General features: G+C 71.9%; 47 protein-coding genes. 27 read left to right on the top strand and 20 right to left on the bottom strand.

The window, feature by feature from the left end; all coding sequences use genetic code 11:
* Window positions 1-193: 193 nt before the first annotated feature.
* The 6 genes from ACIPW5_RS37400 to ACIPW5_RS37375 all read right to left on the bottom strand — a co-directional run bounded on the left by ACIPW5_RS37400 (window position 194) and on the right by ACIPW5_RS37375 (window position 6,842).
* Complete coding sequence (locus ACIPW5_RS37400) at window positions 194-949, bottom strand: SDR family oxidoreductase (protein ID WP_401255184.1); 756 nt, start codon at window positions 947-949, stop codon at window positions 194-196.
* 10 nt (window positions 950-959) lie between these two features.
* Window positions 960-1,763, bottom strand: a complete 804-nt coding sequence (locus tag ACIPW5_RS37395; RefSeq protein ID WP_401255181.1) for an SURF1 family protein — start codon at window positions 1,761-1,763, stop codon at window positions 960-962.
* 103 nt (window positions 1,764-1,866) lie between these two features.
* Window positions 1,867-2,100 (bottom strand): hypothetical protein, encoded by a 234-nt coding sequence (locus ACIPW5_RS37390; RefSeq protein WP_401255178.1) that lies wholly within the window; start codon window positions 2,098-2,100, stop codon window positions 1,867-1,869.
* An 85-nt stretch (window positions 2,101-2,185) separates the two neighbouring features.
* Complete coding sequence (locus ACIPW5_RS37385) at window positions 2,186-3,169, bottom strand: DEDDh family exonuclease (protein ID WP_401255187.1); 984 nt, start codon at window positions 3,167-3,169, stop codon at window positions 2,186-2,188.
* 68 nt (window positions 3,170-3,237) lie between these two features.
* Window positions 3,238-5,901: an MXAN_6230/SCO0854 family RING domain-containing protein gene (locus ACIPW5_RS37380; protein ID WP_401255175.1), complete on the bottom strand. Its 2,664-nt coding sequence runs from the start codon at window positions 5,899-5,901 to the stop codon at window positions 3,238-3,240.
* Window positions 5,902-6,215: 314 nt separating this feature from the next.
* Window positions 6,216-6,842, bottom strand: coding sequence for a TetR/AcrR family transcriptional regulator (locus ACIPW5_RS37375; RefSeq protein ID WP_401255172.1), 627 nt, complete (start codon window positions 6,840-6,842; stop codon window positions 6,216-6,218).
* A 140-nt stretch (window positions 6,843-6,982) separates the two neighbouring features.
* On the opposite strand from ACIPW5_RS37375, the gene ACIPW5_RS37370 reads away from it, so the two are divergent.
* The 4 genes from ACIPW5_RS37370 to ACIPW5_RS37355 are packed head-to-tail and all read left to right on the top strand — an operon-like array spanning window position 6,983 to window position 11,210.
* On the top strand, window positions 6,983-7,780 hold the full coding sequence (locus ACIPW5_RS37370) for an acetoacetate decarboxylase family protein (protein ID WP_401255169.1): 798 nt from the start codon (window positions 6,983-6,985) through the stop codon (window positions 7,778-7,780).
* Window position 7,781: 1 nt separating this feature from the next.
* Window positions 7,782-8,666 carry an SDR family NAD(P)-dependent oxidoreductase gene (locus ACIPW5_RS37365; RefSeq protein WP_401255166.1) on the top strand — a complete coding sequence of 295 codons (885 nt, stop codon included), beginning with the start codon at window positions 7,782-7,784 and terminating at the stop codon, window positions 8,664-8,666.
* A gap of 10 nt (window positions 8,667-8,676) precedes the next feature.
* The gene (locus ACIPW5_RS37360) at window positions 8,677-9,969 is read left to right on the top strand and encodes an amidohydrolase family protein (RefSeq protein WP_401255160.1); all 1,293 of its coding nucleotides are present in this window, start codon (window positions 8,677-8,679) and stop codon (window positions 9,967-9,969) included.
* Window positions 9,966-11,210 (top strand): amidohydrolase family protein, encoded by a 1,245-nt coding sequence (locus ACIPW5_RS37355; protein ID WP_401255158.1) that lies wholly within the window; start codon window positions 9,966-9,968, stop codon window positions 11,208-11,210. The genes ACIPW5_RS37360 and ACIPW5_RS37355 overlap by 4 nt, the downstream gene beginning before the upstream one ends.
* Before the next feature lie 23 nt (window positions 11,211-11,233).
* Here ACIPW5_RS37355 and ACIPW5_RS37350 read toward each other — a convergent pair whose 3' ends face one another.
* Window positions 11,234-11,569, bottom strand: coding sequence for a hypothetical protein (locus ACIPW5_RS37350; protein ID WP_401255155.1), 336 nt, complete (start codon window positions 11,567-11,569; stop codon window positions 11,234-11,236).
* A 92-nt stretch (window positions 11,570-11,661) separates the two neighbouring features.
* Here ACIPW5_RS37350 and ACIPW5_RS37345 point away from each other — a divergent pair, with 92 nt between their 5' ends.
* Genes ACIPW5_RS37345 through ACIPW5_RS37335 form a run of 3 tightly spaced genes read left to right on the top strand, consistent with a single transcriptional unit; the run spans window position 11,662 to window position 14,334 of the window.
* On the top strand, window positions 11,662-12,576 hold the full coding sequence (locus tag ACIPW5_RS37345) for a sterol desaturase family protein (protein WP_401255153.1): 915 nt from the start codon (window positions 11,662-11,664) through the stop codon (window positions 12,574-12,576).
* Entirely contained in the window at window positions 12,573-13,262 is a 690-nt protein-coding gene (locus ACIPW5_RS37340; protein ID WP_401255150.1) for a lysoplasmalogenase, read from the top strand. The genes ACIPW5_RS37345 and ACIPW5_RS37340 overlap by 4 nt, the downstream gene beginning before the upstream one ends.
* A 28-nt stretch (window positions 13,263-13,290) precedes the next feature.
* Window positions 13,291-14,334: a zinc-dependent alcohol dehydrogenase family protein gene (locus ACIPW5_RS37335; protein WP_401255148.1), complete on the top strand. Its 1,044-nt coding sequence runs from the start codon at window positions 13,291-13,293 to the stop codon at window positions 14,332-14,334.
* 76 nt (window positions 14,335-14,410) lie between these two features.
* On the opposite strand, the gene ACIPW5_RS37330 is transcribed toward ACIPW5_RS37335, so the two are convergent.
* Complete coding sequence (locus ACIPW5_RS37330) at window positions 14,411-15,955, bottom strand: S8 family peptidase (protein WP_401255145.1); 1,545 nt, start codon at window positions 15,953-15,955, stop codon at window positions 14,411-14,413.
* Window positions 15,956-16,212: 257 nt separating this feature from the next.
* On the opposite strand from ACIPW5_RS37330, the gene ACIPW5_RS37325 reads away from it, so the two are divergent.
* From ACIPW5_RS37325 to moaA, 3 genes are all read left to right on the top strand, one after another.
* The gene (locus ACIPW5_RS37325) at window positions 16,213-16,578 is read left to right on the top strand and encodes a DUF485 domain-containing protein (RefSeq protein WP_401255142.1); all 366 of its coding nucleotides are present in this window, start codon (window positions 16,213-16,215) and stop codon (window positions 16,576-16,578) included.
* Window positions 16,575-18,212: a cation acetate symporter gene (locus tag ACIPW5_RS37320; protein WP_401255139.1), complete on the top strand. Its 1,638-nt coding sequence runs from the start codon at window positions 16,575-16,577 to the stop codon at window positions 18,210-18,212. Before ACIPW5_RS37325 ends, ACIPW5_RS37320 begins: the two co-directional genes overlap by 4 nt.
* Window positions 18,213-18,377: 165 nt before the next feature.
* Window positions 18,378-19,367, top strand: coding sequence for a GTP 3',8-cyclase MoaA (gene moaA, locus ACIPW5_RS37315; protein WP_401255137.1), 990 nt, complete (start codon window positions 18,378-18,380; stop codon window positions 19,365-19,367).
* A 30-nt stretch (window positions 19,368-19,397) separates the two neighbouring features.
* Here the strand turns inward: moaA and ACIPW5_RS37310 are convergent, their stop codons facing one another.
* Window positions 19,398-19,634, bottom strand: a complete 237-nt coding sequence (locus ACIPW5_RS37310) for a hypothetical protein (protein ID WP_007263363.1) — start codon at window positions 19,632-19,634, stop codon at window positions 19,398-19,400.
* A 138-nt stretch (window positions 19,635-19,772) separates the two neighbouring features.
* Window positions 19,773-20,105, bottom strand: a complete 333-nt coding sequence (locus ACIPW5_RS37305; protein WP_401255134.1) for a DUF3099 domain-containing protein — start codon at window positions 20,103-20,105, stop codon at window positions 19,773-19,775.
* A gap of 178 nt (window positions 20,106-20,283) precedes the next feature.
* On the opposite strand from ACIPW5_RS37305, the gene ACIPW5_RS37300 reads away from it, so the two are divergent.
* On the top strand, window positions 20,284-20,562 hold the full coding sequence (locus tag ACIPW5_RS37300; protein WP_401255131.1) for a GlsB/YeaQ/YmgE family stress response membrane protein: 279 nt from the start codon (window positions 20,284-20,286) through the stop codon (window positions 20,560-20,562).
* A 235-nt stretch (window positions 20,563-20,797) separates the two neighbouring features.
* Here the strand turns inward: ACIPW5_RS37300 and tyrS are convergent, their stop codons facing one another.
* Genes tyrS through ACIPW5_RS37285 form a run of 3 tightly spaced genes read right to left on the bottom strand, consistent with a single transcriptional unit; the run spans window position 20,798 to window position 25,075 of the window.
* Window positions 20,798-22,066 carry a tyrosine--tRNA ligase gene (gene tyrS / locus ACIPW5_RS37295; RefSeq protein ID WP_401255128.1) on the bottom strand — a complete coding sequence of 423 codons (1,269 nt, stop codon included), beginning with the start codon at window positions 22,064-22,066 and terminating at the stop codon, window positions 20,798-20,800.
* Window positions 22,067-22,118: 52 nt separating this feature from the next.
* On the bottom strand, window positions 22,119-23,513 hold the full coding sequence (locus ACIPW5_RS37290; protein ID WP_401255125.1) for a metallopeptidase TldD-related protein: 1,395 nt from the start codon (window positions 23,511-23,513) through the stop codon (window positions 22,119-22,121).
* Window positions 23,513-25,075: a TldD/PmbA family protein gene (locus tag ACIPW5_RS37285; RefSeq protein ID WP_401255122.1), complete on the bottom strand. Its 1,563-nt coding sequence runs from the start codon at window positions 25,073-25,075 to the stop codon at window positions 23,513-23,515. Before ACIPW5_RS37285 ends, ACIPW5_RS37290 begins: the two co-directional genes overlap by 1 nt.
* Before the next feature lie 145 nt (window positions 25,076-25,220).
* Here ACIPW5_RS37285 and fabG point away from each other — a divergent pair, with 145 nt between their 5' ends.
* The 3 genes from fabG to ACIPW5_RS37270 all read left to right on the top strand — a co-directional run bounded on the left by fabG (window position 25,221) and on the right by ACIPW5_RS37270 (window position 27,396).
* Window positions 25,221-25,940, top strand: coding sequence for a 3-oxoacyl-[acyl-carrier-protein] reductase (fabG, locus tag ACIPW5_RS37280; protein WP_125819328.1), 720 nt, complete (start codon window positions 25,221-25,223; stop codon window positions 25,938-25,940).
* Window positions 25,941-25,945: 5 nt separating this feature from the next.
* On the top strand, window positions 25,946-26,716 hold the full coding sequence (fabI, locus tag ACIPW5_RS37275; protein WP_007263356.1) for an enoyl-ACP reductase FabI: 771 nt from the start codon (window positions 25,946-25,948) through the stop codon (window positions 26,714-26,716).
* A 236-nt stretch (window positions 26,717-26,952) separates the two neighbouring features.
* Window positions 26,953-27,396 carry a hypothetical protein gene (locus tag ACIPW5_RS37270; protein ID WP_401255118.1) on the top strand — a complete coding sequence of 148 codons (444 nt, stop codon included), beginning with the start codon at window positions 26,953-26,955 and terminating at the stop codon, window positions 27,394-27,396.
* Between the two features lie 5 nt (window positions 27,397-27,401).
* Here the strand turns inward: ACIPW5_RS37270 and ACIPW5_RS37265 are convergent, their stop codons facing one another.
* Window positions 27,402-28,079, bottom strand: a complete 678-nt coding sequence (locus ACIPW5_RS37265; protein WP_401255117.1) for a FadR/GntR family transcriptional regulator — start codon at window positions 28,077-28,079, stop codon at window positions 27,402-27,404.
* A gap of 95 nt (window positions 28,080-28,174) precedes the next feature.
* Between ACIPW5_RS37265 and ACIPW5_RS37260 the strand changes: the two genes are divergently transcribed.
* The 4 genes from ACIPW5_RS37260 to ACIPW5_RS37245 all read left to right on the top strand — a co-directional run bounded on the left by ACIPW5_RS37260 (window position 28,175) and on the right by ACIPW5_RS37245 (window position 30,548).
* Complete coding sequence (locus tag ACIPW5_RS37260; RefSeq protein WP_401255115.1) at window positions 28,175-29,452, top strand: CynX/NimT family MFS transporter; 1,278 nt, start codon at window positions 28,175-28,177, stop codon at window positions 29,450-29,452.
* Between the two features lie 5 nt (window positions 29,453-29,457).
* Window positions 29,458-29,577, top strand: coding sequence for an SGM_5486 family transporter-associated protein (locus tag ACIPW5_RS37255; RefSeq protein WP_401255113.1), 120 nt, complete (start codon window positions 29,458-29,460; stop codon window positions 29,575-29,577).
* Window positions 29,578-29,737: 160 nt separating this feature from the next.
* A complete protein-coding gene (locus tag ACIPW5_RS37250; protein WP_401255110.1) occupies window positions 29,738-29,938 on the top strand; it encodes a hypothetical protein in 201 nt (66 codons plus the stop codon).
* A gap of 88 nt (window positions 29,939-30,026) precedes the next feature.
* Window positions 30,027-30,548 (top strand): SixA phosphatase family protein, encoded by a 522-nt coding sequence (locus ACIPW5_RS37245; protein ID WP_401255107.1) that lies wholly within the window; start codon window positions 30,027-30,029, stop codon window positions 30,546-30,548.
* A gap of 61 nt (window positions 30,549-30,609) precedes the next feature.
* Here the strand turns inward: ACIPW5_RS37245 and serB are convergent, their stop codons facing one another.
* Window positions 30,610-31,809, bottom strand: a complete 1,200-nt coding sequence (gene serB, locus ACIPW5_RS37240) for a phosphoserine phosphatase SerB (RefSeq protein WP_401255104.1) — start codon at window positions 31,807-31,809, stop codon at window positions 30,610-30,612.
* A 733-nt stretch (window positions 31,810-32,542) separates the two neighbouring features.
* On the opposite strand from serB, the gene ACIPW5_RS37235 reads away from it, so the two are divergent.
* Entirely contained in the window at window positions 32,543-35,038 is a 2,496-nt protein-coding gene (locus tag ACIPW5_RS37235; protein WP_401255101.1) for an FHA domain-containing protein, read from the top strand.
* Between the two features lie 97 nt (window positions 35,039-35,135).
* On the opposite strand, the gene ACIPW5_RS37230 is transcribed toward ACIPW5_RS37235, so the two are convergent.
* The gene (locus tag ACIPW5_RS37230) at window positions 35,136-35,774 is read right to left on the bottom strand and encodes a transglycosylase SLT domain-containing protein (RefSeq protein WP_401255098.1); all 639 of its coding nucleotides are present in this window, start codon (window positions 35,772-35,774) and stop codon (window positions 35,136-35,138) included.
* Between the two features lie 470 nt (window positions 35,775-36,244).
* On the opposite strand from ACIPW5_RS37230, the gene ACIPW5_RS37225 reads away from it, so the two are divergent.
* The 3 genes from ACIPW5_RS37225 to ACIPW5_RS37215 all read left to right on the top strand — a co-directional run bounded on the left by ACIPW5_RS37225 (window position 36,245) and on the right by ACIPW5_RS37215 (window position 38,418).
* Window positions 36,245-37,381, top strand: a complete 1,137-nt coding sequence (locus tag ACIPW5_RS37225) for a GAF domain-containing sensor histidine kinase (protein WP_401255095.1) — start codon at window positions 36,245-36,247, stop codon at window positions 37,379-37,381.
* Complete coding sequence (locus tag ACIPW5_RS37220; protein WP_401255093.1) at window positions 37,374-38,033, top strand: response regulator; 660 nt, start codon at window positions 37,374-37,376, stop codon at window positions 38,031-38,033. The genes ACIPW5_RS37225 and ACIPW5_RS37220 overlap by 8 nt, the downstream gene beginning before the upstream one ends.
* 139 nt (window positions 38,034-38,172) lie before the next feature.
* A complete protein-coding gene (locus tag ACIPW5_RS37215; protein WP_042803098.1) occupies window positions 38,173-38,418 on the top strand; it encodes a chaplin in 246 nt (81 codons plus the stop codon).
* A gap of 87 nt (window positions 38,419-38,505) precedes the next feature.
* On the opposite strand, the gene ACIPW5_RS37210 is transcribed toward ACIPW5_RS37215, so the two are convergent.
* A complete protein-coding gene (locus tag ACIPW5_RS37210) occupies window positions 38,506-39,279 on the bottom strand; it encodes a hypothetical protein (RefSeq protein ID WP_401255090.1) in 774 nt (257 codons plus the stop codon).
* A gap of 133 nt (window positions 39,280-39,412) precedes the next feature.
* Between ACIPW5_RS37210 and ACIPW5_RS37205 the strand changes: the two genes are divergently transcribed.
* The 4 genes from ACIPW5_RS37205 to ACIPW5_RS37190 all read left to right on the top strand — a co-directional run bounded on the left by ACIPW5_RS37205 (window position 39,413) and on the right by ACIPW5_RS37190 (window position 42,675).
* Window positions 39,413-40,213 (top strand): ABC transporter ATP-binding protein, encoded by an 801-nt coding sequence (locus tag ACIPW5_RS37205; RefSeq protein ID WP_401255087.1) that lies wholly within the window; start codon window positions 39,413-39,415, stop codon window positions 40,211-40,213.
* A gap of 106 nt (window positions 40,214-40,319) precedes the next feature.
* Entirely contained in the window at window positions 40,320-40,748 is a 429-nt protein-coding gene (locus tag ACIPW5_RS37200; RefSeq protein WP_007263342.1) for an NfeD family protein, read from the top strand.
* 84 nt (window positions 40,749-40,832) lie between these two features.
* A complete protein-coding gene (locus ACIPW5_RS37195; protein ID WP_401255084.1) occupies window positions 40,833-41,807 on the top strand; it encodes an SPFH domain-containing protein in 975 nt (324 codons plus the stop codon).
* Window positions 41,808-41,898: 91 nt separating this feature from the next.
* A complete protein-coding gene (locus ACIPW5_RS37190; protein ID WP_401255081.1) occupies window positions 41,899-42,675 on the top strand; it encodes a sulfite exporter TauE/SafE family protein in 777 nt (258 codons plus the stop codon).
* A gap of 48 nt (window positions 42,676-42,723) precedes the next feature.
* On the opposite strand, the gene ACIPW5_RS37185 is transcribed toward ACIPW5_RS37190, so the two are convergent.
* The 3 genes from ACIPW5_RS37185 to ACIPW5_RS37175 all read right to left on the bottom strand — a co-directional run bounded on the left by ACIPW5_RS37185 (window position 42,724) and on the right by ACIPW5_RS37175 (window position 44,740).
* Window positions 42,724-43,227: an HNH endonuclease gene (locus tag ACIPW5_RS37185; RefSeq protein ID WP_125819317.1), complete on the bottom strand. Its 504-nt coding sequence runs from the start codon at window positions 43,225-43,227 to the stop codon at window positions 42,724-42,726.
* Window positions 43,228-43,376: 149 nt separating this feature from the next.
* Window positions 43,377-43,910, bottom strand: a complete 534-nt coding sequence (locus ACIPW5_RS37180; protein WP_401255078.1) for a YbhB/YbcL family Raf kinase inhibitor-like protein — start codon at window positions 43,908-43,910, stop codon at window positions 43,377-43,379.
* A gap of 47 nt (window positions 43,911-43,957) precedes the next feature.
* On the bottom strand, window positions 43,958-44,740 hold the full coding sequence (locus ACIPW5_RS37175) for a sporulation protein (protein ID WP_401255075.1): 783 nt from the start codon (window positions 44,738-44,740) through the stop codon (window positions 43,958-43,960).
* A 100-nt stretch (window positions 44,741-44,840) separates the two neighbouring features.
* Between ACIPW5_RS37175 and ACIPW5_RS37170 the strand changes: the two genes are divergently transcribed.
* Window positions 44,841-45,482: a DNA-3-methyladenine glycosylase gene (locus tag ACIPW5_RS37170; protein ID WP_401255072.1), complete on the top strand. Its 642-nt coding sequence runs from the start codon at window positions 44,841-44,843 to the stop codon at window positions 45,480-45,482.
* Window positions 45,483-45,767 lie beyond the last annotated feature (285 nt).

The raw sequence follows: 45,767 nt of genomic DNA, 5'->3' as shown, positions 1-45,767 counted from the left end.
GGCGCGGTAGCGCCGTATGGGTCCGGGCGCAGCCCGGGGAACGGTGGAAGGGCGGGTAGGGGACCCAGCCCCGCGCAGCGGCACACCACCCGCACCCGACCCACCGGCCCCCGCCACCCGAACCGGCCCCGCCCCCGGTCCGACGGCCGGAGGCAGGCGCAGCGGGCCCGAAGCTCGCGTGAGGGAGGGGCGGCTAGAAGCCGTGGCGGGAGCCGCCGTCCACCGGGATCATCAGCCCCGTGAGGTAAGACGCCGCCGGCGACAGCAGGAACGCCGCCGTGCGCCCGAATTCCTCCGGCGTGCCGTAGCGCCGCAGCGGGATGCGGGCCTCGTTGCCCGCGCGGGCCGCGGCCGCGTCGCCGGACAGGGCGTCCAGCTCCCGCACCCGGTCCGTGTCGATTCGCGCCGGCAGCAGCCCGAGCACCCGGATCCCGCGCGGGCCCAGGTCCACCGACAGGGACTTGGCGAAGCCCGCCAGCCCCGGCCGCAGGCCGTTCGAGATGGTCAGGCCGGGGATCGGTTCGTGCACCGAGCCCGACAGGACGAAGCCGATGACCCCGCCCTCGCCCAGTTCGGCGGCGGCCGTCCGGGCGAGGCGGACCGCGCCCAGGAAGACGGTGTCGAACGCCGCCGCCCACTGCTCGTCGGTGTTGTCCGCCGCCAGGCCCGGCGGGGGGCCGCCGACGCTGATGAGGATGCCGTCGAAGCGGCCGAAACGCTCCCGCGCGGTGGCCACCAGCCGTGCGGCGGCTTCCGGGTCGGAGTTGTCGGCGGCCACGCCCACCGCGTTCGGGCCGAGTTCGGCGGCGGCCTCAGCCGCCCGCTTCTCGTCCCTGCCCGTCAGTACGACCTTCGCCCCGTCGGCGGTGAGCTCGCGCGCGGAGGCGAAGCCCAGTCCCCGCGTGGCACCGGTGACGACGTAGACGCGGTCCTTCAGTCCAAGATCCATGCCGGACAACCTACGCCGAAGCGGCCTCCGGCGACACGGCCCCGGCCTCGCTCTCGCCCTTGGCCGCCGCCTCCTCGCGGTCGCGCTTCTCGCGCCGCACCAGCACCACCCACCCCACCGGTACCGCCGCCGCGAACAGCCACCACTGCACGGCGTACGCCATGTGCGCGCCGATCGAGTCGTGGTCGGGCTCGGCCACCATCTCGGGGCTGCCCCCCGCCGGTTCGGGGCCGGTCAGTTCGAGGTAGCCGCCGAGCACGGGCTTGCCGATCGCGGCCGCCTGCTGCTCGCTGTTGATCAGCATCACCTGGCGGTCGGGCAGGCCCTTGCGGTCCTTGATCCCGCTGCCACCGCTGGTCTCGTCGGCCTTGAGCCGCCCGGTCACCGTGACCTCGCCCGAGGGCGCGGCCGGCACCGGCGGGTAGGCGCGCGGGTCGTCGCCGCCGGCCACCCAGCCCCGGTTGACGAGGACCGCCCGGCCGTCGCCCAGCAGGAGCGGCGTCACCACGTGGAAGCCGACCTTGTCGTCGTTGGAGGTGCGCATCCGTACGACGACCTCGTGCGCGGGGTCGTAGGTGCCGGTGGCGGTGACGGCACGCCAGTAGTCGGCCCGCGGGACGGTGTGTCCGGGCGAGGTGACCTCGGTCACCGGTACCGGCTTCGCGTACAGGTTCTTCGCGATCAGCTCGTTCTGGGCGACCCGGTGCTCGTGGCGGTGGAACTGCCAGAACCCCAGCTTGATCATCGCGGGGATGAGGACGAGGGCGACGAGGGTGAGGGACACCCACTGCCGGGTCAGCACAAAGCGGTACACGCCCACGACGGTACCCCCAGCGACGAGGACCCCGGCGGCCGGGTGGCCTTCCGGGGTCCGGGGGAGCGGGGAGGGGGAGCGGAGAGGGGGAACGGAACGAGGGTCAGACGCGGTCGACGATGCCCACCCTCCCCTCCGCCCGGGCGCAGTGCCCGCCGCAGTACCACTGGCCCTCGACCTCGACGCCCTGGCCGATGATCTGGACCCGGCAGTGCTCGCAGATGGGCGCCATGCGGTGGATGGCGCAGGAGAAGCAGTCGAAGACGTGCACCGCGCCCTGCGCGTGCACCTCGAAGGACATGCCGTAGTCGTTTCCGCAGACCTCGCAACGTGCCATGCGCCGCATGCTGTGCGGGGCGGCCCGGCGGAACAAGATCCACCGGGGTGAGTCGCCCCGCCGGCACCCGGCCGGAGCAACGCCGCTACGCGTCCCCGGCCGCCGCGACGTCCCGCAGCAGGTGGGTGAAGGCCGCCTCGTCCACGATCGGGGTGCCGAACGATTTGGCCTTGACCGTCTTGGAGGTCGAGGAGTCGGGGTCGTTGGTCACGAGCAGGCTGGTGAGCCGGGACACGCTGGTCGCCACGTGCAGGCCCGCCTCTACCGCCCGGTCCTCCAGCAGCTCCCGGTCCACGGAGGTGTCCCCGGAGAAGGCGATCCGCATGCCCTGCTTGAGCGGCTTGCCGTCCTCGAAGCGCCCCGGGTTCGGGTGCGGGCACGGCGGCCGCTTGCGCGAGGCCCGCCAGGTGCCGCCGTTCCCGTACGAGGACTGGTAGCCGACCCGCGGCGCCGCGGGGGCGTCCGACCACTCCGTCAGCGGACGGCACTCCAGCAGGGGCAGGCGTACGCCGTCCCGCGCGGCCGCGTGCAGCGACGGACGGAAGGCCTCCGCCAGGACCCGGGCGTCGTCGAGCGCGTGGTGGGCGCGCTGCTGGACCACGCCGTAGTGCGCGGCGAGGGACTCCAGCTTGTGGTTGGGCAGCGGGAGGTTCAGTTCCTTCGACAGGGCGATGGTGCACAGCCGCTGCCGGACGGGCGCGGTCACCGACGCCCGCGCGTACTCCCGGGCGATCATCTGCCAGTCGAACATGGCGTTGTGCGCGACGAGCACCCGGTCGGCGAGCCGGCCCGCGAACTCCTCGGCGATGTCCTCGAAGAGCGGGGCGTCCTGGAGCATCGCACTGGTCAGGCCGTGGATCCAGGTGGGTCCGGGGTCACGGCGCGGGTTGACCAGGGTGTACCAGTGGTCCTCCACGTTGCCCTGGGCGTCGAGCCGGTAGACGGCCGCCGAGACTATCCGGTCGTCGCGAGCGAGCCCGGTGGTCTCCACGTCGACGACCGCGTACCCCTGTGGGTACGCGGTCGGCCATTCCGCCTCTGCGGTCGTACGGTCGTAGAGCATGGTCACAGAGGATATCGGCACGCACTGACACCCGTGGCCCGATACCCCTCGGCCCGACTCCGGCTCCAGAAGGGTCAGATCCCCGCCGCCAGCTCCGCCACCAGGTCCGGGGCGCCCACCGGGGCGAAGGATCCGGCCACTTCGGCCGGCCCCGGGAAGAGCCGGTACGCCGTTCCCGAAGCACCGGCCCCGGCGGCGGTGGCGTGCACCGTGGCCAGGAACACCTTGCGGCCCGCGCTCTCTTCGGCGGCGGCCGCCCCCGCGTCCGGGGCCCGCCGCTTCTCCTCGGGCTCGCCCAGTGCGGCGACGCGGGCGGCGAATCCGGCCACCGTCTCCGCCGCGCCCGCCCGGTACCGCCACACCTCACCGGAACGCAGGACGGCCACCTCGCGGGAGCGGGCCGCGGCCCGCCACACCGCCAGGTCCCACAGGGTGGTGCGGGCTCCGGAACCGAAGTGCTCCCACACGTCCCGGGCCACGGACGCCAGCCGCTCCCCGTTCGAGGCGACGCTCTGGAACCCGCCGGACGGCGGCAGGTGGACGTCCGTCCACAGGGCGCGGCGGTCGCGCAGGTCCACGACCATCGGCATGCAGATCCGGGACTCGCCCGTCAGGTCGAAGCGCTGGCGCACGGTCCGCGGGTCGTACGAGGAGCCGCGCGGGCCGTCCGCCGGCAGGGCCATGAAGCCCGCGAAGGCGTCCGGCAGTTCGTCGAAGGGGATGTTGTTGAAGCTGAAGACCACCGGGACGGCGTACGCGTCCCCGTTCTCGGCGAGGGCCTCCAGGTCCAGGTCCACGTACTCCGTGGCACCGTCCGGAGCGGGCGCCGAGGTGAGGTCGCCCGAGTGCACGGCGGCCCCGTGCGGCCCGTACCGCAGGCGGGTGTAGTCGCAGAGCCCGGTGTACTTCCAGTCGGCGTCGAAGAAGGCGACGGACAGGTCCAGGTCGGTGCGGTTGCCCGTCGGCTCCGTCCAGTGCAGGAACAGCCGCAGCAGTTCGCCCTCGGGCAGGGTCTGCGTACTGCCGCGCGGTACGGCGACCAGCGCCCGGGCGGCGTTGCGCTCGCCGAAGGGCACGGTGAGGTCCGCGAGCCCGGCGTCCAGGACCGCGAGGTCGTACGCCTCCCCGCCGGCGGCGGCGAACCGGCGCAGAACCTCCGCCTCCAGCCGGGCCGTGACCGCCCCGACGAGGGGCGCGGGCAGCGGGGCCCGCCCCTCCCGGACCACCTGGGCGCGCGCGACCCGGCCGCGCGGGAAGAACACCCGGCGCTCGCCGAGGCGGTCCTCGGCGCGGGTGCGCAGCGCGCCGAGCGCGGACAGCAGCGGGCCGGCGCCCACCTTGGGCAGCCCCCGGTCGAGCGCCCGCTCCAGCTCGGGCAGCGGTTCGGCGCCCGGGTGCAGGCGCAGCAGGTGGTCGAGGCGGCGTACGAGTTCCCCCGGACGCTCCCCGGCGAGCGCGGCGGCGGCTGACGCGTCCCCCTCGGCGAGGGCCTGCTCCAGCCGTCCGGCCCAGGTGGCGGGCCGGATCCGGTCCCCGTCCACGCGGACCGCGTCCGGATGCGCGGCGGCGCTCTCCAGCAGCGCCGCGCCGAGCGGGGTGGCGGCGGACGCGGTGGTGCCGCGCAGCACGGCGAAGGCGAGCGCGGCCCGCGGGTGCCGGGCGTGCCGCTCGAAGGGGTGGAGCGGCTCGGCGGCCCGCTTCCAGGCGGTGGGGTGCCGCAGCAGGTCCTCGACCAGGTACTGGGGGGTGAACGAGTCGAGCACCGCGAGGAGTTCCCGGCGCAGCGGCCGTCCCGGGTTCGCGAACCGGGGCAGCGGCAGCAGGCCCGCGTCCCCGCCGGACAGCACGGCGAGCAGCCGCAGGACGTCGGTGGCGGTGGTGAGCCGGGCGGCGAGCAGCGGCCGTACGGCGTCCGCGGTCCGTGGGTCGGCCAGCAGCCGGCCGAGGACCTGGGCCTTGGTCTCGCGCACCGGGATCTCCCCGGGGAGCCAGTCGAGGTCCGTCGGGGCGGCGGGCAGCAGGAGGTCCAGGTCGTCGCGGTCCTCGGGGGACAGCGGGGTCTGCCGGGCGAGGAGCGAGGCGACCACGCGCGCGCAGTCGGCCGCCCGGTCGGTGCCGAGCCGCAGCAGCCGCAGCGGACCCGCCGGGAGGTCCTCGGCCTTGCGGTCGGCGGAGCGGTGGGGCTCCTCGTGTTCCGGGTGCAGGAAGGGGTCGGCGGGGTCGACGCGCCGGTGGCAGACGGGGCATCCGGTGTAGTCGGCGCCGTCCCAGCAGGTGCGGCAGACGAGGTGGGCGCAGGGTGCGACGGGGTGGACCGTGCCGTTCTCGCCGCACAGGACGCAGGGCTGGGCGGGTTCCTGGAGCAGCAGGGCGAAGACGCGGCTGACGTACCAGCGCTCGGTGTCGTGCGGGACGGAGAAGGGGAAGCGGCGGAAGAGCGGCTCGTCTACCCGGTCGGAGCCCATCACCCGGTCCACCAGCGCGAGCAGCCGCAGCCGCTCCTCGGCGAGGTCGGTCGGCGCGAGATCGCCGAGCGCGGCGTGCAGTTCCGGGGCGAGGGCGTGGCCGCGCTCCAGGAGCTCGCCCTCCAGGGGCCGCACCCCTTCGCGCCCGGGCGACGCGGCGGCCTCGGGCCGGTCCACGTAGACGGCCCCGAGGCGCCGCAGCAGGACGGAGTCGACGGAGGACTCGACGGCGGAGTCGACGACGGACTCGTGGGCGGACACGACGGCAGACACGGGCGGAACTCCCCCTCCGGGAACGACGAAGCGGGGGCGGAGAGTGGGCGCGCGGGATTCTTTGCAAAAGGAGTGGAGAAGGATGCGCGCCGGGGAGCCGCCCCCGCAGGACCGATCTGATCACGGGCGCGCGCACCGGGGCAATCCGATTAGGTCGTCTCTTTCGGATCTTGCCGGTTAAGCCCGCGTCGTCCGGTGCCGTGCATCGGCGCGTTGGCGGGGCGCCCTTGTACTGGACGTACTGGGGTGCTCCGCCGACGCGGCGAGGTGCGGTGCCGGGCGGCGCGGGTCAGGCAAGATCCGAAAGAGACGACCTAGCCGCCGGGCCCGTCGAGCAGTGCGGCCGCCAGGGCCCGGACCGACAGCAGGAACAGCCGTTCCGGGTCCGCCGGACCGGCCAGTGCGCGGGCGAGCTCCGGGTCGTCGGGAGCGGCCCTCGGGTCCCACAGCTCGCCCTCGCCCGGCGACTGGGCGGGGGAGCGCTCGCGGTTGCGTTCGACGAGGAGGAAGCCGACGATCTGGAACTGCACGGCGCGCACCGCGTCGGCGGCCCGCGCCCCGCGCAGCCCGGCGGCGTGCACCTCGTCGACCAGCGCCCGCTGCGCGGGCAGGAACATCCGCTCCGTGAGCCCGCGCTCGTGGACCATCGCGATCAGGTGCGGGCGCGCCCGGATCTCGCGCCGCAGGGTCCGGGCCACCGAGACGATCCGCTCGGCGGGGGTGCGGCCCTCGGGGCGGACGGCGCCCATCTCCTGGACGGTCCGCTCGACCAGGGCGTCGAGCAGCCGCTCGCGGTTGCCGACGTGCCAGTAGATGGAGGTCACCGCCGTGCCCAGCTCGGCGGCGAGCCCCCGCATGGTCAGGCCCGCCGGACCGTGCCGCCTGACCAGGGCGGCGGCCGCCTCCAGCACCTCCTCGCGGGTCAGCGCGCTTCTGGCCATGGGCCCGGGTCCGCCAATCTGTCGCTGCGTCAGTTCCGGTCCGTGCAGGGGTCTTTACCCTTCATCGGCGGCGGTGTAACTGTGTTACAGAACCGCCCCCGGCCCCCGCCGGGGGGACCCTCGGAAGGGTGGTGCGAGACATGGCACGCATACGGTACGGAGCGCGGACCGAGGCCGAGATCGCGGCGTCGCGCGAGAAGAGCGCCAGGCTCCCCGACGTCTGGTCCACCGGTGTGGTGGCCGTCTGGGAGACCGATCCCGACGTGGTGGCGGCGGTCCTGCCCCCGCCCCTCAAGCCCGCCGAACGGCCCCTCGTACGGGCCAACATCAGCAAGGTGGACCTGCCCGGCTACCCCCTCGGCGCCGGCTCGGTGGCCGTGGCCGCCCGGCACGGCGGGGTCGAGGGCTGGTACCCGCTCGTCATGCCGATGACCCACGAGCGCGCCCTGACCGGCGGCCGCGAGGTGTTCGGCGAACCGAAGAAGCTGGGCGAGGTCACCGTCGAGCGCGACGGGCTCGTCGTCCGGGCCGCCCTCGCCCGGCACGGGATCGCCTTCGTCGAGGTGCGCGGGGCCGTGGACCGCGCGCTGCCGCTGCCCGAGCCGACGGTGAAGACCGACTTCTACTTCAAGTTCCTGCCGGCCGTCGACGGCTCCGGCCTGGACGGCGACCCGGTCCTCGTGCACTGCACCCGCAACGAGAAGGTCCGCAAACTGGAGCACCTCACCGGTGACGTGGTCCTGCGCGAGTCGATGTACGACCCCGTCGCCGACCTCCCCGTACGCCGCCTAGTGGAACTCACCATCGGCGAGAAGACCACCGACCAGAAGGGCCGCGTCGTCGAGCGGGTCAGCGCCCAGGCCCTCCTCCCGTACCTCCACCAGCGCTACGACGACCCCCTCCAGATCCTCGACGGCCCGCCCGAGGGGAGCGTGTGACGTGCGGCTCGAACCCGGACAGGTGGCCGTCGTCACCGGCGCCGCGAGCGGCATAGGCCTCGCCATGGCCCGCCGCTTCGCCGCCGAGGGCCTCAAGGTGGTCCTCGCCGACGTGGAGGAGGCCGCCCTGCGCAAGGCCGCCGGCGAACTCGCCGCGGACGGCGCCGAGGTCCTCGCCCGGCTCGTCGACGTGAGCGACCGCGACTCCGTCGTCTCCCTCGCCGACGCCGCCTACGAGACCTTCGGCGCCGTACACGTGCTGTGCAACAACGCGGGCGTCGGATCCGGCGCCGAGGGCCGCATGTGGGAGCACGAGCCCAACGACTGGAAGTGGGCCTTCTCCGTCAACGTCTGGGGCGTCTTCCACGGCATCCAGGCCTTCGTCCCCCGCATGATCGCCTCCGGCGACCCCGGCCACGTCGTCAACACCTCCTCCGGCGACGGCGGCATCGCCCCCCTGCCCACCGCCTCCGTGTACGCCGTCACCAAGGCGGCCGTGGTCACCATGACCGAGTCCCTCTACGCCCACCTCAGGGCCGAGGGCGCCCCCGTCGGCGCCTCCGTCCTCTTCCCCGGACCCCACATGCTGCGCACCGGCCTGTGGGAGTCCCACCGCAACCGGCCCGACCGCTACGCGAAGCAGCGCCCGCGCAGGTCCCCGTACCGCAGCCTCGACCAGTACGAGGCCGCGATGAAGCAGGCCGGGCACGAGGTGCGCTTCACCCCGGTCGAGGAGGTCGCCGGGCACGTCGTCGACGGCATCCGCGCCGACCGCTTCTGGATGCTGCCGGCGAGCGAGCACAGCGACCGCCAGATCCGCGCCCGGTCGCAGTCCATGCTCGACCGCGCCAACCCCGCCTACCTGGAGAGCTTCATCCTCGACTGAGGGGACCGACGTGCCTGACGAGACGTACGAAGACCCGTACCTGATCATCTCCTCCGACTGCCACGCGGGGCTGCCCACCGAGCAGTACCGCCCCTACCTCGACTCCCGCTTCCACCGGCAGTTCGACGAGTTCCTCGGCCAGCGCGACGCCCGCCGCGAGGAGGCCACCCGGCTCGGCGTGCGCAACGAGGCCTTCGCCGAGAAGTGGTTCCACGACCACGAGGAAGGCCTCAAGGGCGGCTGGGACAGCACCCAGCGGCTCAAGGAGCTCGACGGCGACGGAGTGGCCGCCGAGGTCGTCTTCCCCGACGCGGACGCCGTCGACAGCCAGACCGCCGCCCCCTTCGGAGTGGGCCTGGGCCTCTCCGGCGACCAGGACCCCGAACTCGGCATGGCGGGCGCCCAGGCCCACAACCGCTGGCTTGCGGAGTTCGTCGGACGCAACCCCGAACGCCACTGCGGGGTCGCCCTGCTGCCCATCACCGGCGAGCCCTCCCGGGTGGTCGCCGAGGTCCACCGGGCCAAGGAGTCCGGCCTCGGCGCCCTGATGATCCCCTCCATGTGGGTGGACCGGGCGCCCTACCACGACCGCCGCTACGACCCCGTGTGGGCGGCCGCGGCCGAGACCGCGATGCCGATCGTCACCCACTCGGGTGCCGCACCCCGCCAGGAGTACGGCGACCACCTGGGCATCTACGTCTCCGAGGTCACCTGGTGGCCGGCCCGGCCGCTGTGGTTCCTGCTCTGGTCCGGGGTCTTCGAGCGCCACCCCGGCCTGAAGTTCGGCGTCGCCGAGTCGGGCTGCTGGTGGCTCCCGAACCTCCTGTGGTTCATGGACCGGCTCTACCTCGGCGCCCACGGCGGCAAGAAGCTCTCGCCCTTCTCGGAGCTGAAGCGGCCCCCGAGCGAGTACCTCGACCGGCAGGTGTTCGTCTGCGCGACCAACACCAAGCGCCGGGAGCTCGCCCAGCGCTACGAGATCGGCGTGGACAACATCCTGTGGGGCTCGGACTTCCCGCACCCCGAGGGCACCTGGCCCGACACCCGCAATTGGCTGCGGAACACCTTCCACGACATTCCGGTCGCCGAGACCCGCCGGATGCTGGGCCTGGCCGCCGCCGAGGTCTTCGGCTTCGACACGCAGGCGCTCGCCCCGCTCGCCCGCCGCATCGGACCCACCCCGGCCGACCTCGGCCAGAGCCCCGACCAGGCGGCGGTGGAGGCCTCCTGGGCCCGTTCCCGCGAGGTGGGCCGGCACTGGCTCACCGGCAACGACTTCCCGGTCACGGGGGTCTCGTCATGACGGAGGACCGTACGGAGGACCGTACGGAGGACCGCTACACCGTCATCTCGGCGGACTGCCACGCGGGCGCCGACCTCCTCGACTACCGGCCGTACCTGGCCAAGCGCCACCACGAGGCCTTCGACGCCTGGGCCGCCACGTACGTCAACCCGTACGAGGACCTCCTCGCCGACTCGGCCGACCTCAACTGGAACTCGGCCCGGCGCCTGGCCGAACTCGAAGCGGACGGCATCGTCGCCGAGGTGATCTTCCCGAACACCATCCCGCCCTTCTTCCCGAAGGCCTCGCTGATGGCCCAGCCGCCGACGGCCGAGGAGTACGAGCTGCGGTGGGCCGGCCTCCAGGCGCACAACCGGTGGCTGGCCGACTTCTGCGCCGACGCCCCGGGGAGGCGGGCGGGGGTCGCCCAGATCCTCCTCAACGACGTGGACGCGGCGGTCGCCGAGATCCGCCGCACCCGCGAGGCCGGGCTGACCGGCGGGATCCTGCTGCCCGGCGTCCCGCCCGGCTCGCCCGTCCCCGAGCTGTACTCGGCCGCGTACGACCCGATCTGGGCGGTGTGCGCGGAGCTCGACGTCCCGGTCAACCACCACGGCGGCTCGGCGTCCCCGCCGCTCGGCGACGAACCGGCCGCGCGGGCCGTGTTCATGGTGGAGACCACCTGGTTCTCGCACCGCGCCCTGTGGCACCTGATCTTCGGCGGCGCCTTCCGCCGCCACCCGGGCCTCAAGCTGGTCCTGACGGAACAGGGCTCGGGCTGGATCCCCGGCGTGCTGGAGATGCTGGACTACTACCACGGCCGCCTGGTCGCGGCCTCCGCCACCGCCGAGGCCAAGTTCGGCGCGGGCCTGGCCGAGTCCATGGGCCGCGGGCCGAGCGAGGTCTGGCGGGACAACTGCTTCGTGGGGGCCAGCTTCATGCGCCCCCACGAGGTCCCGCTGCGGGAGCGGATCGGCCTCGACAAGATCATGTGGGGCAGCGACTTCCCCCACGACGAGGGCACCACCCCGTTCTCCCGCGAGGGCCTGCGGATCGCGTACGCGGGCCTGCCGCGGGAGGAGGTCGCGGCGATGGCCGGCGGCAACGCGGCCCGCGTGTACGGCTTCGACCTGGGCCTGCTGGACCCCCTCGCGGCGAAACACGGCCCCCTGGTCTCGGAGATCGCCGAGCCCCTGACCCACATCCCGCCGGCCGCCACCAGCCCGGCCTTCGCCCGGGGGGCGTCGGTCCGGGTCTGGTGACGGGCGGCTCCCGCCGGGGCGGTTCAGCTGCTCACCCTGAGCCGTCCCGGCGGGAACAGCCCGGTTCCCAGGACCTGGGCCGTACCGGAGAAGCTGACCTGTACCCGGTCGAGGTCCGCCAGCGGGCCGAGGTCGACCGCCGGACCGCACTGGTGGATGCTGACGTGCGTCAGCGCAGGCAGCTCGCGCAGGGGCTCCAGCCCGCTGGTCAGCGTGCTGGTGCTCAAGTACAGGTCGGTGAGCCCACGGTGCCGTACCAGGCTGTCCGGATCGAGGGCCTGCTGGTCCAGCAGCGACTTCACCAGAGCCCCTGCGGCCGTGCCGGCCACGCGTAAGAGAACCGTTTCGAGGCCTGCCATGCGCCCTCCCCCTTGTACCCCGGGTAACCCCGTCGGATACTGATCGGTAACAACCCCTAGCGGCACCCCGGAACCCGCCCTAAGGTGCGCCCATGCCAAATCTGCCCGATGTCGTGCTGTGGTCCATACCCGCCTTCGTGCTGCTCACCGTCATCGAGGTGGTCAGCTACCGGCTCCATCCCGACGAGGACGCCGCCGGCTACGACACCAGGGACGCGGTCACCAGCGTCACCATGGGGCTCGGCAGCATCGGCTTCGACCTGCTCTGGAAGATCCCGGTCGTCGCGGTCTTCACCGCCGTCTACGAACTGACCCCGCTGCGGGTGCCGTTCCTGTGGTGGACCGCCCTGCTGATGCTGCTCGCCCAGGACTTCCTCTACTACTGGCAGCACCGGCTCCACCACGTCATCCGCATCCTGTGGGCCTGCCACGTCGTCCACCACAGCAGCCGCAGGTTCAACCTCACCACCGCCCTGCGCCAGCCCTGGACCAGTGCGACCACCTGGTGGTTCTACCTGCCGATGGTCGCCCTCGGGGTGCACCCGGCCGCGATCCCGTTCTGTTACGGCATCAACCTGCTCTACCAGTTCTGGGTGCACACCGAGCGGATCGGAAAGCTCCCGCGGCCCTACGAGTACGTCTTCAACACCCCCTCCCACCACCGCGTCCACCACGCCTCCCAGGGCGGCTACCTGGACCGCAACTTCGGCGGGATCCTGATCGTCTGGGACCGGATGTTCGGCTCCTGGGTGGGGGAGACGGAACGCCCCGTCTACGGCCTGACCAAGAACATCGGCACGTACAACCCGCTGCGCGTCGCCACCCACGAGTACGCCGCCATCGCCCGCGACGTACGCGCCGCCGGCAGCTGGCGCGAGCGCGCCGGGCGGGTGTTCCGGGGGCCGGGCTGGCAGCCCGCGGCCGAGCGGGCCGGAGCCGGAGCCGAAGCCGGAGCCGAAGCCGCGGTCCCGGCCGCGACCGCGACCGCGCCGGAGCGGGCCGCGTGAGCGCCGCCGGGACCCGGGCGCCCTCCTGGGCGGTGCGGCCCGCGGCCGCCGGGCGGGCCGGGCGGGTGCTGCTCGCCGCCTTCGGCGCGGCGGCGGCCGTGGACCTGGTGTCGCTGCTGGCCGGCTGGCACCTCGGGCACGTCCTCGCCAAGCCGCTGCTGATGCCGCTGCTGGTGGCCCACGTGATCACCCGCGGCGCGCCCCGGCTGCTGGTGGCCGCCCTGCTCTTCGGGTGGGGCGGGGACCTCGCCCTGCTCTTCGACGCCGAGCCCGCCTTCCTCCTCGGCATGGGCTCCTTCGCCGTCGGGCACGTCTGCTACCTCGTCCTGTTCGGGCGGGGGCGGACCGGCCCCGCGCTCGGGGGCGCGTACGCGGTCGCGCTCGTCGGGACCGTTGCGCTGCTGTGGCCGGACCTGCCGCAGGACCTGCGGATCCCGGTCGCCGGGTACAGCCTGCTGCTCACCGCCATGGCCTACCGCTCCAGCGCGCTCGGCCGCACCGCGGGCATCGGGGGCGCGCTGTTCCTGCTCTCCGACACCCTCATCGCGACCGGGGTCGCCGACTGGCCGCAGCTCCCGCGCCCCGACTTCTGGATCATGGCCACCTACCTCGGGGCCCAGTACCTGCTGGCCTCCGGCGCGATCACTCGCGGGCAGGCGTACCGTAGGGAAGTCATACAAGACTGAACTACTTGATCCGGAGGGCTGCACCACCATGCGCGCCACCGTCATCCACGCCCCGCACGACATCCGCGTGGAGGAGGTGCCCGACGCTGCGATCCAGCGCCCCGAGGACGCCGTCGTCCGCGTCCTGCGCGCCTGCATCTGCGGCAGCGACCTGTGGGCCTACCGCGGCGAGGCCGCGCGGCAGCCCGGCCAGCGGATCGGGCACGAGTTCCTCGGCATCGTCGAGGAGACCGGCTCCGCCGTCTCCGGCCTGAAGGCCGGGGACCTGGTCGTGGCCCCCTTCATGTGGTCCGACGGCACCTGCGACTACTGCTCCGAGGGCCTGTACACCTCCTGCGTGCACGGCGGCTTCTGGGGCTCGGTCGGCTTCGACGGCGGCCAGGGCGAGGCCGTCCGGGTCCCGCACGCCGACGGCACCCTGGTGAAGCTCCCCGCCGCGGCCGCCTCCGACGACCACCTGCTGACCGGTCTGCTCGCGCTGTCCGACGTCATGGGCACCGGCCACCACGCGGCCCTGGGCGCGGGCGTCCGCGCGGGCTCCACCGTCGCCGTCGTCGGCGACGGCGCGGTCGGCCTGTGCGGGGTCCTCGCGGCCAAGCGCCTCGGCGCCGAGCGGATCATCGCCCTGGGCCGGCACAGCGTGCGTACGGACATAGCCAAGCTCTTCGGGGCCACCGACGTGGTCGCCGAGCGCGGGGAGGCCGCCGAGGCCGCCGTCCGCGAGCTGACCGGCGGCCAGGGCGCGCACGCCGTCATCGAGGCGGTCGGCACCGAGCAGTCCATGCGCACGGCCGTCAACATCACCCGCGACGGCGGTGCCATCGGCTACGTCGGCGTCCCGCACGGCAGCGGCACCGGCCTCGACCTCGGGGTGATGTTCGACCGGAACATCACCCTGCGCGGCGGTGTCGCCCCGGTCCGCGCCTACATCCCGGAGCTGCTGGAGGACGTCCTCAGCGGCGCGATCGACCCGTCCCCCGTCTTCGACCGGGCCGTCTCCCTCGACGAGGTCCCGGACGGCTACCGCGCGATGGACGACCGCAGCGCGCTGAAGGTCCTGATCAAGCCCTGACCCCGGCGGGCGGCATACGCGGAGGGGCCGGGCGGGGAGCACCCCGCCCGGCCCCTCCGTGCTCACGCGTCCGGTACTACTTGACGGCCTTGAGCGCGTCGACCACGCCCGAGCCGTAGTACGCCGTCTGGCCCCACTTGCTGGTGCAGGTGGTGGCGTCCACCAGCTGGCCGGTGGCGTCGTAGATCTTCTCCGGGCAGGGGACCTTCGTGGCCTGGGCCTTCAGCATGGCCTGGAGCTGCGAGGGCGTGGCGTTCGGGTGCGCGCTCTTGAGCAGCGCCGCGACGCCCGCGACGTGCGGGCCGGCCATCGAGGTGCCCTGCTTGTAGCCGTAGCCGCCGCCCGGGACGGTCGACAGCACGCGGCCGTTGGCGTCCGGCGTGGCCGGGACCTGCCACTTGTCGCCGCCCGGGGCCGCGACGTCGACGACGCCCAGGCCGTAGCTGGAGTAGTACGACTTGAGGCCCTTGTCACCCGTCGCGCTCACCGTCACCACGCCCGGCAGCTGGGTGGGCAGGTCCAGGCAGACCTTCGGGTCGATGGTGCGCGGCACCGGGGTGGAGTCGTTCGGGCTGGTGGTGTCCTCGATGGAGTCCGCCGCCAGGTCGTGGTTGGAGTTGCCCGCCGAGGCCACGCTGAGGACGCCCTTGCGCTCGGCGTACTTGGTGGCCCGGGTGAGGGCCTCCACCAGCGCCTTCTGGTCGTCGTCGTTCTTGCAGGTGTAGTTCCACGGGTCGACGTAGTAGCTGTTGTTGGTCACCTCGATCCCCTTCTCGGCGGCGAACATGAAGCCGCAGACGACCGCCTCGGTGTAGAAGAGGCTGGTCCCGGGCTCGCTCACCTTGATGCCGGCGACCTTCGAGCCCGGCGCGACACCGCTGACGCCGATCCCGTTCCGGGCCGCGGCTATGGTGCCGGCCACGTGGGTGCCGTGGTCGCTGCCGTCCGGGTACGGACGCCAGGCGCCCTCACTGGTGTCGGCGACGCCGCCCACGCAGTTGGCGGACTGCCCCTTGGAGAAGTTGGGGGCCAAGTCGGGGTGAGTGTCGTCCACACCCGTGTCGATGACGCCGACGGTGACGTCGGGGCTGCCATCGTTGATCTTGTGCGCCGCATCGGCCTTGATAGCCCGCAGGTCCCACTGGTTGGACTCCAGGGGCTCCTGGCCCGGCTCGGCCTGCGCCGCCGCCTTCGCGGCGTCGGCCGCGCTCAGCCTCTGGGTCGTCCCCTCCTCGGTGGTCTGCACCGGCTTCAGGGGGGCCGTGCGGGTGGCGCCGACCGAGTTGAACAGGCCGCGCTGCGCCCGCAGCTGCTTGGCGAAGTCCGGGTTCTCGGAGTGCGCGACGATGACCCCGATCTCCTCGTACGCGATCACCACCGTCCCACCGGCCCGCTCGACGGCCTTCTTCGCCGCCGTCGCCGTGGCGTACACGTTCAGGTTCGCCACGTAGGACAGCTTCGGACCGGTGGCGGCGGGCTTCGCGGCCGTCACCGAGTCCGCCGTGTTGCCCAGCGGCGCGGCCGAGGCGGCCACCGAGGGCAGGAAGGCGAGCGAGGCACTGAGCGCCAGGCCGACCGGTACGGCGAGGGCTCGCCGGCGGCCGTGTCCCAGATGAGCCATGGGTTCTCCACATCATCCGTGAAAAAGCCGTCCGCACGCGGTCGCGTCGGACGGGTTCATGACACGCGAACCTAGCGCTGACGTTCCCCTTTGCGCCATCAGTTCGAGAAAGAAGTTCCCAAAGAATCAGCGGGTGTTGAACCGTCCCGACACGCCGGCCGTGCCGTTGACAGGGGGGATCAGCACCACCGTCCCCCCACACGGAGGTTGTTTTGTCCGTCGTCCCCACCGCACCCGCGTCACAAGGAGAACCCCCCGTGACCACCGAAGCAGCGCCGCCGCCGGGCGGCGCGGGACCGGCCCCGGCACTCCCGTCGGCCGAAGAGTTCACGCGCGTCCAGCAGAGTCCCGAGTTCGCCGAACTGCGCAGCTCCTACCGGTCCTTCGCCTTCCCGCTCACCGTGGCCTTCATCGCCTGGTACCTGCTCTACGTCCTGCTGTCCAGCTACGCGGGCGGCTTCATGGGGACCAAGCTCTTCGGCAACATCAACGTCGCCCTGGTCCTCGGCGTCGCCCAGTTCCTGACGACCTTCCTGATCGCCTGGCTCTACTCGCGCCACGCCGCCGCCGAGCTCGACCCCAAGGCCGAGGCCATCAAGGAACGCATGGAGGCCGGCGCATGACCCCGAGCACGACCACCGTCCCCGGCCTGACGCTCGCCGCCGGGGCGAGCGAGCACCGCCCGCTGATCATCACCCTCTTCGGGCTGTTCGTCGTCGCCACCCTCATCATCACCGTCTGGGCCGGCCGCCAGACCAAGGACGCCGCCGACTTCTACGCCGGCGGCCGCCAGTTCACCGGGTTCCAGAACGGCCTGGCCATCTCCGGCGACTACATGTCCGCCGCGTCCTTCCTCGGCATCGCCGGAGCCATCGCCCTCTTCGGCTACGACGGCTTCCTCTACTCCATCGGCTTCCTCGTCGCCTGGCTGGTGGCCCTGCTGCTCGTCGCCGAGCCGCTGCGCAACTCCGGCCGCTACACGATGGGCGACGTCCTCGCGTACCGGATGCGCCAGCGGCCCGTCCGCACCGCCGCGGGCACCTCCACCATCGTGGTCTCGATCTTCTACCTGCTCGCCCAGATGGCCGGCGCCGGCGTGCTCGTCTCGCTGCTCCTCGGCATCACCAGCGACGGCGGCAAGGTCGCCGTCGTCGCGCTGGTCGGCCTGCTGATGATCGTCTACGTCACCATCGGCGGGATGAAGGGCACCACCTGGGTCCAGATGGTCAAGGCGGTCCTGCTCATCGCGGGCGCCCTGCTGATCACCTTCCTGGTGCTGCTGAAGTTCAACTTCAACATCTCCGCCCTGCTGGGCCAGGCCGCCGAGAACAGCGGCCAGGGCACCAAGTTCCTGGAGCCCGGACTCAAGTACGGCAAGGACGGCCTCACCAAGCTCGACTTCATCTCCCTCGGCCTCGCCCTGGTCCTCGGCACCGCAGGCCTGCCGCACATCCTGATCCGCTTCTACACCGTCCCCACGGCCAAGGCCGCCCGCAAGTCCGTGAACTGGGCCATCGGCATCATCGGCGCCTTCTACCTGATGACGATCGCCCTCGGCTTCGGCGCCGCGGCCCTGCTCAAGCGGGCCGACATCCTGGCCTCCAACAAGGCCGGCAACACCGCCGCACCGCTCCTCGCCCAGGAGATCGGCGGCGGCCCGGACTCCACCGGCGGCGCGGTCCTGCTCGCGGTGATCTCCGCGGTGGCCTTCGCCACCATCCTCGCCGTGGTCGCGGGCCTCACCCTGGCCTCCTCCTCTTCCTTCGCGCACGACATCTACGTGAACGTCATCCGCAAGGGACAGGCCACGGAGAAGGAAGAGGTGCGCGCGGCCCGCTGGTCCACCGTGGTCATCGGCGCCGTCGCGATCTTCCTCGGGGCCCTCGCCCGCGACATGAACGTGGCCGGCCTGGTCGCCCTCGCCTTCGCGGTCGCCGCCTCCGCGAACCTCCCCACGATCCTCTACAGCCTCTTCTGGAAGCGCTTCACCACCCAGGGCGCGCTGTGGTCGATCTACGGAGGACTGGTCTCGGCGGTCGGGCTCGTCCTCTTCTCGCCCGTCGTCTCCGGCAAGCCCACCTCGATGTTCAAGGACGCCGACTTCTACTGGTTCCCGCTGGAGAACCCGGGGATCATCTCCATCCCCCTCGGCTTCCTGCTGGGCTGGCTTGGGACGGTCCTGTCCAAGGAGGAGGCCGACCCGCAGAAGTTCGCCGAGCTGGAGGTGCGCTCCCTCACCGGCACCGGCGCCCACTGACTGCGGCTCCCCGAAACCGTACGAACACCGTGCGTGGCCGCGTCGTAGGTCCCTACGACGCGGCCGCGTTACGTCTCGTTCATTCGGGCACCTCTCCACGACACACCGGTCGCGTACGCTCGAACTGAAGAAACCTCTAGATCCGGACAGGGGAGGGGGCCCACAGTGCTTCTCGACACGTACGGCCGCGTGGCCACTGACCTGCGCGTCTCACTCACCGACCGGTGCAATCTCCGGTGTACCTACTGCATGCCCGAGGAGGGCCTGCAGTGGCTGGGAAAGTCCGACCTGCTGAGTGACGACGAGATCGTCCGGCTGATCCGCATCGCCGTGACCCACCTCGGCATCACCGAGGTCCGCTTCACCGGCGGGGAGCCGCTGCTGCGGCCCGGCCTGGTCGGCATCGTGGAGCAGTGCGCGGCCCTGGAGCCCCGCCCCAAGATGTCGCTGACCACCAACGGCATCGGCCTCAAGCGCACCGCACAGGCGCTCAAGGCCGCGGGCCTGGACCGGGTGAACGTCTCCCTGGACACCCTGCGGCCCGAGGTCTTCAAGACCCTCACCCGCCGCGACCGCCACCACGACGTGATCGACGGCATGGCCGCCGCCCGCGAGGCCGGCCTGACCCCCGTCAAGGTCAACGCCGTCCTGATGCCGGGGCTCAACGACGACGAGGCCCCCGACCTGCTCGCCTGGGCCGTGGAGAACGAGTACGAGCTCCGCTTCATCGAGCAGATGCCCCTGGACGCCCAGCACGGCTGGAAGCGCGACGGCATGATCACGGCCGGGGACATCCTGGCCTCCCTGCGCACCCGCTTCACCCTCACCGAGGAAGGCGCCGAGGAGCGCGGCTCCGCCCCGGCCGAGCGCTGGGTGGTCGACGGCGGCCCGGCCACCGTCGGGGTCATCGCCTCCGTCACCCGCCCCTTCTGCGGCGCGTGCGACCGCACCCGGCTCACGGCCGACGGCCAGGTGCGCACGTGCCTGTTCGCCACCGAGGAGTCGGACCTGCGCTCCGCCCTGCGCTCGGGCGCCCCGGACGAGGAGATCGCCCGCCTGTGGAAGGTGGCGATGTGGGGGAAGAAGGCCGGGTCCGGGCTCGACGACCCGTCCTTCCTGCAGCCCGACCGGCCCATGTCGGCGATCGGCGGCTGACACCGGGGCCCGCGGGCCCCGGCCCCGGGCCTACGGGCGTTCGCGCTCGGAGCCCTCGGGCTGGACCCACTCGTCCAGCTTCACGACGTCCTTGAGGAAGCCGCGGACCCCCAGGAACTGGGAGAGGTGTTCACGGTGTTCGGCGCAGGCCAGCCAGGTCTTGCGCCGCTCCGGCGTGTGCAGCTTCGGGTTGTTCCACGCCAGGACCCAGACGGCCGCGTCGCGGCAGCCCTTGGCGGAGCAGGTGGGGGTTTCGGGAGAAGTCACGGCCCCAACCCTACAAACGGAAGGGCGACGCCGGGCAGCCACGGGGGGAGCTGCCCGGCGTCGGTCCGTCGCTCCGACGGGGGATGCGGAGCGCGTAGGCAGTATGTCACGCACGACCCGGTGCGGTGCACCGGAACTTCATGATTGATCTGAGCTTTTATTGAGGTTTCCCGAGTCCAGTGCCGGGCGCACAGGGGCCGGGATGAAGTTCGACGGCAGATTGGGCGTCGACTCGCGCCCCGCGTTGGCGATGACGACGGCAATGTACGGCAGCAGCAGGCCGGCGGCCAGCGTCACCATGGCCACATGGCGCTCCACGTTCCACAGGACCACCGTGGCGATCACGGAAAGGGTCCGGATCCCCATCGAGATGACGTACCGGCGCTGGCGCCCCCGCACGTCCTCGGCGAGGCCCATCCGGGCCCCCGTGATACGGAAGACCTCGGGTCCGTTCCGCTTCGTCCGCTGCATGCTCCACCGCCGATCCGCCCGCCGGACGCTCCCCGGTCCGGACCACACCACGGTACGCCGCGCGTGCCCGGGGGAGGAGAGGGGGTGTCCTCCGAACGGGAGTGTCCGAAATGCGCTGTACGCCGGACGGGTCGAAACTGGGCCCACATGCGCACAACGCGCGACGAGGAGGCTCGACATGCAATGGTTGTGGGCGATCATCGTCGGTTTCGTGCTGGGCCTCATAGCCCGCGCCATCCTGCCGGGCAAGCAGCACCAGCCCCTCTGGCTGACCACCCTCTTCGGCATCGCCGGCGCCATCCTCGGCAACGCCGTCTCGGGCTGGATCGGCGTCGAGGACACCAGGGGCATCGACTGGACCCGGCACCTGCTCCAGCTCGTCGGGGCCGTGCTCGTCGTCGGCCTCGGCGACATGGCCTACAAGGCCCTGCGGGGCGGCAGAAGCCATACGGCATGACGGGCGGCACGGCGAAGGGGCCGGCGCGGACGAAGACGTCCGCACCGGCCCCTCGCCGTGCTCCGTGCGCCTCGGCCGTCTCTTCCGGATCTTGCCTGGCCCGCGTCGTCCGGTACCGCACCTCGCCGCGTTGGCGGAGCACCCGAGTACGTCCAGTACAAGGGCGCCCCGCCAACGCGCCGATGCACGGCACCGGACGACGCGGGCTTAACCGGCAAGATCCGAAAGAGACGACCTAGGCGCCGGTGACCTCCACCGCGGCCAGGTTCTTCTTGCCGCGGCGCAGCACCAGCCAGCGCCCGTGCAGCAGGTCCTCCGGCGCGGGGACCGCGTCCTCGGCGGTGACCTTCACGTTGTTCACGTAGGCGCCGCCCTCCTTCACGGTCCGGCGGCCCGCCGACTTGCTGGCGACCAGGCCGGTCTCCGCGAACAGGTCCACGACCTGCGCCAGCTCGGTGACGCGGGCGTGCGGCAGTTCGGAGAGGGCCGCGGCCAGCGTGGCCTCGTCCAGCTCCGCCAGCTCGCCCTGGCCGAACAGCGCCTTCGACGCGGCGATCACGGCGGCGCACTGGTCCGCGCCGTGCACCAGCGTGGTCAGCTCCTCCGCCAGCGCCCGCTGGGCGGCCCGCATCTGCGGACGCTCCGCGGTCTGCGCCTCCAGCTCCTCCAGCTCCTCACGGGAGCGGAAGGACAGGATCCGCATGTAGGTGGAGATGTCCCGGTCGTCCACGTTCAGCCAGAACTGGTAGAACGCGTACGGGGTGGTCATCTCCGGGTCCAGCCAGACGGCCCCGCTCTCGGACTTGCCGAACTTGGTCCCGTCCGCCTTCACCATGAGCGGGGTCGCCATCGCGTGCACGTGCGCCGTCGGCTCCACCCGGTGGATCAGGTCGAGGCCGGCCGTCAGGTTGCCCCACTGGTCCGACCCGCCCTGCTGGAGGGTGCAGCCGTAGCGGCGGTACAGCTCCAGGAAGTCCATGCCCTGGAGCAGCTGGTAGCTGAACTCCGTGTAGCTGATGCCCTGCTCGGAGTCCAGCCGCTTGGCGACCGAGTCCTTCGTCAGCATCTTGTTGACGCGGAAGTGCTTGCCGATGTCCCGCAGGAACTCGATGGCGGACAGGCCCGCCGTCCAGTCCAGGTTGTTGACCATGACCGCCGCGTTCTCGCCCTCGAAGGACAGGAACGGCTCGATCTGCGTGCGCAGCCGGTTCACCCAGTTCGCGACCGTCTCCGGGTCGTTCAGGGTGCGCTCCGCCGTCGGACGCGGGTCGCCGATCTGCCCGGTGGCCCCGCCGACCAGCGCCAGCGGCCGGTGGCCGGCCTGCTGGAGCCGGCGCACGGTGAGCACCTGCACCAGGTGCCCCACGTGCAGCGAGGCCGCGGTCGGGTCGAAGCCGCAATAGAACGTGACGGGACCGTCCGCGAAGGCCTTGCGCAGCGCTTCTTCGTCCGTGGACTGGGCGAACAGCCCGCGCCACTTCAGTTCGTCGACGATGTCCGTCACGGTCTCTCGACTCCTTACGAATTGTGGAAATGCCGAGCTCAGTCTAGGTGGATCAGACGCCCTTGCTGACCGAACTCATGTTGAAGTCCGGGATGCGGACGGGCGGCATCGCGGCCCGCGTGAACCAGTCGCCCCACTCGCGCGGAAGGGTCTTCTCGGTACGCCCCGCCTCCGAGGCCCGCGACAGCAGGTCCACCGGCGACTCGTTGAACCGGAAGTTGTTCACCTCGCCCGTGACCTGCCCGTTCTCCACCAGGTAGACCCCGTCCCGGGTCAGGCCGGTGAGCAGCAGCGTGGCCGGGTCCACCTCGCGGATGTACCAGAGGCAGGTCAGCAGCAGACCCCGCTCGGTACCCGCCACCATCTCCTCCAGGGACTTCTCGCCGCCCCCGTCCAGGATCAGGTTCCCGAAGGAGGGGGACACCGGCAGGCCGGTGAGCGCGGCGGTGTGCCGGGTCGTGGTCAGCCGGGCCAGCTCCCCGTCCGCGATCCACTCCGTCGCCGGGACCGGCAGGCCGTTGTCGAACACCGACGCGTCGTCGCCCGAGCTGCGCGCGACCACGAACGGCGCGGACTCCAGGCCCGGGGCGTTCGGGTCGCTGCGCAGGGTCAGCGGCAGCCGCGACAGCCGCTCCCCGATCCGGGTGCCGCCGCCGGGCTTGGAGAAGACCGTCCGGCCCTCCGTCGCGTCCCGGGCCGTCGCCGACCACATCTGGTAGATCAGCAGGTCGGCCACCGCGGTGGGGGGCAGCAGGGTCTCGTAGCGGCCGGCCGGCAGCTCGATCTTCCGCTCGGCCCAGCCCAGGCGCACGGCCAGCTCCGCGTCCAGGGCCGTCGGGTCCACGTCCTTGAAGTCCCGGGTGGCCCGGCCGGCCCAGGCGGAGCGCAGCCGGTCGGGGGACTTGGCGTTGAGTTCCAGGGTGCCGTTCGGCTGGTCGTGGCGCAGCCGCAGCCCGGTCGAGGTGCCGACGTAGGTGGAGGTCAGCTCGTGGTTCGCGAAGCCGTACAGCTCCCGGCCGCCCGCGCGGGCCCGGGCGAAGGCCTCGCCGAGGGCCGGGGCGAAGTCCGCGAACACGGCCGAGGAGGTCTCGTCCGGGGCGTCGGTGAAGTCCGGGGAGGCCGGGGTGCCGGTGACCAGCGGCTGGGCGTCCTCGGCGGGACCGCCCGCCCGCGCGGCCGCCTCGGCCGCCCGGACCAGCGGCTCCAGGTCGGCGGCGGTGACGGCGGAGCGCGAGACGACCCCCGAGGCCGTGCCCTCCTTGCCGTTCACGGTGGCGATGACCGTCAGGGTCCGGCCGCGGGTCACCCCGTTGGTGGTGAGCGCGTTGCCGGCCCAGCGCAGGTTGGCGCTGGACTCCTCGTCCGCGATGACGACGCAGCCGTCGGCGGTGGACAGCTCCAGGGCCCGTTCGACGATCTCGTGGGGCTTCGTGCGGTTCGGCGACATCAGCGTCCGGCCTCCTGGGTGGTGTTCAAGATGTTCACGTCGCGGAACAGGGCCGACGGGCAGCCGTGCGAGACCGCCGCGACCTGGCCCGGCTGGGCCTTGCCGCAGTTGAAGGCGCCGCCCAGGACGTAGGTCTGCGGGCCGCCGACCTTCTCCATGGAGCCCCAGAAGTCGGTGGTCGTGGCCTGGTACGCGACGTCGCGCAGCTGCCCGGCCAGCCTGCCGTTCTCGATCCGGAAGAACCGCTGCCCGGTGAACTGGAAGTTGTAGCGCTGCATGTCGATCGACCAGGAGCGGTCGCCGACCACGTAGATCCCGCGCTCCACCCCGCCGATCAGGTCCTCCGTGGAGAGCCCGCCCGGATCCGGCTGGAGGGAGACGTTCGCCATCCGCTGCACGGGCACGTGCCCGGGGGAGTCGGCGTACGCGCAGCCGTTGGAGCGGCCGAGGCCGGTCAGCCGGGCGATCCGCCGGTCGGTCTGGTAGCCGGCCAGGGTGCCGTCCTTGACCAGGTCCCAGCTCTGCGCCTCGACGCCCTCGTCGTCGTAGCCGATGGTGGCCAGGCCGTGCTCGGCGGTGCGGTCACCGGTCACGTTCATGATCGAGGAGCCGTACTTGAGCTTGCCCAGCTGGTCGAAGGTGGCGAAGGAGGTCCCCGCGTACGCCGCCTCGTAGCCCAGCGCCCGGTCGAGCTCGGTGGCGTGGCCGATGGACTCGTGGATGGTGAGCCACAGGTTGGACGGGTCCACGACCAGGTCGTAGCGCCCGGCCCGCACGCTCGGGGCCCGCATCTTCTCGGCGAGCAGGGCCGGGATCTGCTCCAGCTCGGCGTTCCAGTCCCAGCCGGTGCCGGTGAGGTACTCCCAGCCGCGCCCGGCGGGCGGGGCGATGGTGCGCATGGAGTCGAACTCGCCGGTGGTCCCGTTGACGGCGACCGCGGTGAGCTGCGGGTGGACGCGCACCCGCTGCTGGGTGGTCGAGGTGCCCGCGGTGTCGGCGTAGAACTTGTTCTCGTGCACGGCGAGCAGCGAGGCGTCCACGTGCGCCACGCCCTCGGCCGCCAGCAGCCGCGCGCTCCAGTCGGCGAGCAGGGCCGACTTCTCGGTGTCCGGCACCTCGAAGGGGTCGATGTCGTAGGCGGAGATCCAGGTCCTGTCGGCGTGCACCGGCTCCTCGGCCAGCTCCACGCGCTCGTCCGAACCGGCCGCCTTGATCACCTGGGCGGACAGCTTCGCCATGGCCACGGCCTGCGAGGCCACCTTGGCGGCGGCGTCCATGGTCAGGTCCACGCCGGAGGCGAAGCCCCAGCTGCCTCCGTGCACCACCCGGACCGCGTAACCGAGGTCGGTGGTGTCGGAGCCGCCCGAGGGCTTGGCGTCGCGCAGCCGCCAGGAGGCGCTGCGGATCCGCTCCAGCCGGAAGTCGGCATGGTCGGCGCCCAGCGCGCGGGCCCGGGCGAGTGCCGCGTCGGCGAGCGCCCGCAGGGGCAGCGCGGTGAAAGCCGCGTCGATGGAATGGGCCACGGAAGTCCTCCCGGGGTCGGGGCCGGTCGCCCCGATCATGTCGCGCCCGGGGCGGCTGTGCCTACATCTTTCTGTAGGGACTCGACAGCGCGGGTCGCCGGGCCCTGTGGGAGCCCGATTCTCCGGATGCCCGGCACGGCCTATAGGTTTTTGCTTATCAGACCGCTAGCGAAAGGGTGATCCGTTGAGCCGCTCGGTTCTCGTCACCGGAGGAAACCGGGGCATCGGCCTCGCCATCGCCCGTGCCTTCGCAGAGGCCGGCGACAAGGTCGCCATCACGTACCGCTCGGGCGAGCCCCCGCAGGAGCTCACCTCCCTCGGCGTGCTGGCGGTGCGTTGCGACATCACCGACTCCGAGCAGGTGGAGCAGGCCTACAAGGAGATCGAGGAGAAGCACGGCAACGTCGAGGTGCTGGTCGCGAACGCGGGCATCACCAAGGACACGCTGCTGATGCGGATGTCGGAGGAGGACTTCGCGTCCGTCGTCGACACCAACCTCACCGGCACCTTCCGCGTGGTCAAGCGCGCGAACCGCGGCATGCTCCGCGCCAAGAAGGGCCGCGTCGTCCTCATCTCCTCGGTCGTGGGCCTGCTGGGCTCGGCCGGCCAGGCCAACTACGCCGCCTCGAAGGCCGCGCTGGTGGGCTTCGCCCGCTCCCTCGCCCGCGAGCTGGGCTCCCGCAACATCACCTTCAACGTGGTCGCCCCCGGCTTCGTGGACACCGACATGACGAAGGTGCTCACCGACGAGCAGCGTGCGGGCATCGTGGCGAACGTGCCGCTCGCCCGCTACGCGCAGCCCGAGGAGATCGCGGCAGCCGTCAGCTTCCTGGCGTCCGACGACGCCGCGTACATCACCGGAGCCGTCATTCCCGTTGACGGCGGATTGGGCATGGGTCACTGATCACCATGAGCGGAATTCTCGAGGGCAAGCGGATCCTCATCACCGGTGTGCTGATGGAGTCCTCCATCGCCTTCCACACCGCCCGGCTGGCCCAGGAGCAGGGCGCCGAGGTCATCCTCACCGCGTGGCCGCGCCCGTCGCTGACCGAGCGCATCGCCAAGAAGCTGCCCAAGCCGGTCAAGGTGATCGAGCTCGACGTCACCAACGACGAGCACCTCGCCCGTCTGGAGGGCCTGGTCCGCGACGAGCTCGGCGGCCTCGACGGCGTCGTGCACTCCATCGGCTTCGCCCCGCAGGACGCCCTCGGCGGCAACTTCCTGAACACGCCGTTCGAGTCGGTCGCCACCGCCATGCACGTCTCGGCGTTCTCGCTGAAGTCGCTGACCATGGCCTGCAAGCCGCTGTTCCCGGCGGAGGGCGCGGCCGTCGTCGGCCTCACCTTCGACGCGCAGTTCGCCTGGCCGCAGTACGACTGGATGGGCCCGGCCAAGGCCGCCCTGGAGGCCACCAGCCGTTACCTGGCCCGCGACCTGGGCAAGGAGAACATCCGCTGCAACCTGGTCTCGGCCGGCCCGCTCGGCTCGATGGCCGCGAAGTCCATCCCGGGCTTCTCCGACCTGGCGGACACCTGGAACCACCGCTCCATGCTGGAGTGGGACATGAGCGACCCGGAGCCGACGGGCCGCGGCGTCGTCGCGCTGCTGTCGGACTGGTTCCCGAAGACCACCGGCGAGATCGTCCACGTGGACGGCGGCCTGCACGCGATGGGTGCCTGATCCCGGGACCGACCCGCACGAACGGCGATGGCCGCGCCTTCCTCCAGGAAGGCGCGGCCATCGCCGTTCCCGCGCGCGGGGGCGGCGGGTGAGGGGCCCTCAGGGGGCGCCGTGCGGCCCCGCTCGATCGGATGTCCGAGCCCGGGGTGGATCTTCTCAAGTCGAAAACCCGGACAGATGCCTGCAAAATGACCATGCCGGGATCTTCCCGGTGGGTTCGGGGAGGAGGTGCGGGCGTGGGGACGAGGCCGAGCCGAGCGCTGTCGCTGCTGGTCACCTCGGTGTTCCTGACCGGCCTCCTGGGCCCCGGAGCCCTCGCCCAGCCCGGCGTACGGGAACCCGCGCCCGGCCCCGGACCGGCCGGCCGGGCCGTCGTGGACTTCGACGACATCCCCGCCGAGCCACCCGTACGGCCCGCGCGGCCGCCCGCCGGGGAACTCTTCGGCGCCGACTGCGACACCCGGATCACCGGCTCCACGGTGGTGGCGTCCTGCCACAACGCCTACCCCGAGACCGACCTGCTCCGCCTGCACGTCGAGTGCGAGCGCTGGTGGGACGTGGACGGCGACGGCGCCCTCGTCCCCCTGGACCCGGCCGGCCGCACCCGGCTCACCGGCCGCTGCTGGAAAGAGGTCCGCACGGCCTGGGTGAGCCACCAGCGCACCCCCGAAGGGCCCTGAGCGGCCTAAGCCGGGGTCTTGCCCAGGCAGACGAAGGGGTAGCCCGCCGCCTCCGCCGCGGCGGTGTCCGCGTCCCCGCTCCGGATCGCCTCGATCAGCCGCGCGTGGTCCAGGTGGTCCGCCGGGTTCAGCTCGGTGCCGACGTCCGTCCGCAGCCAGTCCGCGACCAGGTCGCCGAGGTCCGCGTACAGCTCGATCAGCACCTCGTTGTGCGAGGCCGCCACCACCGCCATGTGCAGGCCCACGTCCGCCGCCACGAACAGCTCCGCGTCCCCGCTCGCCCACGCCTCCTCGCGCCGCGCCAGCAGCGCGTCCAGCTGTACGAGGTCCCGCGCGGTCCGCCGCTCCGCCGCCAGCCGGGCCGCCGAGGACTCCAGCGTCGAGCGCAGCTCCGCGATGTGTCGGGGGTCGGCCCCCGCGAACCGCCGGTGCATCACACCGGCCAGCTCGCTGGTGGCGAGCACGTACGTCCCCGAACCCTGGCGGATGTCCAGCAGCCCGTTGTGCGCGAGGGCCCGGACCGCCTCCCGCACGGTGTTGCGGGCGACGCCCAGCAGCTCCACCAGCTCGGGCTCGGTGGGGATCCGGCTCCCGACCGGCCACTCACCGGACGTGATCTGGTTCCTCAGCTGGGCGATCACCTGGTCGACGAGCGCGGATCGCCGGGGCGAGGTCAGCGGCATGGCGGGTGGAACCCCCTCGGGGTCGGCTGGACCGGGACCGGACCATACGGTTCAAGACTGGACAACCAATCATCCCATGATTCTATGATGGCGGGATGCACGACGAAGACATCCAGACCATGAACCGCCCAGCGGGCGTCCGCGGACCCGTCGCACCCGCACCCGCCCCCACCACCGCCCCCCGGTGGCTGGGCCCGGTGCTCGTCGTCGGAATCGTGCTGGCCGCCCTCAACCTGCGGCCCGCCATCACCAGCCTCGGAGCCCTCTTCGAAGAGGCCCGCACCGGCCTCCACATGAGCGGCACCGTCGCCGGGCTCATCACCTCGGTCCCCGCCCTCTGCTTCGCCGTCTTCGGCATCACCGCCCCCCGGCTCTCCCGCCGCTTCGGCCCCGCCGCCGTCGTCTGCGCCGGCATGGCCGCCGTCGCCGCGGGCCTGCTGATCCGCCCCTTCGCGGACGGCGCCGCAGGCTTCCTCGCCGCCAGCGCCCTGTCCCTGGCCGGCATAGCCCTGACCAACGTGCTGCTCCCGGTGATCGTCAAGCGCTACTTCCCGGACCGGGTCGGCACCATGACCGGCCTCTACTCCATGGCCCTGGCCGCCGGCACCTCCCTCGCCGCCGCCGCGACCGTCCCCCTCACCGACGCCTTCGGCGGCAACTGGCGCACCGGCCTGCTGATCTGGGCCGTCCTCGCCGCCGCCGCCGTCCTGCCCTGGCTGCCCATCGCCGCCGCCGGCCGCCGCGAGAAGGCCGCGGCCCCCGCCGCGACCGCCGCGACCGGCCCCTCCGTGGTCCGCAGCCGCACCGCCTGGGCCCTGGCCTGCTACTTCGGCCTCCAGGCCACCGGCGCCTACGTCACCATGGGCTGGCTCCCGCAGATCTTCCGCGACGCCGGCGTCTCCGCCTCCACCGCCGGAGTCCTGCTCGCCGTCACCATGGTCATGGGCGTCCCCCTGGCCTTCGTCATCCCCGGCCTCGCCGGACGGATGCGCAACCAGGGTCCCATCGCCGTCGTCCTCGGCCTCTTCGGCTTCGCCGGCTACCTCGGGCTCTACCTCGCCCCGGCCGCCGGAGCCTGGGCCTGGGCCCTGCTGCTCGGCATCTCCAACTGCGCCTTCCCCCTCGTCATCACGATGATCGGGCTCCGCGCCAAGTCCCCGGCCGGCGTCGTCAAGCTCTCCGCCTTCGCCCAGAGCACCGGCTACCTCATCTCCATCCCCGGCCCCCTGGTCATCGGCACCCTCTACCAGCACAGCGGCGGATGGGACCTCCCGCTCGCCCTGATGGCGGCCCTCCTCGTCCCCCAGATCGCCCTCGGCCTCCTCGCCGGCCGGGACCGCACGATCGAGGACGAATGCGGCATGCGAGACTGAACGGCATGTCGCCCGTACTCGAACCCAACCCCCAGGACGGCCACAAGAAGCTCGGCCTCGTGCTCGGCGCGATGCTGCTCGTGACCGTGGTCATCGCCGTCATCGCGACCATCGCCTCCCCCTGACACCCAGGGGCCCCGGGGGATGGTGGGGACAACCCCACCATCCCCTAGGGGGCCAGGTTCAGGGTTGCCTGGGGTGTGCCCCGGATGGGAACCGCACCTTCGGATCCATAGATTCGAAGGAGAGCGAGCCCGTCCCACCCGCACACACAGGGAGGCGGCCATGTCGGCCCCCGCACACCTTCCCGGCCCCCGCACCACCGCCCCCGACACCCGGCTGCACTGGTGGGCGCTGGCCCTGCTCGCCCTGGCCTTCGGCCTCCTCCTGCTCCTCCTCGCCGGCTCCGGCCAGGCCCACGCCGCCACCGACGAGGGCAACGCGCTCCTCCAGGTCACCCACCAGCTGCTGCGCGCCGTCGGCTGACCCGGGTGCGCCGGGCACGCCCCACCGAGGGGGGAAGGCGCCCCAACACCCTGCGCCCGGTGGCTCGTTTCGTGCGAAGCTGGGGGCCATGAGCGCCGACACACCCCGCAGGATCGCCCTCCTCCGGCACGCCAAGGCCGACTGGCCCCAGGTGTCCGACCACGACCGCCCGCTGGCGGAACGCGGCCGCAAGGACGCACCCGCCGTCGGACTGAAGCTGGCCGAGACCGGCATCACCTTCGACCTGGCCCTCTGCTCCACCGCCGCGCGCACCAGGGAGACCTGGAAGCTCGCCGTCCAGGAGCTCCCGTCCCGGCCGAAGACCTCGTACGAGGAGCGGATCTACGAAGCGTCGCCCGGCGAGCTCATCGCCCTGCTGAACGAGACCCCCGACGAGGTGTCCGACCTCCTCGTCATCGGCCACAACCCCGGCATGCACGCCCTCGCCGACGTCCTCTCCGGACGCTCCGAGGGCGACACCCTGGCCCGGATGAGCCGTACGGGCTTCCCGACCGCCGCGCTGGCCATCGTCTCCTTCACCGGCTCGTGGAAGTCCCTCGAACCCGGCGCGTGCACCCTCCTGGACTACTGGACGCCCAAGGAGCACTGAGCCCGCGACGACACGCGCCCGGCCGGAAGGATCCGGCCGGGCGCGGTACGTGCGTACGGGGTCAGGCCAGGTCGGCCGCTTCGACTTCCTCGCGGGTCACGCCGAGCAGGTACAGCACGGCATCCAGGAAGGGCACGTTCACGGCGGTGTGCGCGGCCTCGCGGACCACCGGCTTGGCGTTGAAGGCCACCCCCAGACCGGCCGCGTTCAGCATGTCCAGGTCATTGGCACCGTCACCGATCGCCACCGTCTGCGACAACGGCACCCCGGCCTCGCCGGCGAAGCGGCGCAGCAGCCGGGCCTTGCCCGCCCGGTCCACGATCTCCCCGGTGACCTTGCCGGTCAGCTTGCCGTCGACGATCTCCAGGGTGTTCGCCGAGGCGAAGTCCAGCCCCAGCCGCTCCCGCAGGTCGTCGGTGACCTGGGTGAACCCGCCGGACACCACGCCCACCTGGTAGCCCAGCGTCTTCAGCGTCCGGATCAGGGTCCGCGCCCCGGGCGTCAGCCGCACCTCGGAACGGACCTTGTCCACCACCGACGCGTCCAGCCCCGCCAGCAGCTCGACACGGGCGTGCAGGGACTGCTCGAAATCCAGCTCACCGCGCATCGCCCGCTCGGTCACCTCGGCGACCTCGGCCTCGCAGCCGGCGTGCGCGGCGAAGAGCTCGATGACCTCGTCCTGGATCAGGGTCGAGTCCACGTCCATGACCACCAGCCGCTGCGCCCGGCGGTGCAGCCCGGCCGACACCACGGCCACGTCCACGCCGATCTGCGCGGCGGTGGTGGCCAGGGCGGTGCGCAGCGGCTCGGTCTCGACGCCGGAGACGGCGAACTCGACCGCCGTCACCGGGTACTTGGCGAGCCGGAAGATACGGTCGATGTTGCCGCCGGCGGCGGTGATCCGGGCGGCGATGGTGGCGGTGGACTCGGCGGTGAGCGGGTGCCCGAGGACGGTGACGTGGGAGCGGCCGCTGCCGCGCGGCCGGTTGTCACCGGTACCGGAGATGATCTCCGCCTGCAGCTTGAGCGACTCGGCCCAGCTGTGCACGGTGGCGCGCAGCTCGCCCTCGGAGCCGGTGGCGGGCTTGGTGACGAGGACGCACAGGACGATGCGGCCACGGGTGACGACCTGCTCGATGTCGACGACATCGACGGAGTAGGCGGCGAGGGTGTCGAACAGCCCGGCGGTGATCCCGGGACGGTCCTTGCCGAAGATCTTGACGAGGAGGGTGGGGACGTCGGAGGTCTGCGAAGCGCTCATGGTGCCCACACCGTATCTTCCCGCCCGCTCCCCCCGAATCCCCGTCCGCCTTTTGAACGCGCCGCTCGCGCGGCTCGGCCCCTGGGGGCCTCCCCGGCTTCGCGCCGCTGCGACAGCCTCCGGCTGTCGGACCGGGGGCGGGGCCGGTTCGCGTTGCGGGGGCCGGTGGGCGGGTGTGGGTGGGTGGGCCGCTGCGCGGAGCGGGGGTCCCCTACCCGCCCTTCCACCGTTCCCCGGGCTTCGCCCGGACCCGTACGGCGCTACCGCGCCCGCGCCTCAATCGCCGGCGGGGCTGGAAGTGCGCTCCGCGCCCTCCAGCCCGCCAGGCGACCCGCTCGACACATCCAGCTCCGCCGGCACAACTCAGCCTCGCCGGCGTTTGAGGCGCGGGGGTCTGGGGGCGGAGCCCCCAGGAGGGGTCCGGGCGCAGCCCGGGGAACGGGTGAAGGGTGGGTAGGGGACCGCCCCGCGCAGCGGCCAACCACCCGCACCCGCATCGGCCCCCGCCCGGAGGAAGGGTGGTTCGTGCGAAAACCCTGTGAAGGACTCCCGGGCGAGAAGTCCCCTATCGCACTCTCCGGGTGCCTTTCGCCCCCACCCGCGGAAGGCCCCGATTCCACATGTGGCCGCAGGCCTGAAATAGTTCCACCGGATGTTCGCCATCCCTAGACTCCCTGACGTCGTTCTCCCTGGACGCCAGGGGGATTCTCGGGGGACCTTAAGTGGGGCTGGAGTGCCGGAACTCGTACTGGAATTGAACGGAAGGACCTGGACGCTCGATCCGTCCAGGTCGTACTCGCTGGGGCGCGATCCCCAGGGAGACGTGGTGATCGATGACGCCAGGGTGTCGTGGCGGCACGCCACCATCAGCTGGAACGGCCGGGGTTGGGCCATCGAGGACCACGGCAGCACCAACGGCACCTACGTGCACGGCGCGCGGGTCCAGCAGACGGAGCTCGTGCCGGGCACGCCGGTCCACCTCGGCAACGCGACCGACGGCCCGCGGCTGAATCTCAGCGCCGCGCAGGCGCAGCAGCCGGCGTACCAGGCCCCGGCCGCGCAGGCACAGGGGCAGCAGGCCCCGGCGTACCAGGCCCCGGCCCAGCAGCAGCCGCAGCAGCAGCCCGCCTGGGAGCAGCAGCCGCAGCAGCAGCCGTACGTACCGCAGCAGCAGCAGTCGCAGTCGCAGCCGCAGGCCGCCGCGGCCCCCGGGTACGGCAACGACCACCGCAGCCCGACGACGTTCCACCAGATCGCCGTCGGCCGCGTCATGCGCATCGGCCGTGCCCTGGAGAACGAGCTCGTCGTCTCCGACCTCCAGGTCTCGCGCCACCACGCGGAGTTCCGCTCCACCGGCGGCCGTTTCGAGATCCACGACCTCGGCAGCCACAACGGCACCTACGTCAACGGTCAGCCGCTGCCCAAGTCCGGCACCGCGCTGCTCGGCCCGAACGACATCGTCGGCGTCGGCCACTCGACGTTCAAGATCGTCGGCGACCGGCTCGAGGAGTTCGTCGACACCGGTGACGTCTCCTTCTCGGCCCGCCACCTCACGGTCACGGTCGACGGCGGCAAGCAGATCCTCAAGGACGTCACCTTCGGCGTCCCGGAGAAGTCGCTCATCGGCGTCATCGGCCCCTCCGGCTCCGGCAAGTCCACGCTCCTGAAGGCGCTCACCGGCTACCGGCCCGCCGACCAGGGTGACGTCCTCTACGACAACCGCAACCTGTACAAGCAGTTCGCGGAGCTCCGCCAGCGCATCGGCCTGGTCCCGCAGGACGACATCCTGCACAAGGAGCTGAAGGTCTCGACCGCCCTGAAGTACGCGGCCAAGCTGCGCTTCCCGGGCGACACCGCCGAGTCCGAGCGCTCCGCCCGCATCGACGAGGTGCTGCGCGAGCTCAAGCTCGACATCCACAAGGACAAGAAGATCACCTCGCTCTCGGGTGGTCAGCGCAAGCGCGTGTCCGTGGCCCTGGAGCTGCTCACCAAGCCGTCGCTGATCTTCCTGGACGAGCCGACCTCCGGCCTCGACCCGGGCATGGACCGCGACGTCATGCAGCTGCTGCGCGGCCTCGCCGACGACGGCCGCACGGTCCTCGTCGTCACCCACTCCGTGGCCGAGCTCGGACTGTGCGACAAGCTGCTCGTGATGGCCCCGGGCGGTTCCGTCGCCTACTTCGGCCCGCCGGACGAGGCGCTGAACTTCTTCGGCTACACCACGTGGGCCGACGTGTTCTCCGCGTTCGAGAACTACCGCGACTACGACTGGGCCGGCCGCTGGAAGGGTTCGCAGCACTACCAGCTGTACGCCGCCGACCTCGACGCGGTCGCCCCGCAGCCGGTCGCCATGGCGCCGCAGCAGATGATCCCGCCGAAGCCGCAGGGCTGGGGCTCGCAGCTGTGGACGCTGATGCGCCGCTACGTCTCGGTGATCGTCTCCGACGTCGGCTTCCTCGCCCTGATGGTGCTGATGCCCGCCGTCCTCGGCGTGGTCTCCATCGTGATCCCCGCGAAGTTCGGCCTCGCGCCGCCGACCCCGCCGTCGCGCTTCAACGGCGACGCGGGAACGATCATGCTGATCCTCGCGGTCGGCATGTGCTTCTCGGGCGCGGCGAACTCCGTCCGAGAACTGATCAAGGAACGCGTGATCTACGAGCGTGAGCGCGCGACCGGCCTGTCCCGGTCCGCGTACCTCATGTCGAAGGTGATCGTCCTCGGCGTGATCACCGCCCTCCAGGGCGTGATCATCTGCGCCATCGCGTTCACCCCGCGCAAGCTGCCCGCCGCGGGCCTGTTCATGAACCCGGCCGTCGAGCTCTGCATCTCGGTCACCGCGCTCGGCTTCACCGCGATGATGTTCGGCCTCGTGATCTCCTCGCTGGTGAAGACCGCCGAGAAGACCATGCCGCTGCTCGTCATGTTCGCCATCGTCCAGGTCGTCTTCACCGGCATCCTGTTCCAGCTGTACGACAAGATCGGCCTGGAGCAGTTCGCCTACCTGATGCCGTCCCGCTGGGCCATCGGCGCCGCCGGCACCACCCTGAACCTGGGCAAGCTCATGGCGCCGTGGGACCCGCAGAACCCCACCAACACCGACCCGCTGTGGGACCACACCGCCGGCCAGTGGTTCATGGACGTCTCCGTCCTGCTGCTGCTCGGCGTGATCTGCGGCTTCGCCGTGGCGCGCCTGCTGCGCCGCCACGAGCCCGAGGTCATGCGCAAGTAGCGGGCGGGTCCGCCAGGACCGCGCACGCGTGGAACGCCTCAGGGCGGCCCCCGGAACTCCGGGGGCCGCCCTGAGGCGCACGGGGGGTGTGAAGGGCCTAGTAGGCGCTGTTCACGTTGTCCATGGAGCCGTAGCGGTCGGCGGCGTAGTTGCACGCGGCGACGATGTTCGCGACCGGGTCGTACAGGTCGAACTTGGTGCCCTTGACGTGGTACGTGTTGAAGGTCGGCTGGATGACCTGGAGCAGGCCCTTCGAGGGGATGCCGTTCTTCGCGTTGATGTCCCACAGGTTGATCGCGCGGGGGTTGCCGCTCGACTCGCGCATGATGTTGCGGTGGATGCCGGAGTAGGAGCCCGGAATGCCTTCCTTCTTCATGATGAAGAGGGCTTCCTTGATCCAGCCGTCGAGGTTGTTCGCGAAGACCGGCGTGCGGGCCGCGGAACGGCTGGCGGCGGTCTTGGCCTCGCGGTCCTTCTTCGCCTGCGCCTCGGCCTCGGCCTTCGCCGCGTCCTTGGCCTTCTGGTCGGCGACGGCCTGCTGGGCGCCGACGTGCTTCTGCACGGACTGGGTCCAGGCGACCGGGGCGGCCTCGAACGTCTGAGCCTGAGCGGTCTCGGTACCGGCGGGGACGAGGGAGAAGGCGAGGGCGGCGGCACCGAGGGTGGCGACACCGGCGATCGACAGCTTGTGCGCCTTCGTCAGACGATAGTGACCGGGAGTGCTGGAAGCAGACATGCGGGGCAACCTCTTCGTTAGGCGGTGCCGCAGGAAAGCGCCGCTCGGATCCGGGATCCGCGGCGCTGTGCGACGGCAGCCATTCTTAGCGGCGGCAAAATCGCCTGGCAAAGGTGTGACGTACGATCCCGGTTAGTGGATCAGGGCCCTCCGCAGAAGCGGCATTTCCGCCCCGACCGCTAGGCGCAGCAGCACTGACGGCGTCTTTATGCGTCCACTACGCGGCTTCGTAAGTGATGTGCGTCCTATGCCGGGGCTCACACCGGGCATACGGCGGTCTTACCCGGAGTTGCGGCAGCAATTCAATGCGTGACCGAACTCCGCCTTCCGGACGAGGTGATCTCCCCGGACCTCATCCCCAAGGCAGAGGCCCTGCCCCCGCACCCCCTCCCCGGGCCGTACGCCCTGGGTCCCAGGACCTACGCCCAAGTCCCGATCCCGCAGGTCAGGGCCGCCGGTACGGTGACCCCATGCACACCGGACCCGCTACGGGAGGACTGGCGGCCGTCAGCACCGCGCTGCTCGCCATGAGCCGCCGGCTGGAGGTCCACGACGTCCTGCGCACGATCGTCGCCTCCGCCCGCGAACTGCTCGACGCCGAGTACGCCGCCCTCGGCGTCCCGGACGACCACGGCGGCTTCGCCCAGTTCGTCGTGGACGGCATCAGCGACGAGCAGTGGCGCCGCATCGGCCCGCTGCCCCGCCAGCACGGCATCCTCGCGGCGATGCTCCACGAGGAGACCCCCGAGCGGCTCGCGGACGTGCGCGAGGACCCGCGCTTCGAGGGCTGGCCGGCCGCCCACCCCGAGATGTCGGGCTTCCTCGGCCTGCCCATCCGGGACGGGGAGGAGAACCTGGGCGCCCTCTTCCTCGCCAACAAGAACGGCCCGGGCGGGTTCACCGACGAGGACGAGGCCCTCCTCTCCCTCCTCGCCCAGCACGCGGCCATAGCCCTCACCAACGCGCGGCTCTACGAGCGCAGCCGAGAGCTGACCATCGCCGAGGAGCGCTCCCGGCTCGCCCACGAGCTGCACGACGCCGTCAGCCAGAAGCTGTTCTCCCTGCGCCTGACCGCCCAGGCCGCCGCCGCCCTCGTGGACCGCGACCCGGCCCGCGCCAAGGGGGAGCTCCAGCAGGTCGCCGCGCTCGCCGCGGAGGCCGCCGACGAGCTCCGCGCCGCCGTGACCGAGCTGCGGCCCGCCGCCCTGGACGAGGACGGCCTCGTCCACACCCTGCGCGACCACGTCCGCGTACTGGACCGCGCCCACACCGCCGCCGTCACCTTCGTCTGCGACGGCCTGCGGGCCCTGCCCGCCGCCCAGGAGGAGGCCCTGCTGCGGGTCGCCCAGGAGGCCCTGCACAACGCCCTGCGGCACTCCGGCGCGGACCGCGTCGAGGTCGCCCTCGCCCGCACCCCCGCGGGCGGCGCCGTCCTGCGCGTACGGGACTGGGGCCGGGGCTTCTCCCCGTCCACCGTCCGCAAGGCCGGCCGGCACCTGGGACTCGTCTCCATGCGGGACCGCGCCGGTGGCGTCGGAGGCCGGCTGGAGGTCCGCTCGGAGCCCGGTGAGGGCACCACGATCGAGATGGAGGTCCCCGGTGGCTGACACCCCCGGCAGCGGCCGGATCCGCGTCCTGCTCGTCGACGACCACCAGGTGGTCCGGCGCGGCCTGCGCACCTTCCTGGAGGTCCAGGAGGACATCGAGGTGGTCGGAGAGGCCGCCGACGGGGCGGAGGGCACCGCCCGCGCCGAGGAGCTGCGGCCCGACGTGATCCTCATGGACGTCAAGATGCCCGGCACCGACGGCATCGAGGCCCTGCGGCGGCTGCGCGCCCTGGAGAACCCGGCCCGGGTCCTCGTCGTCACCAGCTTCACGGAACAGCGGACCGTGGTCCCCGCGCTGCGGGCCGGCGCCGCCGGATACCTCTACAAGGACATCGACCCCGACGCCCTGGCCGGAGCGATCCGCTCGGTGCACGCGGGACACGTCCTGCTCCAGTCGGAGGTCGCCGAGGCCCTGCTGGCCGCCCAGGACGACCAGAGCGGCCCCGGGGGCCGCCCGGGGGCGCTGACCGACCGCGAGCGCGAGGTGCTCGGCCTGATCGCCGACGGCCGCTCGAACCGGGAGATCGCCCGGGCGCTCGTCCTGTCCGAGAAGACGGTCAAGACCCACGTCTCGAACATCCTGATGAAACTGGACCTCTCCGACCGCACCCAGGCCGCGCTGTGGGCCGTCCGGCACGGCATCGCGGAATGACGAGCGGATCAATGTGCCGATCCGAGATTCATACGGTCGGGTGTATGTAGCCCACATGGCGTATCCCGGCCGGGGGCACGCCGTTCTCCATGGCGTGCCGCGACGGCTGGTCGCGGCAGACGTACTGGAGGACGAGAACGTGAAGAACTTCAAGAAGGCCGCAGCCGTCACCATGATCGCGGGCGGCCTCGTCGCCGCCGGCGCGGGTGTCTCCTCGGCGCACGGCGGTGCGTCCGCGGAGGGCGAGGCCCTGAACTCGCCCGGCGTGGCCTCCGGGAACCTGCTCCAGGTCCCCGTGCACGTCCCGGTGAACGTGGTCGGCAACACCGTCAGCGTGATCGGCCTGCTCAACGGTGCCTGGGGCAACACCGGCGTCAACGCCTGACCCGACACCCCCGCGGCCCCGCCTCCCCCCTTCTCCCCGGGAAGCGGGGCCGCGGCCGTGCGGCCCCGCGGGACCGCCGGACACCCCCTAGTGCTGCTCCACCGGCGCGTTGTACGCCGCCACCAGCGCCCGCCGGGCGACCCGCTCCACCGGCCGCAGCGCCTCCGCCCGCGCCGCCATCTCCGAGGCCGCCACCGCGCCCCCGTGCCCGCGCTCGTACGCCAGCGACACCAGCAGGTCCACCCGCTGCGCCAGCGCCAGCACCCGGACCGCCCGCGCCGGATACCCGGGCGCCAGTACCTCGCGCCCCGCCTCCGCCCGCGCCCGGTACGCCGACAGCGCGGCCTCCGCCACCGGCCCCGACGCCGCCACGTCCAGCCGGGTCAGCACCACCGTCGCCTCGCGCAGCGCCTCCGCCAGCTCCCGCTCCGCCTCGCCCAGCGACGGCACGTCCGCCGGCGGGGCCTCCCGCACCGACAGGCAGTGCCACACCACCGAGACGTGCACGTCACCCGCCGGGCCCGCCTCCGAAACCTCCGGCACCAGCCCCAGCGCGGCCCCCGCGCACACCACCGCCTCCTCGGCCTCCAGCGCCCGCGCGTTGAACTCCGGCGGCCCGCTCAGCCCCAGCGGATGCCCCGCCACCGGCAGCGCCACCCGCAGCCCGGTCACCCCCAGGGCCCGCAGCCGCCCCAGCGCCAGCGTGAGCCCCACCGGCCCCGCCTCGCCCGGCAGCCCGGAGACCCGGTGCACGGCGTCCTCGCCCACGATCGACAGCGCCGCCTCGTCGGGCGAGACCAGACCGGCCAGCAGAGCGTTCCCCCAGGCGGCCAGCCGCCCTGAACGTGGTTCGAAAAGCATCCCCCCACTCTACGGATCCGCCCCCCGACCCGGCCTGGCGCCCGGAGCCCTCTCCGAGTGGCGTAGGTTTTCCCCTGGGGCTGCGCCTGCCGGCGCACAGAGAACCGTGACTGCAAGGGGTGACAACACGCTCATGAGCGATGTTCTGGAGCTGGTGGACGTATCCGTGGTCCGCGAGGGCCGGGCTCTGGTGGACCAGGTCTCCTGGTCGGTGAAGGAGGGGGAGCGCTGGGTGATCCTCGGCCCCAACGGCGCCGGCAAGACCACGCTGCTGAACCTCGCCTCCAGCTACCTCTTCCCCACCAAGGGCACCGCCACCATCCTCGGCAGCACCCTCGGCAAGCCCGGCAGCGACGTCTTCGAGCTGCGCCCGCGCATCGGCGTCGCCGGCATCGCGCTCGCCGACAAGCTCCCGAAGCGGCAGACCGTCCTGCAGACCGTGCTCACCGCCGCCTACGGCATGACCGCGACCTGGCAGGAGGAGTACGAGGACATCGACGAGCAGCGCGCCCGCGCGTTCCTCGACCGCCTCGGCATGACCGAGTACCTCGACCGCAAGTTCGGCACCCTCTCCGAGGGCGAGCGCAAGCGCACCCTGATCGCCCGCGCCCTGATGACGGACCCCGAGCTGCTCCTCCTGGACGAGCCCGCCGCCGGCCTGGACCTCGGCGGCCGCGAGGACCTCGTCCGCCGCCTCGGGCGCCTCGCCCGCGACCCGCTGGCCCCGTCCATGGTCATGGTCACGCACCACGTCGAGGAGATCGCCCCCGGCTTCACGCACGTCCTGATGATCCGGCAGGGCAAGGTCGTCACCGCCGGTCCGATCGACCTGGAGCTGACCTCCCGCAACCTCTCCCTCTGCTTCGGCCTCCCGCTCATCGTCGAGCGCAACGAGCACGACCGCTGGACCGCCCAGGGCCTGCCCCTGCGCTAGGCCGTCTCTTCCGGATCTGGCCTGACCCGCCAAGATCCGGAAGAGACGACCTAGCCGCGCCGTTCGCGCCCTGTCCGGCCGCGCCCGCCCGACCTACCATGACCATGTGGACATCGACGCATGGGTGTGGTGGCTCATCGGCGCGGTCGGACTGGGCATCCCCCTCGTCCTGACCGCCCTGCCGGAGTTCGGCATGTTCGCCGTCGGCGCGGTCGCCGCGGCCGTCACCGCGGCCGTGGGCGGGGGAGTGGTCGCGCAGGTCCTGGTCTTCGTGATCGTGTCGGTCGCGCTGATCGCCGTCGTCCGGCCGATCGCCAACCGCCACCGCGACCAGCGGCCCCAACACCGCAGCGGCATCGAGGCGTTGAAGGGCAGATCCGCCGTCGTCCTCGAACGGGTCGACGGCAGCGGCGGCCGCATCAAGCTGGCCGGCGAGATCTGGTCCGCCCGCACCCTCGACTCGGACACCAGTTTCGAACCCGGCCAGTCCGTCGACGTCGTCGACATCGACGGAGCGACCGCGGTCGTCATGTGACAAGCAGCCCACCCGCGGCCCCGGGGTCTGCGAGACTCCGATCAACGGGGCAGCACAGACAGCCGGAAGGGCACGGGGAACCGCATGCAACCGATCATCATCGTCCTGATCATCCTGGTGGTACTGGTCTTCATCGCCCTGGTCAAGACGATCCAGGTGATCCCCCAGGCCAGCGCCGCCATCGTCGAGCGGTTCGGACGCTACACCCGCACCCTCAACGCGGGCCTCAACATCGTCGTCCCGTTCATCGACTCCATCCGCAACCGGATCGACCTCCGCGAACAGGTCGTCCCCTTCCCGCCGCAGCCGGTCATCACCCAGGACAACCTGGTCGTCAACATCGACACCGTCATCTACTACCAGGTGACCGACGCCCGCGCCGCCACGTACGAAGTGGCCAGCTACATCCAGGCCATCGAGCAGCTCACCGTCACCACGCTCCGCAACATCATCGGCGGCATGGACCTGGAGCGGACCCTCACCTCCCGCGAGGAGATCAACGCCGCCCTGCGCGGGGTCCTCGACGAGGCCACCGGCAAGTGGGGCATCCGCGTCAACCGCGTCGAGCTCAAGGCCATCGAGCCGCCGACCTCCATCCAGGACTCGATGGAGAAGCAGATGCGCGCCGACCGGGACAAGCGCGCCGCGATCCTCCAGGCCGAGGGCGTCCGCCAGTCGGAGATCCTGCGCGCCGAGGGCGAGAAGCAGTCCTCCATCCTGCGCGCCGAGGGCGAGGCCAAGGCCGCCGCGCTGAAGGCCGAGGGCGAGGCCCAGGCCATCCGCACCGTCTTCGAGTCCATCCACGCCGGCGACGCCGACCAGAAGCTCCTCGCCTACCAGTACCTCCAGATGCTCCCGAAGATCGCCGAGGGCGACGCCAACAAGCTCTGGATCGTGCCCAGCGAGATCGGAGACGCGCTCAAGGGCCTCTCGGGCGCCATGGGCAACTTCGGCCCCCTCGGCGGCGGTCCGACCGGCTTCAACCCGCAGAACCCCGGCAAGGGCGCACCGGCCCAGGACACCGCCGCCGAGCGGCGCGAACAGCCCCCCATCGACTGACGCGAACCTCCCCTTCGTGCATGATCAGTGAGGCCCCTCGACCTTCATGGCGGGGAGGCGACTCACTCACACAAAGGGGATGGCTCCGTCCATGTCCATGTCCATCTGGGAATCGCTCGCGGTCTTCGGCGCCGGAATCGGCGCCGGCACCATCAACACCATCGTCGGTTCCGGCACCCTGATCACCTTCCCGGTGCTCCTCGCCACCGGCCTGCCCCCGGTCACCGCCAACGTCTCCAACACCCTCGGCCTGGTGCCCGGTTCGATCAGCGGAGCCATCGGCTACCGCAAGGAACTCCAGGGCCAGCGCGCCCGCATCGTGCGGCTCGGCGCCGTCTCCCTCGTCGGCGGGCTCGCGGGAGCCGTCCTGCTCCTGAAACTGCCGTCGGACTCCTTCGACACGATCGTGCCCGTCCTCATCGGTCTGGCCCTCGTGCTCGTCGTCCTCCAGCCCCGGCTCGCCGCGGCCCTGCGCCGCCGGCAGGAAGCCTCCGGAGCCGATCCGGGGCACCCCGACGGCGGACCGGCCCTGCTGACGGGCATGCTGCTCGCCAGCGCGTACGGCGGCTACTTCGGCGCCGCGCAAGGCGTCCTCTACGTCGGCCTGATGGGCCTGCTGCTCCACGAGGACCTGCAACGGATCAACGCCGTCAAGAACGTGCTCGCCGCGCTCGTCAACGGCATCGCGGCCGTCTTCTTCCTCTTCGTCGCCGACTTCGACTGGACGGCGGTGCTCCTCATCGCCGTCGGCTCCACCATCGGCGGCCAGATCGGCGCCAAGGTCGGCCGCCGACTGTCCCCGACCGTCCTGCGCGGGGTCATCGTGACGGTCGGGATCGTGGCCATCGTCCAACTGCTGCTCCGCTGAGTGACGTAGAGGAAATACGTCACCCAGCGGGCCCGGGCCGGCACCGGACTAGGCGGTGCGCGCCAGCCACTCGGGCAGCGCGTCCTCCCCGCCCACCCCCAGAGCGAGCAGCATCGCGTCCGCCGGAGACGGCACGAAGGGCTTCCGCAGCAGCGGCATCCCCGCCTCCTCCGGCGTCCGCGCCGCCTTGCGGTGGTTGTCCTCCGCACAGGAGGCCACCGTGTTCAGCCACGTGTCCCCACCCCCCTGGGCCCGCGGCAGCACGTGGTCCACGGTCGTCGCGCGCTTCCCGCAGTACGCGCACCGGTGCTGGTCCCTGACCAGCACCCCCCGCCGTGACCAGGGAGCATGTCTTCGGAAGGGCACCCGTACGTACCGGCAGAGCCGGATCACCCGAGGCATCGGAAGGTCCATGGTGGCCGCGCGCACACGCAGCTCGGGGTGCGACTGTTCGACGACGGCCTTGTCCTGCAGAACCAGCACGACAGCCCGGTTCAGCGTCACCGTCGACAGCGGCTCGAAGCTCGCGTTCAGTACCAGCGTGTCCCGCATCTCGCCCACCTCCCGTGTGCAGGCCCGCGACCACCCTGGCAGCAAGGCCCGCAACCACTCTGGCCGCGCGCGCCACGCGGGACAACGCAATAAAAATGCCCGGTCCTGGCCTTCTTTAGACCAGGACCGGGCGAACACCGGGAGAACGATCAACGCTTGGGCGACTCGTACTCCGCGATCAGCTGCGCACGCCCGACGGCGTGGAAGCGGAGGTGGAACCCGACCACCGCCGGCGAGGAGTCCTCGTCCGGACCCAGCTCCTCCTGGTCCACCGCGTACACCGTGAACACGTACCGGTGCCGCTCCCCGCGCGGCGGAGCCGCCCCGCCGAAGTCACGCGTGCCGTAGTCGTTGCGCACGTGCACCGCACCCTCCGGCAGCCCCTCGAAGTCCCCGCTGCCCGCACCCGCGGGCAGGGACGTCACCGAGGCCGGGATGTCGAACAGCACCCAGTGCCAGAACCCGCTGCCCGTCGGCGCGTCCGGGTCGAAGCACGTCACCGCGAAGCTCTTCGTCCCCTCGGGGAAGCCCTCCCAGCGCAGCTCCGGCGAGACGTTCTTGCCCGTGAGGACCTGCGCCGCGTGCAGGTCGGCTCCGTGGGAGACGTCCTCACTGGTGACGCTGAACGACGCCACCTCGGGGTGGAAATCGTGCGGAAGGGGCGCCCTGTTCGGCTGGGCCACAGCTGTACCTCCTGATGGGAAAACGCGTGCGGGCGTACGCGCCGAGCCTAGAACCAGTTGCGCTGCGAACCGACCGAGGCGATCCACTGGTTCAGGTACGCCGCCCAGTCGGTCCCCTGGTACGACTGCAGACCCACCTGGAAGCAGCGGTAGGTGTCACTGCCCTCGCTGAACAGACCCGGCTTCTTGTCCATCTCCAGCACCACGTCCATCTCGTGCCCGTCCGAGACGAACGTCAGCTCGACCTGGTTCAGCCCCCGGTACTGCGCCGGCGGCAGGAACTCGATCTCCTGGTAGAACGGCAGCGTCTGCCGGGTCCCGCGGATGTGCCCCTTCTCCATGTCCGCGCTGCGGAAGGTGAAGCCCAGCCGGCGGAACGCGTCCAGGATCGCCTGCTGCGCCGGCACCGGGTGCACGTTGATCGGGTCCAGGTCGCCCGCGTCCACCGCGCGCGCGATCTCCAGCTCGGTGCTGACCCCGATCTTCATCCCGTGCAGCTCCTGGCCGCCGAAGTGGGTCACCGGAGTCTCCGCCGGGATCTCCAGACCGAAGGGCACCACGTGCAGGGCGCCGGGCTGCACCTTGAAGGCACCGCCGAGGCGCTGCTTGGCGAAGACGATGTCCTGCTTGTACTCGCCGTCGCCGCCCTCCACCTCCACCCGCGCCTGGAGCCCGACGGACAGCCCCTCGATCTGCTGCTCCACGGAGCCGCCCTGGATCCGCACCTCGCCCTGCACGATCCCGCCCGGCACCACGTTCGGCTCCGTGATGATCGTGTCCACCGACGCACCGCCGGCACCCAGGCTTGCGAGCAGCTTCCTGAAGCCCATGTCAATCTCCCCTACACAGATATACGGATCCACTGACCCTTACCACTGCGGAACCTTAGGGCCCGGTTGCAGCCGCGGGCGTTCCACTACGCTCGACCGGATGAGCGCGCGCCCCGACCGTACGCCCCTGCCCCGGTCCTTCTACGACCGCCCGGTCCTCACCGTGGCCCCCGACCTGCTCGGCAGGACCCTGGTCCGCCGCACCCCGGACGGCCCCGTGGAACTGCGCATCACGGAGGTGGAGGCATACGAGGGCGAAGCCGACCCCGGCTCCCACGCCTACCGCGGCCGCACCGCACGCAACGCCTCGATGTTCGGCCCGCCCGGACACGCGTACGTCTACTTCATCTACGGCATGTGGTTCAGCCTCAACCTCGTCTGCGGCCCGCCGGGCCACGCGAGCGGGGTGCTGCTGCGTGCGGGGGAGGTAATGGTGGGTGCGGAGCTGGCCGCCAAACGTCGACTTTCAGCCAGAAACCCGCATGAACTGGCCAAGGGCCCGGCCCGCCTGGCCACGGCCCTGGACGTGGACCGCTCCCTCGACGGCACGGACCTGTGCGGGGGCCCCGATTCCCCCTTGTCCCTCCTCGCCGGCAGCCCCACCCCGCCCGACCTGGTCGGCAACGGCCCCCGCACGGGGGTGGGCGGGGCCGGCGCCGCCCACCCCTACCGCTACTGGATCACCGGGGACCCGACCGTCAGCCCGTACCGGGCCCACGCGCCGCGCCGCCGCGCAACTTGACTCGATCTTGGGAGACGCCTAACGTAGCCCGAGCCGCTTGAACGGGGAGCTGTCTTCAGCAACCCCCGGAGCGGCCAAACCACTACCTACGCATCACCCCTGGCGGGGTCTTATTCGGCATGCCCGAATTCCCCGCCGACCGGCTCGATTATGAGTCGGCGGGGAAAAGCGTTAACGTAGTGACCACGCCGAAAGGGAAAGCGCGAAAGCGAAGGACCTGGAAAGCAAGCGAGAAAGACTCTGATAGAGTCTGAATCGCAAGAACGAAAGCCCGGAGGAAAGCCC

Origin of the sequence: Streptomyces sp. NPDC090077 (assembly GCF_044747545.1) — a bacterium.
Taxonomy (GTDB): Bacteria; Actinomycetota; Actinomycetes; order Streptomycetales; family Streptomycetaceae; genus Streptomyces.
Note: the sequence above shows the minus strand (reverse complement) of the source record. Positions and strands in the feature narration are given on the sequence as shown.

Bases quoted from the DNA above. Each gene is read 5' to 3' on its own strand.
- ACIPW5_RS37355 (WP_401255158.1), top strand. From the start codon at position 9,966: ATGACGGAGGACCGTACGGAGGACCGTACGGAGGACCGCTACACCGTC.
- ACIPW5_RS37195 (WP_401255084.1), top strand. From the start codon at position 40,833: ATGCAACCGATCATCATCGTCCTGATCATCCTGGTGGTACTGGTCTTC.
- ACIPW5_RS37345 (WP_401255153.1), top strand. From the start codon at position 11,662: ATGCCAAATCTGCCCGATGTCGTGCTGTGGTCCATACCCGCCTTCGTG.
- ACIPW5_RS37190 (WP_401255081.1), top strand. From the start codon at position 41,899: ATGTCCATGTCCATCTGGGAATCGCTCGCGGTCTTCGGCGCCGGAATC.
- ACIPW5_RS37170 (WP_401255072.1), top strand. From the start codon at position 44,841: ATGAGCGCGCGCCCCGACCGTACGCCCCTGCCCCGGTCCTTCTACGAC.
- ACIPW5_RS37290 (WP_401255125.1), bottom strand. From the start codon at position 23,513: ATGTCGCCGAACCGCACGAAGCCCCACGAGATCGTCGAACGGGCCCTG.
- ACIPW5_RS37185 (WP_125819317.1), bottom strand. From the start codon at position 43,227: ATGCGGGACACGCTGGTACTGAACGCGAGCTTCGAGCCGCTGTCGACG.
- ACIPW5_RS37300 (WP_401255131.1), top strand. From the start codon at position 20,284: ATGCAATGGTTGTGGGCGATCATCGTCGGTTTCGTGCTGGGCCTCATA.
- ACIPW5_RS37230 (WP_401255098.1), bottom strand. From the start codon at position 35,774: ATGTCTGCTTCCAGCACTCCCGGTCACTATCGTCTGACGAAGGCGCAC.
- ACIPW5_RS37370 (WP_401255169.1), top strand. From the start codon at position 6,983: ATGGCACGCATACGGTACGGAGCGCGGACCGAGGCCGAGATCGCGGCG.
- ACIPW5_RS37255 (WP_401255113.1), top strand. From the start codon at position 29,458: ATGTCGCCCGTACTCGAACCCAACCCCCAGGACGGCCACAAGAAGCTC.
- ACIPW5_RS37250 (WP_401255110.1), top strand. From the start codon at position 29,738: ATGTCGGCCCCCGCACACCTTCCCGGCCCCCGCACCACCGCCCCCGAC.
- ACIPW5_RS37175 (WP_401255075.1), bottom strand. From the start codon at position 44,740: ATGGGCTTCAGGAAGCTGCTCGCAAGCCTGGGTGCCGGCGGTGCGTCG.
- ACIPW5_RS37330 (WP_401255145.1), bottom strand. From the start codon at position 15,955: ATGGCTCATCTGGGACACGGCCGCCGGCGAGCCCTCGCCGTACCGGTC.
- ACIPW5_RS37210 (WP_401255090.1), bottom strand. From the start codon at position 39,279: ATGCTTTTCGAACCACGTTCAGGGCGGCTGGCCGCCTGGGGGAACGCT.
- ACIPW5_RS37265 (WP_401255117.1), bottom strand. From the start codon at position 28,079: ATGCCGCTGACCTCGCCCCGGCGATCCGCGCTCGTCGACCAGGTGATC.
- ACIPW5_RS37305 (WP_401255134.1), bottom strand. From the start codon at position 20,105: ATGCAGCGGACGAAGCGGAACGGACCCGAGGTCTTCCGTATCACGGGG.
- ACIPW5_RS37350 (WP_401255155.1), bottom strand. From the start codon at position 11,569: ATGGCAGGCCTCGAAACGGTTCTCTTACGCGTGGCCGGCACGGCCGCA.
- ACIPW5_RS37205 (WP_401255087.1), top strand. From the start codon at position 39,413: ATGAGCGATGTTCTGGAGCTGGTGGACGTATCCGTGGTCCGCGAGGGC.
- ACIPW5_RS37320 (WP_401255139.1), top strand. From the start codon at position 16,575: ATGACCCCGAGCACGACCACCGTCCCCGGCCTGACGCTCGCCGCCGGG.
- ACIPW5_RS37245 (WP_401255107.1), top strand. From the start codon at position 30,027: ATGAGCGCCGACACACCCCGCAGGATCGCCCTCCTCCGGCACGCCAAG.
- ACIPW5_RS37260 (WP_401255115.1), top strand. From the start codon at position 28,175: ATGCACGACGAAGACATCCAGACCATGAACCGCCCAGCGGGCGTCCGC.
- ACIPW5_RS37390 (WP_401255178.1), bottom strand. From the start codon at position 2,100: ATGGCACGTTGCGAGGTCTGCGGAAACGACTACGGCATGTCCTTCGAG.
- ACIPW5_RS37375 (WP_401255172.1), bottom strand. From the start codon at position 6,842: ATGGCCAGAAGCGCGCTGACCCGCGAGGAGGTGCTGGAGGCGGCCGCC.
- ACIPW5_RS37225 (WP_401255095.1), top strand. From the start codon at position 36,245: ATGCACACCGGACCCGCTACGGGAGGACTGGCGGCCGTCAGCACCGCG.
- serB (WP_401255104.1), bottom strand. From the start codon at position 31,809: ATGAGCGCTTCGCAGACCTCCGACGTCCCCACCCTCCTCGTCAAGATC.
- fabI (WP_007263356.1), top strand. From the start codon at position 25,946: ATGAGCGGAATTCTCGAGGGCAAGCGGATCCTCATCACCGGTGTGCTG.
- ACIPW5_RS37285 (WP_401255122.1), bottom strand. From the start codon at position 25,075: ATGATCGGGGCGACCGGCCCCGACCCCGGGAGGACTTCCGTGGCCCAT.
- ACIPW5_RS37335 (WP_401255148.1), top strand. From the start codon at position 13,291: ATGCGCGCCACCGTCATCCACGCCCCGCACGACATCCGCGTGGAGGAG.
- ACIPW5_RS37400 (WP_401255184.1), bottom strand. From the start codon at position 949: ATGGATCTTGGACTGAAGGACCGCGTCTACGTCGTCACCGGTGCCACG.